Below are 57,671 nucleotides of genomic sequence, written 5' to 3'. Positions count from 1 at the left end.
ATTTGACCCCGCTCTACAGTGCAGTTGTGTTGGCGGTGGCCTGCGCCCAAGCGCAAGCCATGTCGCTGAACCAAGCGATTCAGAACACCATCGACAATCACCCGGAAATTCACGCCAACGTGAACAACCGACTGTCTGCCGACGAAGACGTGAAGATCGCCAAGGGCGGCTACCTTCCGACGGTGGACCTGGTGGCAGCCTACGGCCGCGAACACACCGACAGCCCCACCACCCGTTTCGTGGGCAACCACAATGAAGAAACCCTGAACTACACCCAATCCGAGCTGCGTCTGCGGCAGATGCTGTTCGACGGGTTCAATACCAAGAACGAAGTCGGACGCACCCAGGCGGTGGTCAATTCCCGCGCGTACTACCTGCGCGGCACCTCGGAAAGCCTCGCGTTGCGGGCCATCGAGGTGTACCTGGAAGTGCTCAAGCGTCGTGAGCTGCTGGACCTGGCGAAGAACAACCTGCAAGCGCATTTGCGCATCAACGACCAGATCGGCCTGCGCGCCAATCGCGGCATCGGCAGCAACGCTGACAGCGACCAGTCCAAGGCCCGCCGCGCCCTGGCCGAGAACAACTACTACACCGCACAGGTCGATCTCTCCGACGCCGAAGCCAACTTCTTCAGTGCCGTAGGCAAGACGCCCGACGAGCTGGAAGCCCCCGCTTCGATCAAGGGTGAAGTGCCGAAAAGCCTGACCGACGCCAAGCAAAGCATGCTGGTGAACAACCCCTATCTGAAGTCGGCCCAGGCCGACGTCAACGCCGCCGAGAAGCAGTACGAAGTCGCCAAGTCGCCGTTCTACCCGCGTTTCGACGGTGAGCTGGCAGTCGGGGCGAACAACAACATCGCCGGTGAAGAGGGCCACGACAACGAATGGCGCGCCGCCGTGGTGATGAATTACAACCTGTTCAATGGCAACCGCGACAAGGCCCGCCTCAACTCGGACGCCTATAAGACCGGCCAGGCGATGGACATCCGCAACAACGCGTTGCGCATGCTCAACGAAAACCTGTCGCTGGCCTGGAACGCCATGAATAACGCCCGCGTACAGACCCCGATCGCCCGTGAATACGCGGAAACCACCACTAAGGTGCGCGCCGCGTATCAGGACCAGTTCGGCCTCGGTCAGCGCACCCTGCTCGACCTGCTCGACAGTGAAAACGAGCTGTACAACGCCGCCCGTCGCTACACCGAGCTGCGCTACACCGAGGAATATTCGATGTACCGCGTACTGGCCACCGAAGGCGAACTGTTGAGCAAGGCGCGAGTCGTGATGCCCGCCGCAGCGGTCGCCCTGACGGAAGTCAAGAGCGAAGCCCGGCTGCCCGACCTGAAGTAGTGAAGTAGCGATGTAGTCAAGCGCGCAAGCGCTGGGAGAAGTCTGTGACCCGCATGGAATTGCCTGATTTAGAACCGGCTCAGCCGTTCGACCCCCGTTCGAACTTCGACGACCCGCTGCTGGATGGCCTGCTCATCCTCTGTCGGCTCCACGATTGCAACGCCAGCCGCAGCAGCCTCAGCGCTGGCCTGCCCCTGGCGCAGCAATCCCTGAGCGTCGATCTTCTCCCCCGCGCCGCTGCCCGCGCCGGTTTGCAAGCGCGCATTCTGCGCCGCGACCTCAACGCCATCGACGGCCTCAACCTTCCGGTTCTGCTGCTGCTCAAGGGCAACCGCTGCGCGATTCTCCGACGCTGGGAAGACGACGGACGCGCGCTGATTCTTCCAAGCGAAGCCGACGGCGGCGAGCAACGGGTCACCCGCGAAGAGCTGCAAACGCTCTACACCGGCCAAGCCCTGTTCGCCCGCCCTCGTCATGAGCTGGAAAACCTGCGCGCGCCGCTGGTGCCGAGGGTCAACGCCTGGTTTCGCGACACGATAAAGCTGTCTCGCGGGCTGTACGGCGATGCGATTCTGGCGAGCCTGTTGATCAACTTGCTCGGTCTGATGGTGCCGCTGTTCGTTATGCAGACCTACGACCGCGTCGTGCCCAATCAGGCGACCTCGACCTTGTGGGTCTTGGCCATCGGGCTGTTGATCGGCACCGGCTTCGAACTGACCTTGCGGCTGGTGCGTGCGCACCTGCTGGATCAGGCCGGGAAGAAGACCGACGTGATCCTCTCCGCGACCCTGTTCGAGCGCATCACCGGCATGGCGATGAAAGCCCGTCCGGCCAGCGTCGGCGGCTTTGCCCAGAGCATTCACGACTTTCAGGGCCTGCGGGAATTCCTCACCGCCGTCACCCTGACCAGCATTATCGACTTGCCTTTCGCCGTGTTGATGCTGGCGGTGATCGGCCTGCTCGGCGGCTGGCTGGTGGTGATTCCGTTGGTTGCATTTCCGGTCACCATTCTGTTCGCGTGGATCATCCAGATCCGCCTGCGCGACACTGTCGAACGCAGCCTGGCGCTCGGCGCAGAACGGCAAGCGTTGTTGGTGGAAACCCTCGGCGGCCTGGAAACCCTCAAGGCCTGCGGCGCCGAAAGCGAACGCCAGCACAAATGGGAATCGACCCACGGCGCCCTCACCCGCCTCGACAGCCACGCCCGCGACCTCTCGGCGCTGGCCAGCAACGGCACGCTTTTCATCCAACAGTTTTCGGGCATGGCGACCATCGTGGCGGGGGTCTACATCATCATCGCTGGCAACCTCAGCGTCGGTGCGCTGGTGGCCAGCTACATGCTCGGCAGCCGCGTGCTCGCACCGCTCGGGCAGATCGCCGGGCTGATCACGCGCTACCAACAGGCGCAGCTCACGATGAAAAGCACCGACGCGCTGATGGCACTGCCTCAGGAACGCGAGCAAGGCAAAAACCCGCTGCAACACACCCTGCTCAAGGGCGACATTCAGGTGGTCAACGCCAGCTTTGCCTACGGCGGTCCGGGCACGGCCGCGGCGTTGCACGACGTCAGCATCAGCATCAAGCCCGGCGAGCGCATCGGCATCATCGGTCGCAGCGGGTCAGGCAAAAGCACGCTGGCCCGGTTGATGATGGGTTTCTACGCCCCGGACGCGGGCCAGTTGCTGCTGGACGGCCTGGACTTGCGACAGGTGGACGTGGCGGATTTGCGCCAGCAAGTGGGTTACGTCGCCCACGACCTGCCGCTGCTGGCCGGAAGCCTGCGGGACAATCTGACCCTCGGCGCCCGCTACGTCACCGATGCGCGGATGCTCGAAGTGGCGGAGCTGACGGGCGTGACCGAACTGGCGCGCAATCATCCGATGGGCTTCGACCGGCCGGTCGGTGAGCGTGGGCAATTGCTGTCCGGCGGGCAGCGGCAGGCGGTGCTGATGGCGCGGGCCCTGTTGCTTGACCCACCGATCATGCTGCTCGACGAACCCACCAGCCACATGGACAACGCCAGCGAAGACGTCCTGCGGCAGAAGCTGTTCGACCGGATGCAGGGCAAGACGCTGCTGCTGGTCACCCACCGCATGTCGATGCTCAGTCTGGTGGATCGGCTGGTGGTGCTGGACAACGGCAAAGTCGTGGCCGACGGCCCCAAGGCGCTGGTCGTCGAAGCACTGCGCAAGGGCCACGTCGGCCCGTCTTCGGTTTAAGGAGCGTCAACCATGTCTTCCGCTCACCGTTATTTTCAGCCCGGCCGTCAGGTCGATCTTGAGTTCATGCCCGAGGTCGCCGGCGTCGCCGCGCAGGATTCTTCCCGCGGCGCCCGAATCACCGTGTGGCTCGCCGCCGCGCTGATCGTCACCGCGCTGGTCTGGGCCAAATTCGCGGTGCTCGAAGAAGTCACCATGGGCGAAGGCAAGGCGATTCCGTCGAGCAAGGTTCAGGTAATCCAGAACCTTGAAGGCGGCATCGTCACCGAGATTTTCGTCCGTGAAGGGCAGATCGTGGACAAGGGCGACACCCTGCTGCGCCTCGATGACACGCGGTTTCTGTCGAACAAGGGCGAGAGCGAGGTCGATAAATACACGCTGATGGCGCAAGTGGATCGGCTGTCGGCGGAGTCCGAGGGGCGTCCGTTCAAGCCGTCGGCCGTGGTGCTGAGCAAGGCGCCGCAGGTGGCGGCAGACGAGCAGGCGTTGTACGACTCGCGCCAGCGGCGCCTCGCTAGCGAGCAGCGCACGTTGCAGGAACAGTTGCGGCAGAAGATGCAGGAAGTCGCCGAGTTTCGCTCCAAACAGGATCAGTACCGCAATCAGCTGGGGTTCATTCAGCAGGAGCTGAGCATGTCGGCGCCACTGGTGAACAGCGGCGCGGTGTCGCCGGTGGAAATCATTCGGCTCAAAGGCAAGGCATCCGAGGCCCGCGGGCAAATGGACGCAACTTCGCTGGCGATTCCCCGGGCCGAAGCGGCGATCAACGAGATCAAAAGCAAGATCCAGGAATCCCTCGACAGCTTCCGCTCGGACGCGACCAAGGATTTGAACGACAAACGCTCGGACCTCGCCAAAGCCAGCGCCACCAGCATCGCCATCGACGACCGTGTGACCCGCACCACTGTCACCTCTCCGGTCAAAGGCATCGTGAAAACGCTGAAAGTCAACACCATCGGCGGTGTGGTCCAGCCTGGCAGCGACATGGTGGAAATCGTGCCACTGGACGACAACCTGCTGATCGAAGCCAAGGTCCGCCCGCAAGACGTCGCCTTCCTCCACCCCGGCCAGAAAGCCATGGTCAAGTTCAGCGCCTACGACTACACCATCTACGGCGGCCTGCCCGCCAAACTGGAACTCATCGGCGCCGACACCACCACCGATGACAAGGGCAACACTTTCTATTTGATCCAGGTCCGCACCGACCGTAACCACCTGGGCAGCAACGAAAAACCCCTGCTGATCATCCCCGGCATGGTGGCGACGGTAGACATCATCACGGGTGAGAAAAGCGTGATGGATTATTTGCTGAAGCCGGTGCTTAAGGCGCGGACTGAGGCGTTGCGGGAGCGGTGAGCGCGAGGGTGTCAGACAGGCCGCCTTCGCTGCCGTCGTAACCTCCGGCGTCTCCCACAGGAACTGCGAAATCCCGGACGCTCGCGGCTGACTCCTGACCGCCTTTGATTCTGGACGGAGGCCGTGGAGCTGACGCGTTCCAAGCTCTTGATTCTTGCCGGAGGCTGTGGGACGGGTGCGCTCCAAGCTCTTGATTCTGGCCGGAGGCTGTGGGACGGGTGCGCTCCAAGCTCTTGATTCTGGCCGGAGGCCGTAGGAGTTGGCTTGCCTACGATCTGACGCGCAGCGGCAGCAAACTCTGCGCACGCGGCGTGTGAGGTGCACCGGGTTGTGTGGTTTTGCTGTCGCTGCGCAACAGATCGCAGGCAAGCCAGCTCCTACGGCCTTCGGCCAGAATCAAAGGCGGCCATGTGTCGACCGCCAGCGTTCCGGACCTCACCAATCCTGTGGGAGACGCCGGAGGTTACGACGGCAGCGAAAGCGGCCTGGCTGACACACCGCCCACCCCATTATTTCTTCTTATCCCCCTTCTCAAACGCCGCCTCCAGCGCGTTGTTGATCGTGCGCAGCACTTTCACCCGTGCCCAGCGTTTGTCGTTGGCTTCGACCAGCGTCCACGGGGCGATTTCGGTGCTGGTGCGGTCGACCATGTCGCCCACGGCTTCGCGGTATTGCGGCCATTTGCTGCGGTTGCGCCAGTCGTCTTCGGTGATCTTGTGGCGTTTGAACGGGATCTTTTCCCGGGCTTTGAAGCGCTCCAGCTGAGTCTGATCGTCGATGGCCAACCAGAACTTCACGACGACGATGCCCGCGTCGGTGAGCTGCTCTTCGAAGTCGTTGATCTCGCTGTAAGCCCTCAGCCAGTCGTCCTGTGAGCAAAAACCCTCGACCCGCTCCACCAACACCCGGCCATACCACGAACGGTCGAACACGGTAAATTTTCCCCGCGCCGGAATCTGACGCCAAAAGCGCCACAGATACGGTTGCGCCAGTTCATCCTGGCTCGGCGCGGCAATCGGCACGATGTGGTACTGCCGAGGGTCGAGCGCCCCGGCCACGCGTTTGATCGCCCCGCCCTTGCCCGCCGCGTCGTTGCCTTCGAACACCGCGACCAGCGCGTGACGGCGCATGCGCTTGTAGCGCATCAGGCCGGACAGCCGCGCCTGCTCCGCGATCAACTGCTCGTCGTAGTCGTCCTTCTCCAGCGCCAGGGTCATGTCCAGATTGTCCAGCAGGCTCAGTTCATCGGTGTTGCTGGGCAGCGGCCCGATGTTGACCATGTTCGCGTTGCCTTCCGGAGTCTTCAGGGCGTTCTGCAACCCTTCCAGCAGCAGGCGGCCGACGGTCAGGCTGCGGTAGTTGGCGTCCACCCCTTCAATCACGTGCCACGGCGCGTAGTCGCGACTGGTGCGGCGCAACACCCGCTCGCCGAAGCGCACGAATTTGTCGTACGTTTGGGATTGCTGCCAGTCCAGCGGGCTGATGCGCCAGCTGTGCAGCGGGTCGTCCTTGAGGGTTTTGAGGCGCAGCTTCATCTGCTTCTTGGACAGGTGAAACCAGAACTTGAAGATCACCGCGCCTTCATCGACGAGCATTTTTTCAAGACGTTCGGCGCCGTTGATCGCCTGATCGAGCACGGGGTCCTTAAACTGTTTATGCACCCGGCCCTGAATCATCTGGCTGTACCAGTTGCCGAAGAAGATGCCGATGCGGCCCTTCGGAGGCAACTGCCGCCAGTAACGCCAGACCGGTGGGTGGGCCAGCTCTTCGTCGGTCTGTTGGTCGAAGGTGCGCACTTCGATGTAGCGCGGGTCCATCCAGTCGTTGAGCAGCTTGACGGTCTCGCCCTTGCCCGCGCCTTCGATACCGTTGATCAACACGATGATCGGGCGCTTGGCCTGTTCGTGGAGTTCGTATTGGGCTTCCAGCAGGGCTTCGCGAAGGGCCGGGACCTGTGCGTCGTAGGTCTCGTCGTCGATGGTGTGGCCGATTTCAGCGGATTCGAACATGTAGGGCTCCTTTCCAGATCGCTCAAGACTAGCGGATCAGTACAAACGATGTGGGTTGTGACAATGAAACCCTGCCATGGGTCAATCGTCATGCAGCAAGATCGAGGGCGCAGTGGGTTAAGATGCCGACCTTGCACCTGCCCACGCGCCCTTTAGTAGCCCAACCATGACCACCCTCCAGCACGCCCAGCTCGACTGGGACGAAAACGGCAACCCGATTTCCCGGGCCTTTGCCGACGTCTACTTTTCCAACGAATCAGGCTTGGCCGAGACGCGTCATGTGTTTCTGACCCAGAACGCGTTGCAGGAACGCTTCACCGCGCTGCCTGCGGACGGGCGTCTGGTGATTGGCGAGACCGGTTTTGGCACCGGGCTGAATTTCCTCTGCGCCTGGCAGTTGTTTGAAGCCTGCGCGGCCCCCGGTGCGCGGCTGCACTTCGTCAGCGTCGAAAAATTCCCTCTAAGCCGCGCCGACCTCGTGCGCGCCCTGAACCTGTGGCCCGAGTTGAAACCCTTCGCCGACCCACTGCTCGCGCAGTACGTCGCCATTCACGAAGGGTTTCAGCGGCTGATGTTCGACGGCGGGCGCGTGACCCTCACCCTGTTGATCGGCGATGCGCTGGAGATGCTGCCGCAACTGGACGGGCCCATCGACGCGTGGTTTCTCGACGGTTTCGCGCCCGCGAAAAATCCGGAGATGTGGACCCCAGAACTGTTCGCCGAGCTTGCACGCCTGGCAGCGCCGAACTCGACCATCGGCACGTTCACCAGCACGGGCTGGGTCCGTCGCGCCTTGAACGCGGCGGGTTTCAAGATGAAACGGGTGCCGGGCATCGGGCACAAATGGGAGGTTTTGCGAGGGGTGTTCGTGGGCTGGCCTGAAGCTGCTGCCGCTCCTGCGGCGGCGAAACCCTGGTTTGCTCGCCCCTCTTTCAAGCACGCGGAACGCAAGGCACTGGTGATCGGCGCAGGGCTGGCGGGCTGTGCCACGGCGTCGAGCCTCGCAGCTCGGGGTTGGCAGGTCAGCCTGCTGGAACGTCATGACGACCTGGCGCAAGAAGCATCGGGCAATCCGCAGGGCGTGCTGTACCTGAAGCTCTCGGCACACGGCACAGCGTTGTCGCAGCTGATCCTCAGCGGCTTCGGCCATACCCGGCGCCTGCTGGAACGGCTTGAGCGAGGCGTCGATTGGGGCGATTGTGGCGTGCTGCAACTGGCGTTCGACGAGAAGGAAGGCGAGCGACAGGGGCAACTGGCCGGGGCATTCTCACCCGATTTGCTGCACGTGCTGAGTCAGTCTGACGCCGAAGCCGCAGCGGGCGTGGCGCTCCCCAGCGGCGGGCTGTTTTACCCGGAAGGCGGCTGGGTGCACCCGCCCGCGCTGTGTCGGCATCAGGCCAGCGTGTCGAACATTCAATTGATGACGCACAACGACGTGGTCGAGCTGCGCCGTGACGGTGATGTGTGGCAAGCGTGGGATGGCCAGCACCTGCTGGATTCGGCCCCTGTCGTGGTGCTGGCCGGAGCCGCGGAAGTGAAACGCTTCCCGGCCAGCGCCGACCTGCCGCTCAAACGCATTCGCGGGCAGATCACCCGACTGCCGGAAACCGCCGCCAGCCAGTCGCTGAAAACAGTGGTCTGCGCCGAAGGCTACGTCGCGCCGTGTCGCCTGGGCGAACACACCCTCGGCGCCAGCTTCGAATTCAACAGCGACGACCTCACCCCCACCACCGCTGAACACTTGGGCAATCTTGAGCTGCTGCGGGAAATCTCCGCCGACCTGACCAAGCGTTTGCAGGCCGACCAGTTGCCCGTCGAACAGCTGCAAGGCCGCGCCGCCTTCCGCTGCACCAGCCCCGACTACCTGCCCATCGTCGGGCCGCTGGCGGATCGCGAGGCGTTTTTCGAGGCCTACGCGGTCTTGCGCAAGGACGCCCGGCAAATCCCCGAAACAGAATGCCCGTGGCTGGACGGCCTGTACGTCAACAGCGGCCACGGCTCGCGAGGTCTGATCACCGCGCCGTTGTCCGGGGAATTGATCGCGGCGTGGCTGGACAACGAACCCCTGCCGTTACCGCGCAGCGTGGCCGAGGCGTGTCATCCGAACCGGTTTGTGGTGAGGCAGTTGATTCGTGGGAAATGAATTGAGTGTTCCACGCGATCCCTTCGTACCTGACCCACCGCATTCGCCACTGTCGTAACCTCCAGAAGCTCCCACAGAGACCGCGTCGATCAAACATCGCTGGCACACGCAATCCCTGTAGGAGACGCCGGAGGTTACGACGGCAGCGAAGGCGGTGGGTCAGTGACAGGGATGGTGCCTGACCCGGCGCTTTCGCGGGCAAACACGCTCCTACGGCCTTCGGCCAGAAGCAGATCGCGAACACTACGCAAATCCCGGTATGCTCCTCCCATCCTTCCATCAGGTGCCTGTCAATGCTGCAAGTCCAAGGCGTGTTCAAGAGCTATGCCACGGCCCAGGGCCCGCTGGCGGTATTGCGCGGGGTGGATTTGCAGTTGGGCCAGAGTGAAAGTCTGGCGTTGATGGGCGAGTCTGGCAGTGGCAAGAGCACGCTTTTGCACTTGGTGGCCGGGCTGGATCAGGCGGATCAGGGCAGCATCGAGATCGCGGGCAAGCGTCTGGATCAGATGAACGAAGCGCAACTCGCCAACTGGCGGCGCACTGAAATCGGTCTGGTGTTCCAGCAGTTCAACCTGATCGGAAGCCTCAAGGTCGAGGACAATCTCGCGTTTCAGGCGCGGCTGGCAGGGCGTCATGACGCAGCATGGCAGGCCGAGTTGGTTGAGCGATTGGGCCTCGGCGCGCTGCTCAAACGTTATCCCGAACAACTGTCCGGCGGCCAACAGCAGCGGGTCGCCATCGGTCGTGCCCTCGCCTCGCGTCCCGGCCTGTTGCTGGCAGACGAACCCACTGGCAGCCTTGATGAAAGCACCAGCGACGAAGTCCTGCAATTGCTGCTGGACCTGCTGGTCGACAGCCCCACCAGCCTGTTGATGGTCACCCACAGTCCGAGGGTTGCAGCACGTTTGAACCGGCAAGTGGTGCTGCACCTGGGCCTGCTGGCCGCTGAAGGCGATCGCTGATGCCGGTGTTTTTCTGGACGCTCAAGGCGCTGCTCAGCCATTGGCGGCGCCACCCGGTGCAGTTTTTCAGCGTACTGACCGGCCTGTGGCTGGCGACCAGTCTGCTCACCGGCGTGCAGGCCCTGAACAGTCAGGCGCGAGAGAGTTACGCCAAGGCCAGTCAACTGATCGGCGGCGAGCCGCAAAAAGTGCTGGTCGCGCCCAACGGCGCGAATTACTCCCAAGAGCTGTTCGTCAGCCTGCGCCGTGCGGGTTGGCCGGTGTCGCCTGCGTTGCGCGGTCGCATCACCCTGAAAGACATCCCCGATCAACGACTGGTCCTGCTGGGCATTGAGCCGGTGACGCTGCCGGTCAACACCGCGCTGGCCGGACAGACGCTGGACACCGCGCAGATCGTCGAATTTTTCACGCCGCCCGGCAGCACCTGGATTTCCCCGCAGACGATGCAAGCGCTGGGGCTGCATGAAGGTGACCGCCCGCTGAGCGAATCCGGCCAAGCGCTGCCACCGATTCACGCTCAGCCGGACATGGCCCCCGGTCTGCTGCTGATGGACATCGGCTTCGTCCAACAACTGCTGAACCAGCCCGATCAGATCTCACGGATGATCCTGCCCAGCGATTTCGCCGAAGATCCGCCGCCCCTGCCGGACGATATGAAAGGCGAGCTGGTGATCCGCAAGAGCGGCGAAGACAACGACCTTGGGCGTCTCACCGAAAGCTTTCACTTGAACCTCGACGCGCTGGGTTTTCTGTCGTTCGTGGTGGGCCTGTTCATTGTCCACGCGGCGATTGGCCTGGCGCTGGAGCAACGTCGCGGGCTGCTGCGCAACCTGCGGGCCTGCGGGGTCAGTGCCCGGGGGCTGATCGCCAGTCTGGTGATCGAACTGGGGGCGCTGGCATTGCTGGGCGGGATTGCCGGAGTCATCAGTGGGTATTGGCTGGCGAGCGTGCTGCTGCCCGACGTCGCCGCAAGCTTGCGCGGGCTGTACGGCGCCGAGCTGGCCGGGCACCTGAATTTGAGCCTCTGGTGGTGGCTCAGTGGTTTGGGTGTCTCGCTGCTGGGCGCCTTTCTCGCCGGGGCCAGCAGCCTGTTGCGGGCGGCGCGCCTGCCGTTGCTGGCCTTGGCCAACGCGCAGGCCTGGCATGACACCCACGCGGGCTGGTTGAAGCGCCAAGGCTGGATCGCGGGCATTTCGGCTGTGATTGCGCTGCTCGCCGCGTTGTTCGGCAACAGCCTGGCGGTGGGCTTCGTGTTGATGGCAAGCCTGCTGCTCGGTGCCGCGCTGGGTCTGCCGGTGCTGCTCAACGCCCTGCTTAATGTGTTGCTCGGCAAAAGCCGCTCGGTGCTGGGCCAGTGGTTTCTCGCCGATTGTCGTCAGCAATTGCCGGCCTTGAGCCTGGCGCTGATGGCGCTGCTTTTGGCGATGGCGGCGAACATCGGCGCGGGCAGCATGACGTCGGGTTTTCGCCAGACCTTCACCCACTGGCTGGAGCAGCGTCTCAGCGCCGAGCTGTACATCAACCCGCAAACCCCGGCCCAGGCCGCGCCGTTGCAAAAATGGCTGAGCGAACAACCCCTGACCCGCGCCGTGCTGCCCAACTGGCAAGTGTCGCTGCAACTGCGCGGCTGGCCCGCCGAGCTGTACGGCGTGATCGACAACCCGCATTACCGTCAGCACTGGCCGCTGCTGGAGTCTTCCGGGGAGGACCCGTGGGGTCAATTGGCCAAGGACAACACGCTGATGCTCAGCGAACAGTTGGCGCGGCGGCTCAAGGTCAGCGTCGGCGATGAAGTGAAATTGCCCGCCCCGGACGGAGACTGGCCGCTGAAGGTGGTCGGCATCTACGCCGACTACGGCAACCCCAAAGGGCACATGCTGGTCAACGCCAACCACCTCCTCGAACACTGGCCGGACCTCACGCCCAACCGTTTCAACCTGCGCATCGACACCCGCGCCATTCCGCAATTGCTGCGGGTCTTGCACAACAAATTCACCATCGATGACAACCGCATCGTCGATCAGATCCAGCTCAAGGCGTGGTCGCGGCAGGTGTTCGAACGCACCTTTTCCGCGACCGCTGCGCTTAACAGCCTGACCCTGATGGTGGCGGGGGTGGCGCTGTTCATCAGCCTGCTGACCCAGAGCCAGAGCCGCCTCGGGCAACTCGCGCCGCTGTGGGCCTTGGGCGTGACGCGCAAGCAATTGATGCTGCTGAACCTGGCGCAAACCTGGCTCCTGGCGGTGCTGACACTGGTGCTGGCGATCCCGCTGGGGCTGTTGCTGGCGTGGTGCCTGGACGCGGTGATCAACGTGCAGGCGTTCGGCTGGCGTTTGCCGTTGCAGGTGTTCCCGATGCAACTGCTGCGCCTGATGCTGCTGGCGATGGTCGCGACTTTGCTGGCCTCGGCGTGGCCGTTGTATCGCCTGTACCGCACCCGACCTGCCGATTTGCTGAGGACCTTCGCCAATGAAAATTAAGGCGGTGGCCCTGCTGACGGTCGTGCTGTTGATGGCGGGCTGTGACGAAAAAACCGAGGAAGACAAAGGCTTCGCAGGGCTGGCGGACGATGCGGCGAGCTATGCCCAAGTCACACCGGACAAGCATTTTGTGTTTCCGCTGGACCACGGCGCGCACAACGACTTCCGTATTGAATGGTGGTACGTCACCGCCAACCTCAAGGACGCCGACGGCCAGTCATTCGGCGTGCAATGGACGCTGTTTCGCAACGCTCTGCCCCGCTCGAAAACCGGGCCGCAGGACAACCACGGCTGGAACAACCGCAACCTGTGGATGGGCCACGCCGCCGTGACCTCGGAGGACGAGCACTACGCCGCCGAGCGTTACGCCCGAGGTGGTGTGGGTCAGGCGGGCGTCACATTGGCGCCGTTGTCGGCATGGATCGACGATTGGGGTTTGACCAGCCATGCCAGCGTCGAAGACCCACTGGCCGACATGCAACTGGAAGCCCGTGGGCCGCATTTCAGCTATCGCCTGCACCTGACGTCGAGCAAGCCGCTGGTGCTGCAAGGCCACCAGGGTTTCAGCCAGAAATCCGAACAGGGGCAGGCTTCGTATTACTACAGCCAGCCGTTCTTTCAGGCCGAAGGCAGCGTCGAGATTGACGGCCAGACGTATCAGGTCTCCGGCCCCGCCTGGCTGGACCGCGAATGGAGCAGCCAGCCGCTGACGCAAAACCAGACGGGCTGGGACTGGTTTTCCCTGCACCTGAAAGATGGCTCGGACGTGATGTTGTATCGCATGCGACAACGGCACAACGACCCGTACCTGACGGGCACCTGGATCAACGCCGATGGCAGCACAGAGCAATTGGCGGCGAAAGACATCGAGCTGGAACCTGAAAACACCACCGACGTGCAAGGCCGCGACATGCCCACCCGTTGGTCGGTGAAAATTCCCGGCAAGGGCGTGGACGTGACCGTTGAAGCGCTCAATTCACAAGCGTGGATGGACCTGCAGATTCCCTATTGGGAAGGCCCGGTGCGTGTGAGTGGGAGCCAGAAAGGCGTGGGGTATCTGGAGATGACGGGGTATTAGCGTCATGCGCAACCCCGCTTCTGCCCGGAGGCCGTAGGAGTTGGCTTGTGATTCTGTGGGAGTTGGCTTGCCTACGATCTGTTGCAAAGCGACAGCAAAACCCGCACGCACGATCAATCTGACACAACCGAGGTGTCTGATTTCACTGTCGCTTCGCGCCAGATCGTCTGATCGCAGCCCGGAGCAAGCTTGCTCCCACGCCTTCGGCAGAAGCGAGGCCGTGGCATGATTCGCGTCTGATTCTGGCCGCATGCCGAGTTGGCTTGTGATTCTGGCCGCAGGCCGTGGGAGTTGGCTTGCCTACGATCTGTTGCGAAGCGACAGCAAAACCGCTCGCACGATCAATCTGACACAACCGAGGTGTCTGATTCACTGTCGCTTCGCGCCAGATCGTCTGATCGCAGCCCGGAGCAAGCTTGCTCCCACGCCTTTGGCAGAATCACAAGCAGCTGGTGAGAATTCAGCTGTCTCACCGCAGGCCTTATAACCGATCGTTCTAAAACTCTCGCAATCCGCACCGGTCAGTCTTTGGGTAGCCGGACTTCCCCGGCCACATTCCCCAACGGAAAACCGGTAAGGACTTATGTGCGGATTAGCTGGTGAACTACGTTTCGACAATCAACCTGCGGATCTCGCCGCGGTAGAACGCATCACCCATCATCTGGCGCCCCGTGGCCCGGATGCCTGGGGTTTTCATAGCCAGGGGCCGATTGCCCTGGGCCATCGTCGCCTGAAAATCATGGACCTGTCTGACGGCTCAGCGCAGCCGATGATCGACAGCCATATGGGCCTGTCATTGGCCTTTAACGGTGCGATTTATAACTTTCCGGAGTTGCGTGCCGAGCTGGAAAGCCTCGGCTATCAATTCCATTCCGGTGGCGACACCGAAGTGCTGCTCAAGGGCTACCACGCCTGGGGCGCCGACATGCTGCCGAAGCTGAACGGCATGTTCGCCTTCGCCATCTGGGAGCGCGACAACAAGAGCCTGTTCATCGCCCGCGACCGTCTCGGCGTGAAGCCGCTTTACCTGTCGCGCACCGACAAACGCCTGCGTTTCGCCTCGGCATTGCCCGCCCTGCTCAAGGGCGGCGACATCAGCCCGATGCTCGACCCGGTCGCGCTGAACCATTACCTGAATTTCCACGCTGTGGTCCCTGCCCCACGCACCTTGCTCGCTGGCGTCGAGAAAATTCCGCCGGCGACCTGGATGCGTGTGAGCGCCGACGGCAAGGTCGAACAGAAAGTCTGGTGGACGCTGCCGTACGGCCCTCATGCCGATGAAGCGAACCTGACCCTCGAAGACTGGCGCGACCGCGTGCTCGACAGCACACGCGAAGCCGTGGCCATCCGCCAACGCGCAGCCGTGGACGTCGGCGTGCTGCTATCCGGCGGCGTCGATTCCAGCATGCTGGTCGGTCTGCTGCGCGAAGTCGGCGTAAAAGACCTCTCGACGTTCTCCATCGGCTTCCAGGATGCAGGCGGCGAGCGTGGCGACGAATTCCAGTATTCGGACCTGATCGCCAAGCACTACGGCACGAATCACCATCAACTGCGCATCAAGGAAAGCGAGATCATCGAGCAGTTGCCTGCCGCGTTTCGCGCCATGAGCGAGCCGATGGTCAGCCACGACTGCATCGCCTTTTACCTGCTGTCCCGCGAAGTCGCCAAGCACTGCAAAGTGGTGCAGAGCGGCCAGGGCGCGGACGAACTGTTCGCCGGGTATCACTGGTACCCGCAAGTCGATGGCGCCAGCGATCCGTATGCGGCCTATCGCGAAGCGTTCTTCGACCGCAGCTACGACGAGTACGCGGCCACGGTTGCCCCGCAATGGCTGACCCAGAACGACGCTGCCGGTGATTTCGTGCGCGAACACTTCGCCATGCCGGGCGCCGATGCGGGTGTCGATAAAGCCCTGCGGCTGGACAGCACCGTGATGCTGGTGGACGACCCGGTCAAACGCGTGGACAACATGACCATGGCTTGGGGTCTGGAAGCACGCACGCCGTTCCTCGACTACCGCCTCGTTGAACTGTCGGCCCGCGTTCCTGCGCGCTTCAAGCTGCCGGACGGTGGCAAGCAAGTTCTGAAAGAAGCGGCGCGTCTGGTGATCCCTTCCGAGGTCATCGACCGTAAGAAAGGCTATTTCCCGGTGCCGGGCCTCAAGCATCTGGAGGGCGACACGCTGAACTGGGTGCGCGACCTGTTGCTCGACCCGAGTCAGGACCGTGGCCTGTTCAACCCGACCATGCTCGATACGCTGCTGACCAACCCCGACGGTCAATTGACCCCGCTGCGCGGCTCGAAGCTGTGGCAGCTCGCGGCCCTGAACCTGTGGCTCAGCGAACAAGGACTTTGACCCATGAAAGCCAACGCTTCGATCTACAACCAGCGCCTATTGCGCGGTCAGACGCCGTCCTACGAGCGTTTGCAGGCGCGCTTCGCCGAAGACGGTAGTTCCCTCAATGACGAGCCCCTGGCCTTGCATTGCGGCTGGGGCCGTCTGCTGATCGGTCACACCTACCCTGATCCTGCGGCGCTGGCGAACGAACTGCTCAACGAAAAACCCGGCGAGCGCGACATCGCGTTGTATATCGCGGCGCCGCAGCAGGTGCTGGCGCAATCGCCACAGCAACTGTTCCTCGACCCGTCGGACACCCTGCGCCTGTGGTTCAGCGATTACCGCCCTTCGCAGCGGGTATTTCGTGGCTTCCGGATTCGTCGTGCGCAGAACCAGGCCGACTGGGACGCGATCAACAACCTGTACATCGCGCGCGGCATGTTGCCGATCGACCCGACCCTGCTGACCCCGCGTCATCAAGGTGGTCCGGTGTACTGGATCGCCGAGGACGAGACCACCAACGCGGTGATCGGCAGCGTCATGGGCCTGAATCATCAAAAGGCCTTCAACGACCCGGAAAACGGCAGCAGCCTGTGGTGCCTGGCCGTCGATCCGCAATGCACCCGGCCTGGCGTCGGCGAAGTGCTGGTGCGTCATCTGATTGAGCATTTCCAGAGTCGCGGTCTGGCCTACCTGGACCTGTCGGTGCTGCACGACAATCAGCAGGCGAAAAACCTTTACGGCAAGCTCGGTTTCCGCAACCTGCCGACCTTCGCCATCAAGCGCAAAAATGGCATCAACGAGAAGCTGTTCCTCGGCCCTGGCCCGCAGGCGGACTTTAATCCGTATGCGCGGATCATCGTCGAAGAAGCCCATCGTCGCGGCATCGAGGTGCAGGTGGACGATGCCGAAGCCGGACTGTTCACGCTGATTCACGGCGGCCGTCGCATCCGCTGCCGTGAGTCGCTGAGCGACCTGACCACCGCCGTCAGCATGACCCTGTGCCAAGACAAGCGCCTGACCAATAAGGTACTGAAAGCGGCGGGCCTCGAACTGCCGGTGCAACAACTGGCGGGCAATGCTGACGACAACCTGGCGTTTCTCGACGAGCACGAACGGATCGTGGTCAAGCCGGTGGATGGCGAACAGGGTCAGGGCGTTGCGGTCGATTTGCGCACTATCGAAGACGTGCAGGCGGCGGTCGAGCGTGCGCGTCAGTTCGACTCCCGGGTGTTGCTCGAAAGCTTCCACGATGGGTTTGACCTGCGCATTGTCGTCATCGGGTTTGACGTGGTGGCCGCCGCAATTCGTCGTCCTGCAGAAATCATGGGCGACGGGCGTCACACTATCGGCCAACTGATCGAAGCCCAGAGCCGTCGTCGTGCTGCAGCGACCGGGGGCGAAAGCAAGATTCCGATGGACGACGAGACCCGGCGTACCGTCGAAGACGCCGGTTTCACCTTCGACAGCGTGCTGCCTGCCGATCAGCGCCTCGCGGTTCGCCGCACGGCCAATCTGCACACGGGCGGCTGCCTGGAAGACGTCACCGCCATCCTCCACCCGGTGTTGAAAGACGCCGCCATCCGCGCCGCCCGCGCCCTCGACATCCCGGTGGTGGGCTTGGATCTGATGGTCCCGGCTGCCGATCAACCGGACTACGTGTTCATCGAAGCCAACGAACGCTGCGGCTTGGCCAACCACGAGCCACAGCCGACCGCCGAACGCTTCGTCGATCTGTTGTTTCCCCATAGCCTGCCTGTTCACGGCTAAAAGCAGCTGTGAGCTGCACGCTGCGAGCTGCAAGAAGTCGGTGCGACCACTTGCAGCTTTTAGCTTGAAGCTTGCCGCTGCTCCGACTGGAGCTTCCAAATGACCCATGCAAAAAAAATCCACGAACCGGATCTGAATTACCTGCAGAAAGTCCTGCTGGAAATGCTCGCGATTCCAAGCCCCACAGGCTTCACCGACACCATCGTGCGCTACGTCGCGGAGCGTCTTGAAGAGTTGGGCATTCCCTTCGAACTCACCCGTCGCGGGACCATCCGTGCGACGTTAAAAGGCAAACAGAGCAGTCCCGACCGCGCCGTTTCCGCGCACCTGGACACCATCGGCGCCAGCGTGCGCGAGGTGAAAGACAATGGCCGTCTGGGCCTGGCGGCCGTCGGTTGCTGGTCGAGCCGGTTTGCCGAGGGCAGCCGCGTCAGCGTGTTCACCGACACCGGTGTGATTCGCGGCAGCGTCCTGCCGTTGATGGCCTCAGGGCACGCGTTCAACACCGCCGTCGACACCATGCCGATCAGTTGGGATCACATCGAACTGCGTCTGGACGCCTACTGCGCGACCCGCGCCGATTGCGAGTCGCTGGGCATTAACGTGGGTGATTTCGTCGCTTTCGATCCGTTGCCTGAGTTCACCGAAAGTGGCCATATCAGCGCCCGTCACCTTGACGACAAGGCGGGCGTCGCGGCACTGCTCGCGGCACTCAAAGCCATCGTCGACAGCGGCGCCGAGCCACCCATCGATTGCCACCCGCTGTTCACCATCACCGAAGAAACCGGCAGCGGCGCGGCGGGCAGTCTGCCGTGGGACGTCAGTGAATTCGTGGGGATCGACATCGCGCCGGTCGCGCCGGGCCAGCACTCCAGCGAACACGCGGTCAGCGTGGCAATGCAGGATTCTGGCGGGCCGTATGACTATCACCTTTCCCGGCATTTGCTGCGGCTGGGTCAGGAAAAAGAGCTGTCGGTGCGCCGCGACCTGTTCCGCTATTACTACAGCGACGCGCACTCGGCGATCACGGCAGGTTACGACACCCGCACCGCGCTCCTGGCCTTTGGTTGCGACGCGACGCATGGGTATGAGCGTACGCACATTGACAGCCTCAATACGCTGAGCAAACTGCTGACGGCTTACATCCTCAGCCCGCCGGTATTTGCGAGCGATGCGAAGCCGGCCAATGCGTCCCTGGAAAACTTCAGCCACCAGCTGGAGCACGACGCGCAGATGGAATCGGACACCCGGGTTCCGGCGGTGGATACGTTGGTGGGGCAGCGATAGCTGCCATACTTATTATTAGGAAGAGGCAGCTTAGCCCGTGGTATCAACCCGCCTCATGACGTTGAATGACAGATGAGAGATATCACGTGCAAAGACACTTAACGTTTAAGGGCACTGAAAAACACCTCGCATCGTTAGCACGCAAACCATACGACCGGGTAAAAACATCTCCCATTACCTGACCACTCGGTCGTATGCATTCGATTGCATAATTTTATAAAATCAATACGTCGACGAGCGAATAATCTTCAATCAAGAATGCGCTTAACGCCGCTCAGCGTTTCCTCAAATCCAACGTATTCGCCTTCCGCCCCACTAAATGGCTTATTTATAAAAAACGATTGAGACATAAACTGTATGAGCTTGGTAGCCTTCTCCATTACAATTCTATCCTCTTCTGACAGTTCGCATTCTCCCAAAGTTGCTGCGATTTCACTAACACCCTCGTACCTTCCAACTAGGTCTTTTATTTGACGAGCCATGTTGTTGCGATCCGCCAGTTCAAAGGACGTCCTGGTGTCAGTTGACTCGAGTGGATCGATAGCGAGAAGTTTTTGATCATCAATATCATTGCGCGAAAGAGAAATAACGGAACGGGACACGTTCGATTGTCTGTTAAACGTAGCCTGAGCAATGTCTACGCAAATGAACACAGCAAAACAATTGCTGTCGCTCTCATTCGAGAGAAATTGAGACATTTCGAAACACAAATGCGCACCGGAATCAAAAAATACCCAAATGCAACTGCCCTCAACGGAGTCTTTTTTAGCACGTTCAACCGCTTTTCGAACCCGCTCCAAATCCTGAATTTCGTCGTTCCCATTTATAATAACTAATGAAAGAACATCATCAATCTCACCAAACACACATCTCTTCTTAATGCATGTTGAATCACATCCAACCCATATGGATTGCCCTTGAAGGTAAGTCTTATGTCGATAGGCCAGTTCCAGAATCAGTGAACTCAGCTGTGATTTTTCGCCCCAAACTTCCTTATAATCATTGCGATGAATCGGGCACAGCAAATCGATCGTTTTAATTCCTGTCACACAAACTTCAGCATCCATGACGCCTCCAGACCCCAAACGAGTTTGCAATTAACAAAACCTACATTCGATTTAAACATTAGCAAAAGCCAAATAAGGTGCTAGATCATTTAGCTGTTTGATGATTTTTTATAATTCCGATTAACGCTTATCGTCAAGCATTGGAAAAACTCGATACGAGATTTACTGTTCACATGGTTGTTTGTAAAAGGTGATGGCTTCGTTCCTGTGGCCACGCTAGCATCCCCGCCATCTGCCCTTCGCAACGACCGAGAACCCCATGTTAATCCCCTACGACCAACTCGAAGCCGACACCCTGACGCGTCTGATCGAGGATTTCGTGACCCGCGACGGCACCGACAATGGCGATGACACGCCGCTGGAAACCCGCGTGTTGCGGGTTCGCCACGCGTTGAGCAAAGGTCAGGCGGTGATCTTCTTCGACCTCGAAAGCCAGCAATGCCAACTGATGCTCAAGCACGAAGTGCCCAAGGAGTATTTCGAAGACTGAGCACGATGCCGTCGTGAAGGGATGTCATCAGGAACCGGAGGGCGGCGTCGCCATCTGCTGCAAGCGCTCGGTAATGCGCCGATAGACCTCGGCACGGTGGATTTTCACGTGCTGCGGGGCATCAATCCCCAAACGCACCTGATTGCCAGTGATCCCCAGAATCTGCACCGTGATGTCATCACCGATGGAGAAGGTTTCTCCTATTTCCCGCGTCAATACCAGCATCTTTCCTACTCCCTGGGTGTTAACCGAGGGGGCAGGTTGCCGCGCTGGATCCAATGCTTCAATGCGCCTGGAACAAATCAGTCTTGCCCTTCAGAGGGTGGCGGCGGTTGCTGACAGACGCGTCCTACAAACACGTCATTTCGGTCATGAAACCGTTCCGCGCGGGCCCAACAGGATGATCGTCGCGCCGATCACGCAGAACGCGAGGCCGAGCCAATCCGAGGTCAATGGCCGCACGCGTTCGACCACTGCGAGCCAGGCAATCGAGGTGACGATGTAGATGCCGCCGTATGCCGCGTACGCGCGTCCGGCGTAGGCCGCTTCGACGCGAGTCAGCAGCAGTGCGAAAAGGGTCAGGCTGATCAGCGCAGGAATCACCCATAGCGCGCTTTTCCCCTGACGCAACCACAGCCAGAAGCCGTAGCATCCGGCGATCTCGAACAAGGCGGCGAGGAAGAACCACAGGTAGTTGAGCACGATGGAATCCCTTCAAGGGTGGCCGGAACGATGCGCGCCACCCTATCAGATAATTCAGACGTGGACGTCAGCCAACGGACTTGGCCTTGGCGCGCATCTTGTCGGCCATGTTGGCCATTTCGTCGTAAATCGCGTGGGGGTTTTGCTGTTTGATCTGCCAGGCCATGCGGCCTTGTTCGTGGGGCAGGATCATGAATTCGCCCTTAGCGACCTGATCGTATATGTAGGCAGCAATGTCGCTGGCGGTGATCGGCGAGCTTTCCAGCAACTTGCCGACCTGGGCTTTCATCGCCGGGGTCGGGCCGCGGAAAGAGTCCAGTAGATTGGTCTGGAAGAACGACGGGCACACCACATGAACGCTCACTTCCTGCTGACGCAACTCCACCAGCAGGCTTTCCGACAACGCCACCACGCCCGCCTTGGCCACGTTGTAATTGCTCATCGCCGGGCCTTGCATCAGCGCCGCCATCGACGCGATGTTGATGATCTTGCCCTTGCTCTGCTCGAGCAGCGGCAGAAACGCCTTGCAGCCTTTGACAACGCCCATGAGGTTGATCGCGATCTGCCAATCCCAATCCTCCAGCGACAGTTCACCAAAGAACCCGCCCGACGCCACGCCTGCGTTGTTGACGATGATGTCGATGCCACCAAAACGCTGCTCACAGGCCTGTGCGAAAGCGGTCAGTTGGCTGTAGTCGCGCACATCGCAACGCTGAATGAAACCGTCGCCCCCCGCTTCACGCACCCGACTCAGGGTTTCTTGCAGGCCTGCGTCGCTGACGTCTGACAGCGCCAGTTTCCAGCCCTCACGTGCCCAGCGCAGCGCGATTTCACGCCCCAGGCCGGAACCTGCGCCAGTGATCATGATGCGATTTTGCATAGCCATTGCCTTGTCGATTGCGGGGAAGTGGCCTCAGTGTAAACAGACACATTGTCCGACAACCCCTCCATTGACTGGCTGAATATGCGAGGCAAACCGGCGCCTCAGGCCGCGCCGCGCCGGCCTCGCCAGCGGGTGATGACCCAGAGGTAAGCAGCAAGATTGACCACAACAACGATGACGCCCAGTCCGATCTGAATCTGCGGGGTCAGGCCTGCGGGGTAGATCAGCTGGATGAGGTAGTGGCCGATGAAATCCCCTTCGTACCCGGCAGCACCGGCTTTGAGGCGCAGGCTGTTTTCCAGCGGGGTCAGCGGGCAGTACAGGTGCAAAAACTCCACCGCCATGCCCCAGGCGACGGCTGGCAGGTGCAACACGGCCCATGCAAGGCGGTGCAACACCAAAAGTGCACCGAACATGACGAACAGAATGAACGTTAGATGGAAGACAACCACGGCATCTGCCATCACCGAATAAAACATAGCTTGCTTCCTAATTAAGGGGTTTTGGCAACTTCGGGACCGGCGCTGAAAATGTTAGTTCCGCTATTATTGTCAGTACGCGAAGGTTAGCCGAGATCGAATACGCGGGTCTAAACATTCTCCATCTCTTTTCAACTCATTGATTTTAATGGCATTTATAAAAATGTTATTTTTTATTTCCTCCCATCCGAACCTTTTGTTCCGGGCCAGAGTCGGATTATTCAAGCACTACAACTTTTAACGAAGTTGGCGAACGCTTGAACGGCATTGCCATTTACCAAGAACACAAGAAGGAACTCGTCATGGGCATCGGCACAATTCTGATCATCATCCTCATTCTCCTGTTGGTCGGCGGTCTTCCGGTCTTCCCACACTCCAGAAGTTGGGGTTATGGGCCATCGGGGATCATCGGTACGATCCTGGTGATTCTGCTGATTCTGGTGTTGCTTGGCAGGATATAACCGCCCCGCCGCCAGCGAAAAACCCCACTCTTTGTAGTGGGGTTTTTTATTGGGCTTCTGGTCTGGGTTGCTGGTTTTGTGTGTATATCCGATTGCGGTGGGGTTGCTTAGATGGGTTCCGCCCTTACGGCGGGTCACTTTTTCCAAGAGCCGAAAAAGTAACCAAAAAGGCCCTGCTCCTGGTTTGGCCCTGACTGCGTCAGGGTTCCCTCTCTCCGGCGACGCTCCGTGGGCCCGCCGCGAAGGGCCATCCATGGCCCAGCGCGGCTCTCGCGGCATCCATGCCGCTCGACCCACTCCGCGTCGCCTGCGTTCGGCCTGCACCCAAGTCGCGTTCGGCGGTGTCTGGAATTACTTGGTACAAGATCCACAGCGATCTTGCTGGAGCTAACGCTCTTCGCGGTGTAATGACCTGCGCAAAGCTTCAATCCGTACACGGGTCTCAACTGTGGGAGCGAATTCATTCGCGAAGGGGCCGGTCAGCTCATACACCTCTATCGCCAGAACCATTCTTCGCGAATGAATTCGCTCCCACAGTGGGATTGGGGCAAGAACAAGGATCGCGTTGCTACCCAGAGCCGCGAAGAGCGTTAGCTCCAGCCAGAAAAGCTCCTCGAGCGCAAAGGATCAGACACCGCAGAACGCGACTTGGGTGCAGGCCGAACGCAGGCGGCGCGGAGTGGGTCGAGCGGCATGGATGCCGCGAGAGCGCCGCAAGGACATGGATGTCCGTTCGGCGCGGGCCCACGGAGCGTCGCCGGAGTGAGGGAACTTCGACGAAGTCGAAGCCAAACCAGGAGCAGGGGCTTTTGGTTACTTTTTGGCTCTTGAAAAAGTGACCCGCCGTAAGGGCGGAACCCATATCAGCAACACCACCGCGATTGGATATGCCCCCAATCTCAGCCAATAAAAAAACCCCACTACAAAGAGCGGGGTTTTTCATTTGAAACGCTAACTCGGATCAGTGAGAAACCGCCCCACTCGCCCCCAGACCTGTCTGCGAACGCACGAACTGCGGGAAGAACAACGCACGTTCACCCTCGGCCGCTTTCGACTTGTCAGTGATCGAGAAGAACCAGATCCCCACGAACGCAATGATGATCGAGAAGAACGCCGGGTACTCGTACGGGAAGATCGCCTTCTCATGATGCAGAATCTGCACCCAGATGGTCGGGCCAAGGATCATCAGCACCACGGCACTGATCAAGCCCATCCAGCCGCCGATCATCGCGCCGCGAGTCGTCAGGTTTTTCCAGTACATCGAGAGCAACAACACAGGGAAGTTACAGCTCGCCGCGATGGAGAACGCCAGACCGACCATGAACGCAATGTTCTGACTTTCGAACGCGATACCCAGCACGATGGCCACGACAGCCAGCGCAACCGTGGTGTATTTCGACACGCGGATTTCGTCTTTCTCGTTGGCTTTGCCTGCCTTGATCACGCTGGCATACAGGTCGTGAGACACCGCCGACGCACCGGCCAGGGTCAGACCGGCTACCACCGCCAGAATGGTCGCGAACGCCACCGCCGAGATGAAGCCCAGGAACAGGCTGCCACCGACCGCGTTGGCCAGGTGCACCGCCGCCATGTTGTTACCGCCCAACAGAGCGCCTGCGGCGTCTTTGAACATCGGGTTGGTGCTGACCAGCAGGATCGCGCCGAAGCCGATGATGAAGGTCAGGATGTAGAAGTAGCCGATGAAGCCAGTCGCGTACAGAACCGATTTACGGGCTTCTTTCGCGTCGCTCACCGTGAAGAAGCGCATCAGGATGTGTGGCAGGCCGGCCGTACCGAACATCAGGGCCAGACCCAGGGAGAACGCCGAGATCGGATCCTTCACCAGACCGCCGGGGCTCATGATGGCCTCGCCTTTCGGGTGAACCTTCACGGCTTCGGAGAACAGCACGTTGAAGTCGAAGTTGACGTGTTTCATCACCATCAGCGCCATGAACGAGGCACCGGACAGCAGCAAGACTGCTTTGATGATCTGCACCCAAGTGGTCGCCAGCATGCCGCCGAACAACACATACAGGCACATCAGGATACCGACCAGCACCACCGCGACGTTGTAGTCGAGGCCGAACAGCAGCTGGATCAGCTTGCCCGCACCGACCATTTGCGCGATCAGGTAGAACGCCACTACTACCAGCGAACCACAGGCGGACAGGGTACGGATTTCCTTCTGCTTCAGGCGGTAGGACGCCACGTCAGCGAAGGTGTACTTGCCCAGGTTACGCAGGCGTTCGGCGATCAGGAACAGGATGATCGGCCAGCCGACGAGGAAGCCGATCGAGTAGATCAGGCCGTCATAGCCGGACGCGTACACCAGGGCCGAGATACCCAGGAAGGACGCTGCCGACATGTAGTCACCGGCGATGGCCAGACCGTTCTGGAAACCGGTGATCTTGCCGCCCGCCGCGTAGTAGTCCGCCGCCGATTTGTTTTTCTTGGCCGCCCAGTAGGTCACGCAGAGCGTGGCGCCGACGAAGATCACGAACATGACGATCGCGGCAACGTTGAGCGGTTGTTTTTGCACGGCACCGGTCAGGGCATCCGCCGCCCAGAGAGTCGGTGCGAAGGCCGCCAGGCCCAAAGCTGCAAACAGGCGCCGGATCATTGTTGTGCCTCCTTCAGAATCGCGTTGTTCAGCTCATCGAACTCGCCGTTTGCACGACGAACGTAGATGGCGGTCAGCACGAAAGCGGAAAGGATCAGGCCCACGCCGATTGGCATTCCCCAGGTGATGGATGAAGTGGCGCTGAGTTTGGCGCCGAGAATCTGAGGCCCATACGCAATCAAAAGGATGAAAGCGGAATAGAGCCCAAGCATGATCGCCGAGAGAATCCAGGCGAATCGTTCCCTTTTCGAGACCAGCTCCTTGAAGCGCGGGCTGTTCTGAATCGAGAGGTAAATGCTGTCGTTCATTGTTTTTGTCCTCGCAGCACAGATGGATGTCACGTATTCCACTTTAGCTCGCTCTAGGCCGCGCTCCAGACGACCTTAGTATTAGAACGACATTAGTAGATGTGCGCGGGGCTGCACTCTGGCGTGCGGCGAAAAATCAGAGGCATATTTGGCGGGAGAGCCACACGTGGATGCGGCTTTTGATTCTGGCCGAAGGCCGTAGGAGCGCAGCTTGTTCGCGATCTGGCGCGAAGCGGCAGCAAACCCGATGTACGCGGTGTGTCAGGCAAATGGGGGGCGTCAGGTTTGACTGCTGCTTCGCAGCAGATCGCGAGCAAGCTGCGCTCCCACGCCCTCCGGGCAGAAGCGAATGGTGCAAGCCACAAAAAACCGCCCGGCAATCACTTGCCGGGCGGTTCGGGTCACGCAAGAATCTTTTGCGGCAAATTACTTACCGGTCCACTCTTTGACGCGATCCGGGTGTTTGGCGACCCAGTCTTTCGCAGCCTGTTCTGGCTTGGCGCCGTCCTGGATGGCGAGCATGACTTCGCCGATCTCGTCCTTGCTGCTCCACTGGAATTTTTTCAGGAAGTCGGCAACGTCTGGCGCTTTGGTCGCCAGTTCTTTGCTGCCGACGCTGTCGACGGTTTCAGCTGCACCGTAAACGCCTTTTGGATCTTCCAGGAATTTCAGTTTCCACTTGGCGAACATCCAGTGCGGCACCCAACCGGTGACGGCGATGGATTCTTTCTTGTTCTCAGCGCGGGTCAGCTCGGCAATCATGCCGGCGCCGGAACTCGCCTGAAGTTTGTAGCCGTCCAGACCGTAGTCTTTGATGGCCTGATCGGTCTTGATCATTACGCCCGAACCAGCGTCGATGCCGACGATTTTCTTCTTGAAGGACTCATCGGTCTTCAGGTCGGCAACCGAGTTGGCTTTCACGTACTCAGGCACGATCAGGCCGATCTTGGCGTCTTTGAAGTTAGGACCGTAGTCGGTGACCTTGTCCTTGTTCTTTTCCCAGTATTCGCCGTGTGTCACGGGCAGCCAGGCGGACAGCATCATGTCCAGTTTGCCGGTGGCAACGCCCTGCCACATGATCCCGGCGGCGACTGCCTGCAGTTTCACGGGGTAGCCCAGTTTCTGTTTGATCACTTCGGCTGCGACATTGGTCGTCGCAACGCTGTCGGACCAGCCATCCACATAACCGATGCTCAGCTCGGGTTTGTCGGCGGCAATGGCCAGCGTGGAACTGATGGCAAGGGCCAGCGCGGCACCCGCACCCAGGATATTTCGCATCTTCATCGTTACTTCCCCGGTAGTCCTGCACCCGACGGCGGTCGGGTATCGTTAACGTTTTTTTAAGCTCGCAGCCCGCGCACGCATTTGGCGCACCGCTTAACTTTCACGCTTCAACCACTTGCCTTCGCAGCAGCACTCGCTGCATCGACGAGCCGATCATCAACCCCCACCGACCTTGTGCCTTTCCTGTCAACGACACTCAGACAGCGGGAAACGACATCACAGGGCCATCAACGACAAACAGGTCGTAAAAGAGGGCCTGGTCCGTCCGAAACTTGCATGCTTTAAAAGCAGCGGCGAGTTTCGAGCCTTGAACGGCAAGAAAAAGCAAAGCGGCGACGCCCCAACGTGTAGCGTGAGGCCTGCCGTTTCGAGCGGCCGCTGAGCTATGCTGCGGCCCTCTGCTCCCTCTCGGCCCCATCATGCCCGTCCGCTTCCGCTCGCCTGTTTTGACGTATCTCGCCTCTTGTCTAATCGCGCTGATTGCCCTGTGCGGTTACTGGTACGGCCTCGGCAAACCCGTGGTGTTGCCGGACGCCGCGACGCCGACGCACAAGCTGCAATGCGCGTCCTACACCCCTTTCGATAAAGACCAGTCGCCCTTCGATCAGCCGTTCGCCCCCCGACCTGCGCGAATGGATGCCGACCTGGCGTTGCTCGCCACGCGCTTCGAGTGCATCCGTACCTATTCAATGACCGGCCTTGAAGCGATCCCGGCATTGGCGCGCAAGCACGGGCTGAAAGTGATGCTTGGCGCGTGGGTCAATGCCAGCCCCGAGGACACGGCGCACGAGATCAAGGCATTGATCACTGCCGCCAATGCCTACCCGGACGTTGTCACCGCTGTGATCGTCGGTAACGAAACGCTGTTACGCAAAGAAGTGACGGGGCCTCAATTGGCGAAGCTGATTCGTCAGGTGAAAGCCGAGGTCAAACAGCCCGTGACCTACGCCGACGTCTGGGAATACTGGCTGCAATACCCGGAGATCGCGCCTGCCGTGGATTTTCTGACCATCCACCTGTTGCCGTATTGGGAAGACGATCCCAAGGGGATTGACGACGCGTTGACCCACGTCGCGCAGATTCGTCAGCGCTTCGGCGAAAAATTCGCGCCCAAGGACATCCTTATCGGTGAAACCGGCTGGCCCAGCGAGGGGCGTCAACGTGAGACAGCGTTGCCGAGCCGGGTCAATGAGGCGAAGTTCATTCGCAGCTTCGTCGCCATGGCCGAACAGCACGGCTGGCATTACAACCTGATCGAAGCCTTCGACCAGCCCTGGAAGCGGGAAGCCGAGGGCGCGGTCGGGGGCTATTGGGGCTTGTTCGACGCCGACCGACAGGAGAAAGGCGTGCTCACGGGGCCGGTGTCGAACCTGCCGTATTGGCCGTTCTGGCTGGCGGTCAGCGGTGTGATCGGCCTGCTGGCGCTGTTTATGGCAGGCCGCGTGACTCAGCCTCGCAGCGCGTTGATCGTCCCGCTGCTCGCCGTATTCGGCGGCGCGTGCATTGGCACATGGGGGGAACTGGCGCGGGTAACCAGTCGCTTTACCGGCGAATACCTGTGGGCCGGGGCCTTGGTAGTGCTGAACCTGCTGGTCCTGATGCACGCGGCATTGACGCTCTCGGCCCGGCAAGGGTGGCGCGGCCGAGGCTTCGCCTGGTTCGAGTCCCGCGCCGGGTGGTGGCTGAGCGCGGCCGGTTTTGCGGGCGCGGTGATGATGCTGGCGATGGTCTTTGACCCGCGTTACCGCAGCTTCGCCACCCCGACGTTGTGGCTGCCCGCCCTCTTTTATCTGCTGCGACCGGTCAGGGTGCTGCGTCGGGAAGCCACGTTGCTGGCTTGCATCATCGGCATCGGGATCGTGACGCAGTTGATTCGCGAAGGGCTGAGCAACCCGCAGGCTCTGGGGTGGGCAGCGGTCAGCGTCGTGATGACCCTCGCGTTGTGGCGCAGTGTGCGAATCAGCGCGGCGAGCCCCGAGCCAGAGCGTGCGCGCGAGTGACGGGGTGAGGAACACATTGTGTTACCGCTGACGTCATTCCAAAACAGAATACGGGTAACACGGAAACAGAATAGTCCTTTCGGATTAACACCCAGGCAGAGCGTATTTTTCAAGCTATTGATTTTAAAGGAAATTAAAAAGTTGGCACGCTGCCTGCTATATCTCCTGCATAACAAGAACAAAATGTGAAAACCCAATAAAAATAAGATGAATCGGCTCTGACATAACAAGAACAACGGCACAGAGACGCAGCCAACAGATTTTTTTGGAGTAGATGTGCTTTACAGAGGCCCTGGCCTCACAGCCCGACCGAGAACAATAAAACTACCATCAGGTAGCGTCCAGAACGGGTTGGATCCTCGCCTCAGGCCATGGATCGAAGCAGATAAGCGCTCAAAAAAATACGTTTGCTCTTGTATCCCGGATGGGGATCACTGAAGACGCTGGAAAGGGAACGGTTGCCAAAAACAACAACAGACCGCCCCTAAAACAATAAAAAAAGAGCACGTGCAACGATTTAAAGGGGAGCCTCGGCTCCCCTTTATGCTGTCTGGGGTTTGGGGATGAGGGCCTCGTGTCCGTCTCGATGCCAGTCTCCGCGTTCGGCTAAGGCTGCTCGTTTGCCCGCACCAGCCGCAGCCCCGCAATCACCACCGCGAACACCGCCAGACTCGCCGAATACAACACCAACGCCAGCATCCCCAGCAGCAATCCAATTCCCGCCAGCACCCGCCCCACCTTGCCCGGCACGCGAAACGCGATCACCGCCGTCACCAGCGCACCCCAACCGAACACGCCGAAGTGAATCAGCCATCCCAGGTCCGAACGCACCACGCATTGCCACTGCAACGCATCATCTGAACACTGCCCGACCCACTGCACATCCTCCATCAACCCATAGCGCAGGCCATAGCTCAACGCCAGCCACAACGCCAAGGCAAACACCGACACGATCAGCGGGAAACGACGCGACACGGAACACCCCAAAGCAGGAAAACGATGCCCAGCATATCCGCAGTCGACTCGGGACATGAAACGCCCCACATTAAAAGTACAACCTCACACGCCACTCGAGCCAGAACGTGTATTGTCGCCTAGGATTTGTACGGGTTGGCGAGGGATTAAATGCAAATTGCCACTACGGCACTTTTTGCACGCCTCCCGTGTCATAGCCTGCGTATCTCAACAGCACTTCTTTCCCAAGGGATTCAGTCATGCTTCGTTTTTTACGCCTCGCCGCCCTTTCAGGCGGCTTGTTCTTGAGTGCGTCCGTGATGGCGGTCGACATCGATCCGTCCAGCTATGGCTTCCCTCTGACCAACCCGTTCGAAGCGACCATCGCCACGACGCCTCCTGATTTGCGGGCGAAGGTGCCAGACGACGCTGACATCGATCAGGACGACTACAGCCTGACGCTGCGACCGGATCGTGAATTCACCCTCCCCGACAACTTCTGGGCCGTGAAAAAACTGCGTTACCGCCTTGCCAAGCAGGACCATCCCGCGCCACTGATCTTCTTGATCGCAGGCACCGGCGCCCCCTACAACAGCACCCTCAACGAATACCTCAAGCGCCTGTATTACGGAGCCGGGTACAACGTCGTACAGCTGTCGTCGCCCACCAGCTACGACTTCATGAGCGCCGCCTCACGATTCGCGACGCCTGGGGTGACGTCTGAAGACGCTGAAGACCTGTACCGGGTCATGCAGGCGGTTCGCGCGCAGCAGAACAAGCTGCAAGTCACCGAGTATTACCTCAGCGGCTACAGCCTCGGCGCGCTGGATGCGGCCTTCGTCAGCAAACTGGACGAGACCCGCCGCAGCTTCAACTTCAAGAAAGTGCTGTTGATCAACCCGCCGGTGAACCTCTACACCTCGATCACCAACCTGGACAAAATGGTCCAGACCGACGTGAAGGGCATCACCAACAGCACCACCTTCTATGAACTGGTGCTGCAAAAGCTGACCCGTTATTTCCGCGAAAAAGGCTACATCGACCTCAACGACGCACTGCTCTACGACTTCCAACAGTCCAAGCAACACCTGTCCAACGAGCAGATGGCCATGCTGATTGGCACGTCGTTCCGCTTCTCGGCGGCCGACATCGCGTTCACGTCCGACCTGATCAACCGTCGCGGCCTGATCACCCCGCCGAAGACGCCGATCAGCGAAGGCACCAGCCTCACGCCGTTCCTCAAGCGAGCGCTGCAATGTGACTTCGACTGCTACGTGACCGAGCAAGTGATCCCGATGTGGCGCGCCCGCACCGACGGCGGCAGCCTGCTGCAACTGGTGGATCAAGTCAGCCTGTACGCCCTCAAGGATTACCTGAGCACCAGCAAGAAAATTTCCGTGATGCACAACGCCGATGACGTGATCCTCGGCCCGGGCGACCTCGGTTTCCTGCGCAAGACCTTTGGCGATCGCCTGACCGTTTACCCGTATGGCGGTCACTGCGGCAACATGAACTATCGCGTCAACAGCGACGCCATGCTGGAGTTTTTCCGTGGCTAAACGTCTATTGCTCACTGCCGCTCTGCTTTGTGCAGGCGCTGTTCATGCCGCTGATGCGCCGATCATTTCCCAGGCCCAGCCGGTCAAGCGGATCGAGAACCCGGACGGTTTCACCGAGCCGTTGAAGTCGCTGAAATTCAACCCCGGTCTGGACGCCCAGGAATTCGAGCGCTCGTCGCTGAACGCCCTCAACGTCTACGACCCGCTGGAGTCGTGGAACCGTCGGGTCTACCACTTCAACTATCGCTTCGATGAGTGGGTGTTCCTGCCGGTGGTCGACGGCTATAAATACGTCACCCCAAGCTTCGTGCGCACCGGCGTCAGCAACTTTTTCAGCAACCTGGGCGACATCCCCAACCTGCTGAACAGCCTGTTGCAGTTCAAGGGCAAACGCTCGCTGGACACCACGGGCCGTCTGATCATCAACACCACCATTGGCGTCGCGGGCTTGTGGGACGCCGCGACCTGGATGGGGCTGCCAAAACAGAGCGAAGACTTCGGTCAGACCCTGGGTTTCTATGGCGTTCCGGCAGGGCCGTACCTCGTGCTGCCGATTCTCGGGCCTTCGAACCTGCGTGACACCGGCGGCCTGGTGTTCGACTTCACTGCCGAATCGCAGATCAACTTCCTGAACGTGGCGCAGGTCAGTCAGGACCACCCGGAGCTGTACCTGCTGCGTGCGATCGACCGCCGCTACAGCACCAGCTTCCGCTACGGCCAGATGGACTCGCCGTTCGAGTACGAGAAAGTGCGGTACGTGTACACCGAAGCGCGGAAATTGCAGATTCAGGAGTAATGATTGCCTTGTGCGGGGTCTAAAACGCGTCACTCTCTGACACGCTGGATGGCCCCTGTGGGAGCGAATTCATTCGCGAGAGGCCCGTACAACCGACAGAAATCTATCGGCTGTACCGACGTCTCGCGAATGAATTCGCTCCCACAGAAGATCGCGCGCACTCAAAACCCATCTAACAACCCGATCAATTCCTCGCAAAAACGTCACCCATCCATCGCCTCAACCGGCATACCATAGGCGCCATTCCCACCCTCTTCCGGAGTGCGCCCCATGACTCAATTACGCAAAGTGCTGTCCATGCAGACCGGTCAACCGACCTCGGACGGCGCGGGCGTCAAGCTGACGCGGGTCTTCGGTGGCCCTGGCGTCGAGCTGTTCGACCCCTTTCTGATGCTCGACGAATTCGGCTCGGACAAGGCTGACGATTACATCGCCGGTTTCCCACCCCATCCGCATCGCGGTTTTGAAACCGTGACTTACATGCTCGAAGGCCGCATGCGCCACGAGGACCACATGGGCAACGTCGGCCTGTTGCAAGGCGGCGGCGTGCAATGGATGACCGCTGCGCGTGGCGTGATCCACAGCGAGATGCCGGAACAGGAAGAAGGCATGATGCGCGGCTTCCAGCTGTGGCTGAACCTGCCGGGCAAATCGAAGATGGGCGACGCCGGTTACGAAGACATCCAGCCGGAACGCATCCCGCGCATCACCACGCAGAACGGGGTGGACGTGGTGGTGATCGCCGGTCAGTTCGACGACGGTCAGGTGCAGCAGGCCGGCGCGGTGCAGCGGCCCGACACCGAACCGCAGTATTTCGACTTCCACATTCCAGCCGGCAAATCAGTCAGCCCGAAAGTCCCTGAAGGCCACCGGGTGCTGTTGTACGTGTACGAAGGCGAAGTCGAGATCGCCGGTTGCGCGCAAACGCTCGGTCAGAGCCGGCTGGCACGCTTGTCGGAAAATGGCGAAGTGCAGCTCAATTCAGCGACCGGCGCAAAGGTGTTACTGATCGCGGGCAAACCACTGAACGAGCCGATCGTGCAATACGGCCCGTTCGTGATGAACAGCCGCGAAGAGATCGAACAGGCTCTGCGGGATTTTCGGGATGACAAATTGACAGCGTGATCACTGCAACGCGCTTTTGGTTCTGGTCGAGGCCCATACACCACCCCAGCCTGTTCTTGATTCTGCCGAAGGCCGTGGGAGTGCCGGGGTGGCGTTCCACCTTGCCTGCGATCTGACGCGCAGCGGCAGTAATAGCGACGCACGCGATGTGTCAGGTTTTAAGCGTCGTCAGGTTTTGCTGCCGCTGCGCGCCAGATCGCAGGCAAGCCAGCTCCTACGCCTTCGGCAGAAGCAGCCAGTCCCCAACTTCAATCCAGCCCCAAAAACCGCGTCAGCTCCTCTTTTTGGGCCATCGCATCGCGGCGTCCCAGCTCGATCAATTCGCTGCAATACCCCGACTCGAACAGCAGATAACTCAACACCCCTGCCCCGCTGGTCTTGGTTGCGCCGGGCCCGCGCAGGAAGGTGCGCAACGCAGGCGGCAGTTCCCGTCGATGGCGGGCGGCAATTTCGTCCAAAGGCTGGCTCGGGGAAATGACCAACACCTCCACCGGCGCCAGCGACTGCACCGGCGTTGGCTGCTCGGACACCTGAGGCGACGGCTCGGGTGGCGAGGGCAACATGCGACTCAGCAAATTCAGCCGCTCCAGCAACTCGATGTCGCTCTCCAGGCTGTCAATGAACGTGCTGTTGAGCATGTGCCCGCTGATCTGCGCCAGACTCGGCTGCGCGCCGCTCACGACCCGGTGCACGGGCTTGTTCGCTCCCGGCCCGCGAGGGTTGCCGCTGACGCCCACCACCAGCACCCGATTGGCGCCCAGGTGCAGCGCCGGGCTGATCGGCGCCGATTGCCGCACCGCGCCATCGCCGAAATATTCGTGTTCGAGTTTGACCGGGGCGAACAGCAGCGGAATCGCAGAACTCGCGAGCAGATGATCGACCGTCAGCCGCGTTGGCACGCCGACGCGCCGATGCCGCAGCCAGGAATCGATGGTGCCTTTGCCCTGATAAAACGTGACCGCCTGCCCCGACTCGTAGCCAAACGCCGTGACCGCAACGGCCCGCAAATGCCGACCTTCGATGGCCTCATCAATGCCTTCGAGGTTCAGGCGCTCGGTCAGCAAATCTTTCAACGGCGAGCTGTTGAGCAACGCCACGGGGATCTGCTTGCGACCGATCCCCAACAGGCTTCGCCCGAAGAACCGGGTCGCCTGACGAATCACCCCGGACCAGTCGCTGCGCAACACCTGATGGCTGCGAAAGCTCTGCCAGAAGACCGTCAGTTCGTGGATGGCGGTGCGAAATTGCGCGGCGCCGCTGGCAAGCTTCACCGCGTTGATGGCGCCCGCAGACGTGCCGACGATGACCGGAAACGGGTTCTTCGCGCCCGCAGGCAGCAGGTCGGCGATCCCTGCGAGCACGCCCACCTGATAGGCCGCCCGGGCGCCGCCGCCGGAAAGGATCAGCCCGGTGATCGACTCGCGACCGACCGGAACCGTTGAAGCGCTGTTGACTGTTTTTTGTTCTGCTGCGCTTGTCGTCATAAAACCTCAGCCCTAGGTATCAGCCCCGCTTTTTATACAGCTTCGGCTCACCGGGCGGCCTGCTCTTGAACCGCCGGTGTGCCCACAGATACTGCTCGGGGCAGGCCGTCACGGCCCGCTCGACCCATTGATTGATGCGCAGGCAATCGGCCTCGTCGCTCTCGCCGGGAAAATCGGTCAACGCCGGGTGGATCACCAGCTTGTACCCGCTACCGTCCGCCAGACGCTCTTGGGTGAACGGCACGACAAGGGCGCGGCCTAGGGTGGCGAATTTGCTGGTGGCCGGTACGGTGGCGGCCTGAATGCCGAACAGCGGCACGAACAGGCTCTGCTTGACGCCGTAGTCCTGATCCGGCGCGTACCAGATGGCGCGGCCCTTGCGCAGCTGCTTGATCATGCCGCGCACGTCTTCGCGCTCGACGGCGATGGAATCCAGGTTGTGCCGCTCGCGGCCTCGGCGCTGAACGTAGTCGAATACCGGGTTCTTGTGCTCGCGGTACATGCCGTCGATGGTGTGCTGCTGACCCAGCAACGCCGCGCCGACTTCCAGCGTGGTGAAGTGCAGCGCCATGAGGATGACGCCCTGCCCTTGCTCATGAGGCTGCTTGAGGTGTTCGAGACCTTCGATGTGCGCCAGCTTGGCCAGGCGCGTCGGGCTCCACCACCAGCTCATGGCCATTTCGAAAAAGGCGATCCCGGTGGAGGCGAAATTTTCCTTGAGCAGGCGTTTGCGCTCGGCTTTCGAAAACTGGGGAAAACACAGTTCAAGGTTGCGCGCCGCGATGATGCGACGGTCGGTGGCGAAGTAATACATGACCCCGCCGAGCGCCCGGCCTATCGCGACCAGCGCCCGAAACGGCAACTGCACCACCAGCCAGAGCATTCCCAGTCCCAGCCACAGGAGCCAGAAGCGGGGATGAAGAAATTGGGCTCGAAAACGCGGGCGTTCCATTACAGCTTCCGTCAGGACAAAGGCGGGCATTCTACATCGGTTCGAGCACTTCCGTGACGCTTCGTCGGTTGCGGCTCCCTTGCGACTCGCGGGCGTTCTCGTTATAAGTCTCGGCACTTTTAGCGACAAGCCGCTGTATGCCGACATGAGCCAAATCGAATTGCAAGACAAGGACCCCGTGTTCCAGCTGAAGGGCAGCATGCTGGCCATCACCGTGCTGGAACTGGCCCGTAACAACCTTGAAGCGCTGGATCGTCAGCTGGCCGCCAAGGTCGCTCAGGCGCCCAATTTCTTCAGCAATACGCCGCTGGTACTGGCGCTGGACAAGCTGCCCCCCAACGAAGGCGCCGTCGATCTGCAAGCGATGATGCGCATCTGTCGCCATCACGGCTTGCGCACCCTGGCCATTCGCGCCAACCGCATCGAAGACATCGCCGCTGCCATTGCCATCGACCTGCCGGTCCTGCCGCCATCCGGCGCGCGTGAAAGACCCCTCGATCCGACGGAAGGTGAAATAAAGAAAAAGCCCGAAGTGGTGGAAAAACCACCGGAGCCTTTGATCAAGCCGACCAAGATAATCACGGCTCCGGTGCGCGGCGGCCAGCAGATTTACGCGCAAGGTTCGGACCTGGTGGTGATTTCCTCGGTCAGTCCCGGTGCGGAACTTCTCGCCGATGGCAACATCCATGTGTATGGCCCGATGCGGGGCCGGGCACTGGCAGGCATCAAGGGCGACACCAAGGCCCGGATTTTCTGCCAGCAAATGGTGGCCGAACTGGTCTCCATCGCCGGGCAATACAAGGTTGCGGAAGACCTGCGACGTGACCCTCTCTGGGGGGCCGGGGTACAAGTCAGTCTGTCCGGTGACGTGTTGAACATCATCCGTCTTTAACGGATACTGCGCCATTTTCAAAGCCACTCTGATTCGTCGCGAAAACGATGCAAAGGGAAAGGAAATCCGGGAAATTCATTTGTTTTCTCGAAACATGAGCATCGCAAGACGCTCGTTTCTTTCTCTGTTCGAAAAACGCTGCGTGATGAGGGGCTATTCAGGGACTAGCCGTCCTACTTTTAGGGGTGATACACCTTGGCCAAGATTCTCGTGGTTACATCCGGCAAGGGTGGTGTGGGCAAGACCACCACCAGCGCCGCTATCGGTACCGGCCTCGCATTGCGCGGCCACAAAACGGTCATCGTCGACTTCGACGTCGGTCTGCGTAACCTCGACCTGATCATGGGTTGCGAGCGCCGCGTCGTGTATGACTTCGTCAACGTGGTCAATGGCGAAGCCAACCTGCAACAGGCGCTGATCAAGGACAAGAAGATCGAAGGTCTTTATGTCCTGGCCGCCAGCCAGACCCGTGACAAGGAAGCGCTGACGAAAGAAGGCGTGGAAAAGGTCCTGATGGAACTCAAGGAATCCTTCGAGTACATCGTCTGCGACTCCCCTGCCGGTATCGAAACGGGCGCTCACCTGGCGATGTACTTCGCCGACGAAGCGATCGTCGTGACCAACCCTGAAGTCTCCTCCGTCCGTGACTCGGACCGCATGCTGGGCCTGCTGGCCAGCAAATCGCGCCGTGCCGAGCGCAACGAAGACCCGATCAAGGAGCACCTGCTCCTGACCCGCTACAACCCTGAGCGCGTGAGCAAGGGCGAAATGCTGGGCGTGGAAGACGTCAAGGAAATCCTGGCCGTCACCCTGCTCGGCGTGATTCCTGAATCCCAGGCTGTGCTCAAGGCTTCCAACCAGGGCGTGCCTGTCATCCTCGACGACCAGAGCGATGCCGGTCAGGCGTACAGCGATGCCGTCGACCGCCTGCTGGGCAAAGACCGCGAGCACCGCTTCCTGGACGTACAGAAAAAAGGATTTTTCGAACGCCTGTTCGGGGGTAACTAATGAACATTTTTGACTTCTTTCGTGCCAACAAAAAGCCCAGTACCGCATCGGTCGCGAAAGAGCGTCTACAGATCATCGTGGCGCATGAACGCGGCCAACGCAGTACCCCGGACTACCTGCCCGCTCTGCAGAAAGAGCTGGTGGAAGTGATCCGTAAATACGTCCAGATCGAGGACGATAAAGTGCAGGTTGCGCTCGACAACGAGGGCAGCTACTCGATTCTGGAGCTCAACATTACCCTGCCTGATCGTTGATCGAACTGGCGGTCGCCACGGCGGCTCGGTTGCCCTGATCCCTTCGCGGGATTGCGGTGAGCGAGCCGCCGTTGGCGTTTGTAAACACACCGATTTTTGCTCTGAGAGTGCCACGAGGCTGTTCGATGCCGCTGTCCAATGTTCACATTCTCCATCAGGACGATGCCGTTCTGGTGGTGAACAAGCCCACCCTGCTGCTGTCGGTCCCTGGTCGTGCGGACGACAACAAGGACTGCCTGATTACGCGCCTGCAGGAAAACGGCTATCCCGAAGCGCGCATTGTCCATCGTCTGGATTGGGAAACGTCCGGGATCATTCTGCTGGCTCGTGATGCGGACACCCATCGCGAGTTGTCGCGGCAATTTCATGACCGGGAAACCGAAAAGGCCTACACAGCACTGGCGTGGGGGCAACCGACGCTGGACAGCGGCAGCATTGATTTGCCCTTGCGCTACGACCCGCCGACCAAGCCTCGGCATGTGGTGGATCACGAACTCGGCAAACACGCGCTGACGTTCTGGAAGGTGTTGGAGCGCTATGACACCCATTGCCGCGTGGAACTGACGCCGATTACCGGCCGCTCCCATCAGTTGCGCGTGCATATGTTGTCGATCGGGCATCCGTTGTTGGGGGATGGGTTGTATGCACATCCCGAAGCATTGGCGGCGTACCCGCGGTTGTGCCTGCACGCGAGCATGTTGACGTTCAGCCATCCGGTGACGAAAGAGCGGCTGCGGTTCGAGTGTCCAGCGCCGTTTTAAGAACCATTGCATTCCGAGTGGGAGCGTGCGCAACCCGTCGACCAATACGGTAAACTCCCGCCATTGCTGTCTGGAGTAACTTATGCGCGAAGAGTTGAACCAAGGCCTGATCGATTTTCTCAAGGCCTCTCCCACCCCGTTTCACGCCACCGCCAGTCTGGTGCAACGTCTCGAAGGCGCCGGTTATCAGCGCCTCGACGAACGCGAGCCTTGGCACACCGAAACCGGTGGCCGCTACTACGTCACCCGTAACGACTCTTCCCTCGTCGCCTTCAAGCTGGGTCGCCTGTCGCCCTTGATCGGCGGGATTCGCCTCGTGGGCGCTCACACCGACAGCCCCTGCCTGCGGGTCAAACCCCAGCCCGAGTTGCAGCGTCAGGGTTTCTGGCAGTTGGGCGTCGAGGTCTACGGCGGCGCGCTGTTGGCCCCGTGGTTCGACCGTGACCTCTCGCTCGCGGGCCGTGTCACGTTCCGTCGCGACGGCAAAGTCGAAAGCCAACTGATCGACTTCAAGCTGCCCATCGCGATCATCCCTAACCTGGCGATTCACCTCAATCGCACCGCCAACGAAGGCTGGCAGATCAACCCGCAGAACGAATTGCCGCCGATCCTCGCCCAAGTGGCCGGTGACGAGCGCGCCGATTTCCGCGCCCTGCTGACCGATCAGCTCGCCCGCGAACACGGCCTTAACGCCGACGTTGTGCTCGATTACGAGCTGAGTTTTTACGACACCCAAAGCGCGGCGGTCATTGGCCTGAACGGCGATTTCATCGCCGGTGCGCGGCTGGACAACCTGCTGTCGTGCTTCGCGGGCCTGCAAGCGCTCCTCAATGCCGATGGCGAAGAGACCTGCGTGCTGATCTGCACCGACCACGAAGAGGTCGGCTCGACCTCCGCGTGCGGCGCCGACGGCCCGATGCTGGAACAAGTGCTGCAACGTCTGCTGCCGGAAGGCGACGACTACGTGCGCACGGTGCAGAAGTCGCTGCTGATTTCCGCCGACAACGCCCACGGCGTGCACCCGAACTACGCTGACAAGCACGACGGCAACCACGGCCCGAAACTGAACGCAGGCCCTGTGATCAAGGTCAACAGCAACCAGCGCTACGCGACCAACAGCGAAACCGCCGGTTTCTTCCGCCATCTGTGCATGGCAGAGGAAGTTCCGGTGCAGAGCTTCGTGGTGCGCAGCGACATGGCCTGTGGCTCGACCATCGGCCCGATCACCGCCGGGCATCTGGGCGTGCGCACCGTGGACATCGGCCTGCCAACGTTCGCCATGCACTCGATCCGTGAACTGGCAGGGAGTCAGGACCTGGCACATCTGGTCAAAGTGCTGACCGCGTTTTATGCGAGTGCCGAGTTGCCGTAACGCTACTGGGCGGGCGCTGCCCGACCTGATGGTGAATGCCTCTTGTGGGAGCCGGCTTGCTGGCGAAGGCGCAGTATCAGCCAGTTCATCTGTGACTGATCCACGGCCTTCGCCAGCAAGCCGGCTCCTACAATGGGATCAACGACCCGTCCCTAATCGAGGTTGATGACCCGGTGATTGCCCCTTCCCGTTTTACCCTGCCGCATCTGTTGCTGATTTTTCTGCTGGCACTCTTTCCTTTCGCGCTCACCCAGGCCGCTGGATTGCCCAGCCTGCTCGGTGGCCAGAAAGCCCAACCTCAAGCCCAGGAACCCTTGGGCCAGTCCCTCGACGAGGTCATCACCTCGCTGGAAAACGATCAGCAACGCAGCAAATTGCTGGACGATCTGAAGAAGCTTCGCGACGCCACGAAGAAAGCCCAACCCACTGCCGAGCAAGGCGTGCTGGGGCTGATCGGGAGCACACTTCACGATTTCGAGAAGCAGTTCACCGGCGATGACAGCCCGCTCAGTCGCTGGGGCGACGAGGTGTCGCTGGCCGAGCAAGAGCTGATGGACCTGCTGCTGCCCGCCAATCAATGGTGGCCGATCATGTTCAGCTTCGCCTTGGTGATCGCGCTGTGGAGCTTGCTGGCCGCCGCGCTGATCTGGCTGAGCCATCGGGTGCGGGTGCGCTTCGGGCTGTCGGAAGAACTGCCGCAACACCCGCGTCCGACCGATATGCTGCGCTTCGCCCTACGCAAACTGGGGCCGTGGCTGATTGCGCTGGTCATCACGGTTTACTTGAGCTATTCCCTGCCGCCGTCGCTGGGCCGGGATCTGGCGATGGTGCTGGCGTATGCACTTGTCGTCGGCACGCTGTTTTCGGCAATTTGCGTGATTGCCTTTTCGCTGCTCGACGGCCCTCACCGGCATCAGGCGCTGTACATCCTGCGGCATCAGGCGTTTCGGCCGCTGTGGTGGATCGGCAGCTTTGCCGCCTTCGGTGAAGCGCTGAGCGACCCGCGATTGGTGGCCAGTCTCGGGGCCCATCTGGCGCACACCACCGCGACCCTGGCCAACGTCATGGCGGCGATTTCCACGGGGCTGTTCATCGTCCGCTTCCGTCGGCCTATCGCGCATTTGATCCGCAATCAGCCGCTGTCCCGCCGTCTGAAACGCCGCGCCCTGAGCGACACCATCGAAATCCTTGGCAGCTTCTGGTACTTGCCTGCACTGGTGCTGGTGGGCGTGTCGCTGTTCGCCACGTTCTTCTCGGCGGGCGACACCAGCACCGCGCTGCGCCAGTCGCTGATTTGCACGGTGTTGCTGGTCTTGTGCATGGTCATCAACGGCCTGGTGCGGCGTCACTCGCAAAAACCGGCCCACGGTCATCGACGCCATGCGCTGTATTCGGATCGCCTGAAAAGCTTCGGTTATACCGTGGCGCATCTGGTGGTCTGGCTGGTGTTCATCGAACTGGGCCTGCGGGTCTGGGGCCTGTCGCTGATCCGCTTTTCCGAAGGCGACGGCCACGACATCAGCGTGCGCATCATCGGCCTGGCGACCACGCTGATCTTCGCCTGGCTGATCTGGATTCTCGCCGACACCGCGATTCATCACGCCCTCACCCGCTCGCGCAAAGGCCTGGCCAACGCCCGTGCGCAGACGATGATGCCGCTGATCCGCAATGTGCTGTTCGTGACCATTTTCATCATCGCGGTGATCGTTGCGCTGGCGAACATGGGGATGAACGTGACGCCACTGCTGGCCGGTGCGGGTGTGATCGGTCTGGCCATCGGTTTCGGTGCGCAGTCGCTGGTGGCGGATTTGATCACCGGCCTGTTCATCATCATCGAGGACTCCCTCGCCATCGACGATTACGTGGACGTCGGCGGGCATTTGGGCACCGTCGAAGGCCTGACCATTCGCACCGTGCGCCTGCGTGACATCGACGGGATCGTGCACACGATCCCGTTCAGCGAGATCAAGAGCATCCAGAACTACTCGCGGGAATTTGGCTACGCGATCTTCCGCATCGCGATTCCGTCGAACATGAACATCGACGATGCGCTGAAGATGATTCGCGACGTGGGCCAGAAAATGCGCACCGACCCGCTGCAACGCCGCAACATCTGGTCGCCGCTGGAGATTCAGGGGGTGGAAAGTTTCGAGTCCGGCAACGCCATCCTGCGCGCGCGCTTCAAGACCGCACCGATCAAACAATGGGAAGTCTCGCGGGCGTTCAACCTGTCGCTGAAACGCTACCTCGATGAAGCCGGCATGGACCTCGCGACGCCGCGCCTGAATGTGCAGGTGAATACCAGTGGTGGGAGCGTGAGCGGGGTTCGCGGGAAGAAGGATGAAACGGCGGGGTGAGGGTTAGATTGTGGCCGATAGGGTGACCATGCGGCCGATCTGCCTTTGATTCTGGCCCACAGGACTATTACGCCGCCAATCTGCTTTTGATTCTGCCCGAAGGGCGTAGGAGTTGGCTTGCCTACGATCTGGTGCGAAGCGGCAGTAGAACCGGTGAATGCGGTGTGCCTGACACAGCCAAGGTGTGAGAGTTTGCTGCCGCTTCGGTCGGACGCGACCCCGGGCAGATCGTAGGCAAGCCAACTCCCACGCCTTCGGCAGAAGCAAAAGCAAAAGCAAAAGCCAAAGCAAAAGCAAAAGCAAAAGCAAAAGCAAAAAAACACGAAACCCCTGTAGCAGTCCGGCTCGCCAGCGACATCCGTGTGGTCGCTGCCGCCGACAAGTCGGACTGCTACAGGGGTTTCGCGTTTATCGTTGAGCTTCAGATCAAGGCGTAACCGCTGCCGTGGTGTTGTCCTTGAACATCGCCGCGAAGCGCTGTTTGTTGGCGGCGTAGTAATCGGCGGTGACCTTCTCGGCCGAGCTGGAACGCGCTTCCAGCATCATCTTTTGCAGATCGTCCTTGGGGATCGAATAGTGGGCGAAGAACTGCGCCACTTTCGGGTATTGATCGCTGAATCCCTTGCGGGCGAAGGCGTGGATCTGCTCGGCGCCGCCGAAAAGGTGCTCAGGGTCATCCAGATAACGCAGCGGGTATTTGGAGAACATCCAGTGCGGGCTCCAGGCGTTGACCAGTGACCACTTGCCGCGTTTGAGGTTGCGGTCCAGCTCACTCAGCATGCCGCTTTCCGAAGAGGCGACCATCTTGTAGCCAACGATTTTCTTGTCGTTGAGCACCTTCTCGGTGAGCTTGTACTGACCGTTGCCCACTTCGGAGGTCAGGATCTTGCCGTCGAATTTCTCGCTGATCCCAGGTTTGTTCAGGTCCGCCAGGCTGGAGACTTCGCTGGCCGGGACGATGTCCGGCACCGCCATGCCGATCCGCCCTTCATACAGCACGCCCAGGTCTTCGATCTTGTCCTTGTACTTGTCGTAGAACGCCTTGTGCGTGCCCGGCAGCCAGACCATCGGAATCATGTCGATGTTGCCGTTGGCCATGGCCTGAAACTGGATGCCGATGTCGGCCATGACCAGTTTCACCGGCTGCTTGAGCTGGTCTTCCAGCACCAGCGTGGCCAGCTTGACGGTGATCTCAGTGTCCGACCAGTTGACCCAGCCGATGCGCACCGGCGGTTGATCGGCGGCGTGGCTGAACAGACTCACAGTCGTCAAGGCGACCCCTGCTAACCAACCAATACTTTTTTTCTTATACGGCGAATAAGCAACCATCGTGCATCTCCCCTGTTGTGTATGGGTGTTACTGGGTGTGGCAGTGAAGTGAGTGAATCGCGCCAGTCTTTGGCCAGCTGTTGCGCCGATCTTATCCACACATTGAGTGGGGTAGCAAGCGAAATGTACACCAGCGTCTGCATCGATTGACACATGTGTACATTTCACATACTTTCGCGTCAAACCTAGCCTGATGTTCCCTTCCAGGAGCGCACCACCATGTCCAGCGATCCTCTGCTGCAGCCCTATAAGATCAAGAACCTCACCCTGCGCAACCGCATCATCACGACCTCCCACGAACCGGCGTATCCGGTGGATGGCATGCCCAAGGACCTGTATCGCGCTTATCACGTGGAACGGGCCAAGGCCGGTGTGGCGCTGACCATGACCGCAGGGTCGGCGGCGGTGTCCCGCGACAGCCCGCCGGTGTTCAACAACGTGCTGGCGTACAAGGACGAGGTGGTGGGCTGGCTCAAGGACCTGACCGACGAATGCCATGAACACGGCGCGGCGGTCATGATCCAGTTGACCCACCTCGGGCGGCGTACCCGTTGGGACAAGGCCGACTGGCTGCCAGTGGTGTCGCCGTCCCATCGTCGCGAAGCGTCCCACCGCTCTTTCCCCAAGAAGCTGGAAGACTGGGACATTCAGCGGATCATCAAGGATTACGTCGACGCCGCCGAACGCATGAAAGCGGCAGGCATGGACGGCCTTGAGCTTCAGGCTTACGGCCACTTGATGGACCAGTTCTGGTCGCCGTTGACCAACGATCTGGACAACGAATACGGCGGTTCACTGGATAACCGCCTGCGTTTCACCTTCGACATCCTGCGCGGCATTCGCAAACAATGCGGCGAGGATTTCCTGCTCGGCGTGCGTTACACCGGCGATGAAGATTTGCCAGGGGGCTTCGGTGCGTCGGACGGCATCGAGATTTCGAAACGCTTGAAAGACAGCGGGCTGGTGGACTTCCTCAACGTCGTCAAAGGCCACATCGACACCGACGCCGGACTGACCGACGTGATCCCGATTCAGGGCATGCGCAACTCGCCGCACCTGGATTTCGCGGGTGAGATTCGTGCGGCCACGGGCTTTCCGACCTTTCACGCCGCGAAGATTCCCGACGTCGCCACCGCCCGCCACGCCATCGCCTCGGGCAAGATCGACATGGTGGGCATGACCCGCGCGCACATGACCGACCCGCACATCGTGCGCAAGATCATCGAGAAGCGCGAAGAAGAGATTCGTCCTTGCGTCGGCGCTAACTACTGCCTGGACCGCATCTATCAGGGCGGCGCGGCGTACTGCATTCACAACGCGGCCACCGGTCGCGAAACCACCATGCCCCACGAGGTTCCCAAGGCTGCGGTGAAACGCAAAGTCGTGGTCATCGGCGCAGGCCCCGGCGGGCTGGAAGCGGCGCGGGTCGCGGGTGAACGCGGGCATGACGTCACGGTGCTGGAAGCGGCGGATCAACCGGGCGGGCAGATTCGCCTGACCTCACTCAGCGAACGTCGTCGCGAGATGATCAGCATCATTGACTGGCGCATGGCCCAGTGCGAGCGACTGGGGGTGAAATTCCAGTTCAACACCTGGGCCGAAGGGCAAACGGTGCTGGACCTGGAGCCGGACGTGGTGATCGTCGCCACCGGCGGCCTGCCCGACACCGAGGTGTTGAAAGAGGGCAACGAACTGGTGGTCTCGGCCTGGGACATCATTTCCGGTGACGCAAAGCCGGGCAAGAACGTGCTGATTTTCGACGACGCGGGCGACCATGCCGCATTGCAGGCTGCCGAAGTGATCGCCCAGAGCGGTGCGCGTCTGGAAGTCGTGACGCCGGACCGCTCTTTCTCCCCGGAAGTCATGGCCATGAACCTGGTGCCCTACATGCGCAGCCTGCAAGACCTGGACGTGGTGTTCACCGTGACTTATCGCGTGGAAGCCGTGCAACGTCGCGACGGCAAACTCGCCGCGATCTTCGGCAGCGACTACGGGAAGGTCAACAAAGAGCGCATCGTCGATCAAGTGGTGATCAACCACGGCACGTTGCCGATGGACGAGCTGTATTTCGAACTGCGTCCGCTGTCCAGCAACCAGGGCGCGGTGGAACAGCACGATTTGATCGCGGGCAAGGCGCAGAACCTGGTCACCAATCCTGAAGGACGTTTCCAGCTGTTCCGGATTGGCGATGCGGTGGCGGCGCGCAACACCCATGCGGCGATTTACGATGCGTTGCGGTTGGTGAAGGATTTGTAGATCCGGCACAGATTGCAGCGCTGAACACAGGGTCTCGGTACGCCGCAGGTCCTGTGGGAGACGCCAGACCTGTGGGAGCGAATTTATTCGCGAAAAAAAAATCAGCCGATAGAGATGCATCGTCTGACCTGGCCCCTCGCGAATGAATTCGCTCCCACAAGGGGGGCGTGTTTCATCCAGATAGAAAGGAGGGTCAGGCGATTTAAGCACCGCGCATTACATGCCTTTCCGTGCGATATCAGCCCCCGCCTGCACTGCGCGGCCTATCTGCTCTTCAAACCCCGCCTCGATCAAGCGCTGCAACCCCGCGGCCGTCACGCCTTTGTACGCCACCAACGCATCAATCATCCCTTGCGGATCGTGATTGGCCAGCAACTGGCTCGCCGATACCACCACCCCTTTCGCCGCCTGCCGCGCCACGTCTTCGGGAATGCCTGCGATCACCGCCTGCCGCGTCAACGCCGTCATCAACAGCGCGGGAAACGCCGGCCCGGTGCCCGACAGCGCACTCAAATAATCGATGCCGTCTTCCGTCGGCACCCGACTGGCCGTGCCCACGCATTCGAGCAAGCCCTGAATGAACGCCACCTCAACCGCGTCCAACCCTTGGGCGCAATACCAGGGCGTGAACGACTGCCGGATTTCAATCGCTGCATTGGGCATTGCGCGAACAATGACGGAAGCCCCGGTCGCGGCACTGATCGTCCGAGACGTGACACCCGCCATCAGCGAAATCACCCGTTTCCCCGTCGCCCGAATGTTCAGCGCCTTGAACTGTTCGGGGCGCACGGACAGGATCACCACATCGCTGGCCTCCACCAACGCCTGATTGTCGGCCAGCACTTGAGCGCCAGTGTCCGCCAATGGGTGGCTGCCCGAACGGTTCGACACGATCAATTGGTTTGCCGGAATGAACCCCGTATCGAGCAATGCGTGAGCCAGCCCGCCACCCAACCAGCCAGTGCCGCCGATGATGCCGACGCGTTCAGTTGCCATGGGCGGTCTCTTCGAACGTCTCGGCGAGGGGCACGAATTCCCCCGGCTCTTTTTCGGCGTAACCGAAGGCGCCGTAGAAACGGTCCAACTCCCGTCGTTTCGGGGCCTTGCCGGTAAAAATCGCCACGTAATGCGGGATGCGTCGGAAACGCTCGGTGATGTCTTCGCTGGTCTTCATCGAGATGTAACCGATCTGCGTAAGGTAAATCGTCCGCGCCCGTGTGTCAGCGGCGTCGGGGTCGTAGCCGAAGCGGCGGAACATCGCAGCCAGTGCGTTGATACGTGAGTCGTCCGCAGCGGCGATTTCCGAGGCCACTTCCTCGGACTGCAAAGCCCAACTGCGCACCGCGAATTCGAATTGGGAATCGAACAGCTCGGGGTTCAGCCAGCATTCAAAAACGTTGAGGATCGCTTCGGTGATGTTTTCGGCATACCCTTCGGACTGCTTGACCATGCCGCCGGTGTTGTTGTCCTTCCAGCGGGCCAGCAAGGCGGCCAGCAATTGTTCGCGGTCCTGAAAGAACCAATAAAAGCTGGTGCGAGAGAGGTTCAGGCGCTTGGCCAGGGGCATGACGCGCACGGCGTCCACACCGGATTCCTTCAAGGCGTCGTAGGCAGCTTCCAGCCATCCTTCCGGCGAACCGCGCCAGCCGGAGTCCTGGGATTTGCCTCGTTCCTTGCCTGATACCGACATCTGATGTCGCCTTTGTTCGATTGTGAGTGAATGAACTGTACGCCCCCGCTTCTTTGATGTACATCCGTGTACATTCGAATGACGCTGTGTCAATCACCCCGCACCTGGCGCGCTTATGCAGTCCGACTCTCCCCCTCAAGCAGCGCCGCTAAAAGAAGAGCCCTCGAAGAAGGTCAAAGGCTACCGACGCCTGATCCCGTCAATGACGGCGCTGCTGGTGTTCGAGGCTGTCGCCCGGCTCAGCAGCTTCACCCTCGCAGCGCAGGAATTGGGGGTGACGCAGGCGGCGGTCAGCAAGCAGATTCGCTTTCTCGAAGAAACCCTCGGCACTCGGCTGTTCCATCGCCTGCACCGGGCGATCAAGCTGACCAGCGAGGGCTACACGCTGTTTTCGGTGACGTCCGAATCCCTGCAACGGGTCGCGGGGGTCTTCGACAAGATTCACGAAGGCATCAGCGAGCAGGAAATCGTCCTCGCCAGCACTTCGGCATTTTCCCAGCTGCGGATTCTGCCGCGCCTGGGCACCTTGCGACGGGAGCAGCCGAACCTGCATTTGCGGCTGGTCACCCACATGCTCACCCCGGATTTGCGCAGCGACGACATCGACCTGGCGGTGCGTTACGGCGATGGCAAATGGGACGACGGCACGTCGATTTTCCTGCTCGACGAAGAGGTGTTTCCAGTGTGTTCGCCGGGGTGGCTCGCGACCCACACCGCGCCAGTTTCGGCGGAAGACTTCATGCACGTGGAGCTGATCGACTCCGACGCCACGCTGGAAGGCTGGATGACCTGGAACGGCTGGTTCAAAGCCTTGGGCGACGAGCGTCCCCGCCTCAAATACGCCCTGCGTTGCAGCTCGTACACCGACACCATCCAAGCCGCGTTGCAGGGGCATGGCGTGGCGCTGGGCTGGAACCGGCTGCTTGAACCGTTGCTGGCCCGAGGGGAATTGGTGCGGCTGACGTCCTACGTGGTCAGGCCCAAGGATGCCTATTACGTGGTTGTGCCCAACGGGCGCAAGGCCACGCCGTTGGTGCAGGGGTTGGTGGAATGGTTGCGCACTGGGTCAGTTGGACATTTTCAGCCAGACACACCACCTTCGCGGCCGTCGTAACCTCCGGCTGCTCCCACAGGAATCGGGTCTGAACCAAGATCCGTGGCACACGCAAAACCTGCGGGAGACGCCTGAGGTTACGACGGCAGCGAAAGCGGTGGATCAGGCAGATGATTGACATCTGGCTCGCCTGAGCCTTGGCATAACTTCCAGCTATGCGAACCTGAAAATATAGCGCGTTGACGCTTTTTTCTGCCCTCTCGATACTGGGCTCATCGAACACATCCCCTTATAAGATCCAGCCTCTGAGGTGCAGTCATGAGCATTGCCGCCGTCGATTTCCATCGCCAGTTAGTTGCCACGCGAACGCCCGGTCATGGCATGAACGGCGCGTTATTCGGTCGTGAAGACATCTTTGAGAACGATGTCCATATCTTCTTTAATCAGCACTGGATATTGGTCGGCGTGACGGCAGACATTCCCGAGCCCGGCGATGTTTCGACCATCGACATTGGCAAATCCTCGATCCTGCTTGTGCGCGATGACGACGAGCAGATTCAGGCGTTCCGCAACGTCTGCCGCCATCGCGGCGCACGGTTGAAACCGGCGGGCAAGTCCACGGTGGGCATGTTGGTCTGCCCTTATCATCAATGGACGTATGACCTGGATGGCAGCCTCAAACATGCCGCGCACATGGGCAAAGACTTCAACGCCAACTGCAGAAGTTTGATTCCCGTTCATACCAAAGTGGTCGGCGCACATATATTCGTGTGCCTGGGTGAACAACCGCCGGAAGATATCGCGCACCTTGAACAGACCCTGACTCCGCGGTTCGCACCTTACAACATGACCCACACTAAAATTGCCCATGAATCGGAAATCATCGAGAACGGCAATTGGAAACTGGTGATCGAGAATAACCGTGAGTGTTACCACTGCGCAGGCACGCACCCGGAACTTACGGCTTCATTCCTGCCAGAAGACTTCGGCTTTTGCGCAGATGGCTTGAGCGAAGAATCCCTTAAAGCCCTGGACGAATACGAACAGCGCAACGCCGCCGCGAAGAAAAGCTGGGAGGACGAAGGCTTCGTCTGCGATGCCGTCGAGCATCTGGACGTGGACGCCGTGACGCAATTTCGTACGCAGCGTTTGGTGATCGCTGGCAATGGCGAATCGCAAACCCTCGACACCCGCGTCGCCTGCACCAAGCTGTTTGGCGACCTGACTCGCCGCGACCTGGGCGATGTGCACCTGTGGACCCACAACTCCTGGACCCACGTGATGAGCGATCACGCAGTGATTGCCTACATCATTCCGCTGGAACCGGGCAAAACCCTGGTGCGCACCAAATGGCTGGTGAACGCCGACGCCGTGGAGGGCGTTGATTACAACGTCGACAGGCTGGTGGAGGTGTGGAACGCCACCAACCTGCAAGACGCCGATCTGGTGGCGATCACCCACAGCGGCACGCAAGACCCTGCGTACTCCCCCGGCCCGTTTTCGGCGTTCACCGAATCCTACGTCGATCAGTTTTCGCGCTGGTACGCCGCGCGGCTTGCGGCCCACGGTGTGTGAGGAATGATCATGACCCGATTCGAGACTTTGCCTACCCACCTCGGTAACGCGTCTTCGCAGCAACGCTTCACCGACGCGGACACCTGGGGCGCGTACGGCGCGCAGTGGAACAGCGGCGAGCAGAAAACCCTGCTGTGCTGCGACGTGCGCGACGAAACCCACGACGTGAAGACTTTCAGCTTTCGCTGCCCGGATTTCAACGCACTGAGTTTCGAACCGGGCCAGTTCATCACAATTTCGCCGGTGATCGCCGGGCAGACCATCGCCCGTTGCTACACGCTGTCTTCTTCACCCACGCGGCCGTTTTCCTTCTCGATCACGGTCAAGCGCGTGCCGAATGGCGTAGTGTCGAACTGGCTCCACGACAACCTGCGAGCAGGCGATACGCTGGGTGCTTCAGGGCCAGCTGGCAGTTTTACTCCGGTCGGTCATCCCGCCGCCAAGTTGCTGTACCTGTCGGCGGGGTCGGGCGTGACGCCGTTGATGTCCATGACCCGCGCCGGTTTCGACCTGTCGGCGCAGCTGGACGTGGTGTTCGTGCACAGTGCGCGGACGCCCGTCGATATCGTCTTCCACGACGAACTGACCCGCATGCAGGCGTTGATGCCCGGACTGCGGGTGCTGAATGTGTGCGAGGGCTTGGGGGTCGACGTGGACTGGAAGGGACCGGTCGGTCGCCTGAGTCTGGAACTGCTGAGTGAGGCTGTGCCTGATTTCAAGGAGCGCGAGGTTTTCACCTGCGGGCCGAAGGGCTACATGGACGCGGTGAAGGCGCTGCTGAAAAACGGCGGCTTCGATTTCGCGCACTACCACGAAGAAAGCTTCGACATTGCGGCGCTGGTGGAAGAGCCGTTGATCGAGGCCGCCCCGAGTGTCGAGCAGGGGGAGAAGCTGTTCACCGTCACCCTGTCCCGCTCCGGCAAGACCTTCAGCATGCCCGCAACCCAGACTGTGTTGTCAGCAGCGAAAAAGGCCGGGGCTATCGTGCCGTCGTCGTGCAGCCAGGGCGTGTGCGGCACCTGCAAAACTTCGTTGCTGCAAGGGACCGTGGAGATGAACCACAACGGCGGGATTCGTCAGCGCGAGATCGACAAGGGATTGCGGCTGTTGTGTTGCAGCAAGCCGACGTCGGATCTGGTGATTGATTTGTAGGTCATTGGACGATCCCGTCAGGCCTGCAAATGGGGTCTCCTGTGGGAGCGAATTCATTCGCGAAAAATGTGTCAGGCGATAGAGATGTGTGGCCTGCACGGGCGAATCGCGAATGAATTCGCTCCCACAGGGGAGGTTGCGTACACCTGCCAGACCAAGCGCGCTCAGCGCTCCCCCACCACCGCGCTCACGTGAATCGCATCGTGTCGCCAATACTCCAGGTCGCAATCGATCAGCCGCCCGCGCTGGTCGTGGTTGACCCTGGCAATACGCAAACCGGGGCTGCCGATCGACACTTTCAACGCTGCCGCCGCTTCCACCGGTAATGCCGTCGGCACCATCTCGAATCGCACCTGGCCGTAACGAATGTCGTAATGGCGGGCGTAGAGTTCGGTCAGGGACTGGTTCAGGTCGAAGTCCAGAATCTGCGGAAAATACTCGGGATTGAGGTAGTGCTCGACGTACAGCACCAAGCGCTCATCGATGCGTCGGGCGCGGCAGATCTGGATCACACTCGACAAGGCTGGCAGTTGCAGCAACCCGCAAATCGCTGCGGACGCAGGCTGCAATCGGGCAGAAATCACTTGGGTCGCCGGCACCCTGCCCTGCGCTTCGACCATCGCGTGGAAGTGGCTGCGGCGCATCAAGTCGTATGCGAGACGCGGGGGAGAGATGAACCAGCCCCGGCGCTCTTCACGGTAAATCAGCCCTTGAGCTTCCAACTGCACCAGCGCCTCGCGCAAGGTAATGCGCGTGGTGTCGAAGACTTCGCTGAGTTTGCGTTCAGCGGGCAACTTGCTGCCAGGCGGCAACAGACCGTGTTCGATCTGCTCTTGCAGGGCATTGCAGATGGTCGTCACCGCACGGGGCACATCTTGGCGCATTGCGTTACCTATCTGGACTAGACCAGCGCTAATCGGGGGCAAAGCGTACCGCTCAAGAGCCCGCTTCAATCACCCAGAGCCTAGGCAGCCTAGATGACTGTTCCGTGACATTCCAGCGCGATCCGCTTGAAAAATCAGGCATTTAAAAGAAATTAACCTTTTCAGATCAGCCACTTGGCCATGGTCTACGCTTATTCCACAGCCGTACCCTCTGCCTGGCGTCATTCAAGCAAAAGACGGTCCAGACACGAAAGTGTCATGAGGCTCGCCTAACTTGGCTCAGGTATTGCTGACCTAGACCAAACCATTAGCACCACCCACCCGCAACCAACACTTCGCCGACCCTTTCCTGATAGAGGTCGAGAAGTGCCCAAAGGAGCTTCGAATGAAACACCTTTTGCTGGCATCACTCCTGGGTTCGGCCATTGCGCTGAGCACATCGGCCATGGCCGCGGACACCGACCTTAAAACGCTGGAAGCTGCGGCCAAAACCGAAGGCGCGATCAACAGTGTGGGGATGCCCGATGACTGGGCGAACTGGAAAGGCACCTGGACCGACCTGACCGCCAAGTACGGCCTCGTGCACATGGACACGGACATGAGCTCGGCGCAAGAAGTCGCCAAGTTCGATGCGGAGAAAGACAACGCCAGCGCAGACATCGGTGACGTGGGTGCCGCGTTCGGCCCTATCGCCGTTACCAAAGGCGTGACCCAACCGTACAAGCCGACCACCTGGAATCAAATCCCGGATTGGGCGAAAGACAAGGACGGTCATTGGGCACTGGCCTACACCGGCACCATCGCGTTCATCGTCAACAAAAAGCTGCTGCACGGCTCCGACGTGCCGAAGTCCTGGGCGGACCTGAAAACCGGCAAATACAAAGTCACCATCGGTGACGTGAGCACCGCCGCTCAAGCCGCCAACGGCGTACTGGCCGCCGCCATCGCCATGAAAGGCGACGAAACCAATATTGCCCCTGGCCTGCAACTGTTCACCGAACTGGCCAAGCAGAAACGCCTGGGCATCAACAACCCGACCATCCAGACCATGGAAAAAGGCGAAGTGGAAGTGGGCGTGGTGTGGGATTTCAACGGCCTGAGCTACAAGGCCAAGATGGCCAACCCGGATGACTACGTGGTGCTGATCCCGTCCGATGGTTCGGTCAAATCCGGCTACACCACCATCATCAACAAATACGCCAAGCACCCGAACGCGGCCAAGCTGACCCGCGAATACATTTTCAGTGACGAAGGCCAGATCAACCTCGCCAAGGGCAACGCCCGTCCGATTCGCGCTGAAACTGGTCTGAAGCTGCCGGAAGAAATCGCGAAAAACCTGATCCCGTCCGAGCAATACGTCAAAGCGAATCCGCAGCCGATCAAAAACGCAGACGCGTGGGAAAAAACCTCGAAAGCCCTGCCGCAGCAGTGGAACGAACAGGTCATCGTAGAGATGCAGTAAGCCCCCAGTGGCGCTTCAAGGATGAAGCGCCGTTTTTTGTGGGGGGCAACAACCTGCTTCTGTCCGAAGGACGTAGGAGCTGGCTTGCCTGCGATCTGCCGCGGAGCGGTAGTAATACCGGCTAACTCGGTGTGTCAGGTATATCGAATGCGCAGGTTTCGCTACCGCTTCGCGGCAGATCGTCAGCAAGCTGGACTCCTACGCCTTCGGCCGAATCAAAAGCAAAACACCCGAACATCCCGGAGCGCGCATGAAACACAACGTCATCCTCATCCTGCTGGACGGCCTGAGTTACAGCGTGGCGCAGCATGCGATGGGGCATCTGCTGGCGTACCGCAATGCAGGTCGCGCCGCGCTCTATAAGCTGGAATGCGAGCTGCCTGCCCTGTCCCGCCCCCTTTACGAATGCATCCTGACCGGCGTCGCACCCATCGACAGCGGCATCGTGCATAACCACGTTTCGCGTCTGTCCAACCAGCGCAGCGTCTTTCACTACGCCGCAGCCGCCGGACTGAACACCGCCGCCGCGGCCTATCACTGGGTCAGCGAGCTGTACAACCGCAGCCCCTTCATTGCCTCCCGCGATCGCCACACCGACGACGTCGACCTGCCGATCCAGCACGGTCATTTCTATTACGTCGATCACTACCCCGATTCCCATCTGTTCGACGATGCCGAGCATCTGCGAACCGCGCATCAGCCGAATTTCCTGTTCATCCACCCGATGAACATCGACGACGCCGGGCACAAGCACGGCCTCGACAGCCCGCAGTACCGCAACAGCGCGCGCTCGGCGGACATCATCCTCGCCGAGCACCTGCAGCGTTGGCTCGACGCCGGTTACCAAGTGCTGGTGACCGCCGACCACGGCATGAATAACGACCGCTCCCACAACGGCATCCTGCCGGAAGAACGCGAAGTCCCGCTGTTCGTCATCGGCGACGCGTTCAGCCTCGACCCCGGCGCGCAACCGAAACAGACCGAGATCTGCGGCACCGTCTGCGAGCTGCTCGGCGTGCCCCACGACAAACCCGTCTGCAGAGAGGTGCTCAAGTGAATTCACAGAGTCGCGGCAAATGGCTGGGGCTTTTGTGCCTGGTGCCGTTTGCGATTTTCTTCATTGCGTTCCAGATCGCGCCGCTGGCGTGGGTCGCGATCAACAGCCTGCATTCGGACGCGGGTTGGGGCCTCGATAACTTCGTCAAAGCCTTCAACTCGCGCTTCTACCGACAGGCCATGCAATACAGCCTGGAGATCAGTTTCTGGTCGAGCCTGATCGGCATCGTCATCGCGATCCTCGGCAGTTATTCGCTGCGCAAAGTCCCCTCGCGGTTGCGGGATTTCGTCAGCGCCTTCGCCAACATGACCAGCAACTTCTCCGGCGTGCCACTGGCGTTCGCCTTCATCATTCTGCTGGGCTTCAACGGCGCACTGACGTTGATCCTCAAGCAGGCCGGGATCATCGATGACTTCAACCTGTATTCGAAGACCGGCCTGATCATCCTCTACACCTACTTCCAGATTCCCCTCGGTGTGTTGCTGCTGTACCCAGCGTTTGATGCGCTGCGTGACGACTGGCGCGAATCGGCGTCGTTGCTCGGCGCCAGCGGCTGGGATTTCTGGCGGCACATCGGCATTCCGGTGCTGACCCCTGCCCTGCTGGGCACCTTCGTGATCCTGCTCGCCAACGCCCTCGGCGCCTACGCGACGGTCTACGCGCTGACCACCGGCAACTTCAACGTGCTGCCGATTCGCATCGCTGCGATGGTGGCCGGGGACATCACCCTCGACCCGAACATGGCCAGCGCCCTGGCGATGATTCTGGTGGGCATGATGACCCTCGTGACCGTCGTCCATCAGTGGCTGTTGAAGAGGAGCTACCATGTCTCGCGCTGAACACGGCCCGGTCGGGCTCTACCACCGCGTGGTGGTGTACATCCTGTTTCTGATCCTGCTGGCGCCGTTGCTCGGCACGTTTGTGTATTCGATCGCCACCAGCTGGTCGGCGACCATTCTGCCCGCAGGTTTCACCTACAAATGGTACGTGGCGCTGTGGAGCGACCCGCGCTTTCTCATGGCGTTCGCCCAGTCGCTGCTGGTCTGCGTCGGCGCGCTGATCCTCTCGGTGGTGCTGGTTCTGCCGCTGTTGTTCGTGGTGCATTACCACTTCCCGAAACTCGACGCGCTGATGAACATCCTCATCCTGCTGCCCTTCGCGGTGCCGCCGGTTGTGTCGTCGGTGGGGCTGTTGCAGCTCTACGGCTCGGGGCCGCTGGCGATGGTCGGCACGCCGTGGATTCTGATCGGTTGCTACTTCACCGTGGCCTTGCCGTTCATGTACCGGGCGATTACCAACAACCTGCAAGCGATCAATCTGGTGGACCTGATGGACGCCGCGCAACTGCTCGGCGCCAACACCTTTCAGGCAGCGTTTCTGGTGGTGCTGCCGAACCTGCGCAAGGGCCTGATGATCGCCCTGCTGCTGTCGTTCTCGTTCCTGTTCGGCGAGTTCGTGTTCGCCAACCTGTTGGTCGGCACCCGTTACGAGACCCTGCAGGTTTACCTCAACAACATGCGCAACAGCAGCGGCCACTTCAACAGCGCCCTGGTGATTTCCTATTTCTTCTTCGTGCTGCTGCTGACCTGGGCGGCCAACCGACTGAACAAGGACAAAGACTGACATGAGCTTCGTCACTGTCGAAAACCTGCAAAAGAACTACGCCAGCACCGCTGTGTTCAGCGACATCAACTGCGTGATCAACAAGGGGGAATTCGTGACCCTGCTCGGCCCGTCCGGCTGCGGCAAGTCCACCCTGTTGCGTTGCATCGCAGGGCTGACCTCGGTCACCAGCGGCAAGATTTTTCTCGATGGCAAGAACCTCGTCCCGGTGTCGCCGCAGAAGCGCGGCATTGGCATGGTGTTTCAGAGTTACGCGCTGTTCCCCAACATGAACGTGGAACAGAACGTCGCCTTCGGTTTGCGCATGCAGAAGGTCAGCGCTGACGAAACCAAACAGCGCGTGGCTGAGGTCTTGAAGCTCGTCGAGCTGAACGAACTGGCCAAGCGTTACCCGCACCAGATGTCGGGCGGGCAGTGCCAGCGTGTGGCGTTGGCACGCTCACTGGTGACTCGCCCTCGCCTGCTGCTGCTCGATGAGCCGCTGTCGGCACTGGATGCGCGCATTCGCAAACATTTGCGTGAACAGATTCGTGCGATTCAGCAGGAACTGGGCCTGACCACGATTTTCGTGACCCACGACCAGGAGGAAGCGCTGACCATGTCCGACCGGATTTTCCTGATGAATCAGGGCCGGATCGTGCAAAGCGGCGACGCCGAAACCCTGTACACCGCGCCGGTGGATGCGTTCGCCGCAGGCTTCATCGGCAACTACAACCTGCTCGAACCCGACGACGCCAGCCGCCTGATGCAACGCCCGATCAACAGCCGCGTGGCGATTCGTCCGGAGGCC

At 60.5% G+C, this 57,671-nt stretch carries 47 protein-coding genes (2 of these 47 cut by a window edge); 31 read left to right on the top strand and 16 right to left on the bottom strand.

All coding sequences use genetic code 11. The features are described from left to right. The 3 genes in view from ACIQAL_RS02450 to ACIQAL_RS02440 are tightly spaced (at most 53 nt apart) and all read left to right on the top strand, a layout consistent with a single transcriptional unit that may run on beyond the window. Positions 1–1,349: the 3' portion of a TolC family outer membrane protein gene (locus tag ACIQAL_RS02450; RefSeq protein WP_401141988.1), read on the top strand. The gene continues 7 nt to the left of window position 1, outside the view; 1,349 of the gene's 1,356 nt are visible here — the last part of the coding sequence; the start codon falls outside the window, past its left edge; it ends in the stop codon at positions 1,347–1,349. Between the two features lie 53 nt (positions 1,350–1,402). Further along, complete coding sequence (locus tag ACIQAL_RS02445; protein ID WP_401142393.1) at positions 1,403–3,568, top strand: type I secretion system permease/ATPase; 2,166 nt, start codon at positions 1,403–1,405, stop codon at positions 3,566–3,568. Positions 3,569–3,580: 12 nt separating this feature from the next. Further along, positions 3,581–4,924, top strand: a complete 1,344-nt coding sequence (locus tag ACIQAL_RS02440; RefSeq protein ID WP_401141985.1) for an HlyD family type I secretion periplasmic adaptor subunit — start codon at positions 3,581–3,583, stop codon at positions 4,922–4,924. A 509-nt stretch (positions 4,925–5,433) separates the two neighbouring features. Here the strand turns inward: ACIQAL_RS02440 and pap are convergent. Continuing rightward, positions 5,434–6,933: a polyphosphate:AMP phosphotransferase gene (gene pap / locus ACIQAL_RS02435; RefSeq protein ID WP_401141982.1), complete on the bottom strand. Its 1,500-nt coding sequence runs from the start codon at positions 6,931–6,933 to the stop codon at positions 5,434–5,436. Positions 6,934–7,099: 166 nt separating this feature from the next. On the opposite strand from pap, the gene mnmC reads away from it, so the two are divergent. The 7 genes from mnmC to ACIQAL_RS02400 all read left to right on the top strand — a co-directional run bounded on the left by mnmC (position 7,100) and on the right by ACIQAL_RS02400 (position 18,991). Continuing rightward, entirely contained in the window at positions 7,100–9,076 is a 1,977-nt protein-coding gene (mnmC, locus tag ACIQAL_RS02430) for a bifunctional tRNA (5-methylaminomethyl-2-thiouridine)(34)-methyltransferase MnmD/FAD-dependent 5-carboxymethylaminomethyl-2-thiouridine(34) oxidoreductase MnmC (protein ID WP_401141980.1), read from the top strand. Between the two features lie 293 nt (positions 9,077–9,369). Next, a complete protein-coding gene (locus ACIQAL_RS02425; RefSeq protein WP_401141978.1) occupies positions 9,370–10,038 on the top strand; it encodes an ABC transporter ATP-binding protein in 669 nt (222 codons plus the stop codon). Continuing rightward, positions 10,038–12,518 (top strand): ABC transporter permease, encoded by a 2,481-nt coding sequence (locus ACIQAL_RS02420; RefSeq protein ID WP_401141976.1) that lies wholly within the window; start codon positions 10,038–10,040, stop codon positions 12,516–12,518. Before ACIQAL_RS02425 ends, ACIQAL_RS02420 begins: the two co-directional genes overlap by 1 nt. Further along, the gene (locus ACIQAL_RS02415) at positions 12,508–13,596 is read left to right on the top strand and encodes a lipocalin-like domain-containing protein (RefSeq protein ID WP_401141975.1); all 1,089 of its coding nucleotides are present in this window, start codon (positions 12,508–12,510) and stop codon (positions 13,594–13,596) included. Before ACIQAL_RS02420 ends, ACIQAL_RS02415 begins: the two co-directional genes overlap by 11 nt. Before the next feature lie 583 nt (positions 13,597–14,179). Next, positions 14,180–15,952, top strand: a complete 1,773-nt coding sequence (locus tag ACIQAL_RS02410; RefSeq protein WP_401141974.1) for an N-acetylglutaminylglutamine amidotransferase — start codon at positions 14,180–14,182, stop codon at positions 15,950–15,952. A 3-nt stretch (positions 15,953–15,955) separates the two neighbouring features. Continuing rightward, complete coding sequence (gene ngg / locus ACIQAL_RS02405; RefSeq protein WP_401141972.1) at positions 15,956–17,704, top strand: N-acetylglutaminylglutamine synthetase; 1,749 nt, start codon at positions 15,956–15,958, stop codon at positions 17,702–17,704. Positions 17,705–17,803: 99 nt separating this feature from the next. Beyond that, positions 17,804–18,991, top strand: a complete 1,188-nt coding sequence (locus ACIQAL_RS02400) for an osmoprotectant NAGGN system M42 family peptidase (protein WP_401141970.1) — start codon at positions 17,804–17,806, stop codon at positions 18,989–18,991. Between the two features lie 248 nt (positions 18,992–19,239). Here the strand turns inward: ACIQAL_RS02400 and ACIQAL_RS02395 are convergent, their stop codons facing one another. Further along, positions 19,240–20,058, bottom strand: coding sequence for a hypothetical protein (locus ACIQAL_RS02395; RefSeq protein WP_401141967.1), 819 nt, complete (start codon positions 20,056–20,058; stop codon positions 19,240–19,242). Between the two features lie 259 nt (positions 20,059–20,317). On the opposite strand from ACIQAL_RS02395, the gene ACIQAL_RS02390 reads away from it, so the two are divergent. Further along, on the top strand, positions 20,318–20,548 hold the full coding sequence (locus ACIQAL_RS02390; RefSeq protein WP_166593352.1) for a YheU family protein: 231 nt from the start codon (positions 20,318–20,320) through the stop codon (positions 20,546–20,548). Between the two features lie 27 nt (positions 20,549–20,575). On the opposite strand, the gene csrA is transcribed toward ACIQAL_RS02390, so the two are convergent. The 4 genes from csrA to ACIQAL_RS02370 all read right to left on the bottom strand — a co-directional run bounded on the left by csrA (position 20,576) and on the right by ACIQAL_RS02370 (position 22,612). Continuing rightward, positions 20,576–20,773 (bottom strand): carbon storage regulator CsrA, encoded by a 198-nt coding sequence (gene csrA / locus ACIQAL_RS02385; RefSeq protein ID WP_401141964.1) that lies wholly within the window; start codon positions 20,771–20,773, stop codon positions 20,576–20,578. 144 nt (positions 20,774–20,917) lie between these two features. Next, the gene (locus ACIQAL_RS02380) at positions 20,918–21,250 is read right to left on the bottom strand and encodes a YnfA family protein (protein ID WP_401141963.1); all 333 of its coding nucleotides are present in this window, start codon (positions 21,248–21,250) and stop codon (positions 20,918–20,920) included. Between the two features lie 67 nt (positions 21,251–21,317). Next, positions 21,318–22,130 (bottom strand): SDR family oxidoreductase, encoded by an 813-nt coding sequence (locus ACIQAL_RS02375; RefSeq protein WP_401141960.1) that lies wholly within the window; start codon positions 22,128–22,130, stop codon positions 21,318–21,320. Between the two features lie 104 nt (positions 22,131–22,234). Then, the gene (locus tag ACIQAL_RS02370; protein WP_401141958.1) at positions 22,235–22,612 is read right to left on the bottom strand and encodes a DUF2784 domain-containing protein; all 378 of its coding nucleotides are present in this window, start codon (positions 22,610–22,612) and stop codon (positions 22,235–22,237) included. Between the two features lie 302 nt (positions 22,613–22,914). Here ACIQAL_RS02370 and ACIQAL_RS02365 point away from each other — a divergent pair, with 302 nt between their 5' ends. Then, positions 22,915–23,073, top strand: coding sequence for a DUF3309 family protein (locus ACIQAL_RS02365; protein ID WP_020290439.1), 159 nt, complete (start codon positions 22,915–22,917; stop codon positions 23,071–23,073). Between the two features lie 961 nt (positions 23,074–24,034). On the opposite strand, the gene ACIQAL_RS02360 is transcribed toward ACIQAL_RS02365, so the two are convergent. The 3 genes from ACIQAL_RS02360 to ACIQAL_RS02350 form a co-directional block, all read right to left on the bottom strand. Further along, entirely contained in the window at positions 24,035–25,693 is a 1,659-nt protein-coding gene (locus tag ACIQAL_RS02360; RefSeq protein WP_166593357.1) for a cation acetate symporter, read from the bottom strand. Beyond that, positions 25,690–26,001 (bottom strand): DUF485 domain-containing protein, encoded by a 312-nt coding sequence (locus ACIQAL_RS02355; protein WP_166593358.1) that lies wholly within the window; start codon positions 25,999–26,001, stop codon positions 25,690–25,692. The genes ACIQAL_RS02360 and ACIQAL_RS02355 overlap by 4 nt, the downstream gene beginning before the upstream one ends. A gap of 426 nt (positions 26,002–26,427) precedes the next feature. After that, positions 26,428–27,285 (bottom strand): glycine betaine ABC transporter substrate-binding protein, encoded by an 858-nt coding sequence (locus tag ACIQAL_RS02350; RefSeq protein WP_166593359.1) that lies wholly within the window; start codon positions 27,283–27,285, stop codon positions 26,428–26,430. Positions 27,286–27,704: 419 nt separating this feature from the next. Between ACIQAL_RS02350 and ACIQAL_RS02345 the strand changes: the two genes are divergently transcribed. Beyond that, on the top strand, positions 27,705–29,285 hold the full coding sequence (locus ACIQAL_RS02345; RefSeq protein ID WP_401141953.1) for a glycosyl hydrolase family 17 protein: 1,581 nt from the start codon (positions 27,705–27,707) through the stop codon (positions 29,283–29,285). A 606-nt stretch (positions 29,286–29,891) separates the two neighbouring features. On the opposite strand, the gene ACIQAL_RS02340 is transcribed toward ACIQAL_RS02345, so the two are convergent. Then, positions 29,892–30,260: a hypothetical protein gene (locus ACIQAL_RS02340; protein ID WP_401141950.1), complete on the bottom strand. Its 369-nt coding sequence runs from the start codon at positions 30,258–30,260 to the stop codon at positions 29,892–29,894. 239 nt (positions 30,261–30,499) lie between these two features. Between ACIQAL_RS02340 and ACIQAL_RS02335 the strand changes: the two genes are divergently transcribed. The 3 genes from ACIQAL_RS02335 to ACIQAL_RS02325 all read left to right on the top strand — a co-directional run bounded on the left by ACIQAL_RS02335 (position 30,500) and on the right by ACIQAL_RS02325 (position 33,719). Continuing rightward, the gene (locus tag ACIQAL_RS02335) at positions 30,500–31,798 is read left to right on the top strand and encodes a serine/threonine protein kinase (protein WP_166593362.1); all 1,299 of its coding nucleotides are present in this window, start codon (positions 30,500–30,502) and stop codon (positions 31,796–31,798) included. Then, complete coding sequence (locus ACIQAL_RS02330) at positions 31,791–32,594, top strand: VacJ family lipoprotein (RefSeq protein ID WP_401141947.1); 804 nt, start codon at positions 31,791–31,793, stop codon at positions 32,592–32,594. Before ACIQAL_RS02335 ends, ACIQAL_RS02330 begins: the two co-directional genes overlap by 8 nt. A gap of 270 nt (positions 32,595–32,864) precedes the next feature. Further along, positions 32,865–33,719 (top strand): pirin family protein, encoded by an 855-nt coding sequence (locus tag ACIQAL_RS02325; protein ID WP_401141944.1) that lies wholly within the window; start codon positions 32,865–32,867, stop codon positions 33,717–33,719. 248 nt (positions 33,720–33,967) lie between these two features. On the opposite strand, the gene ACIQAL_RS02320 is transcribed toward ACIQAL_RS02325, so the two are convergent. Both ACIQAL_RS02320 and ACIQAL_RS02315 read right to left on the bottom strand, forming a co-directional pair. After that, positions 33,968–35,203, bottom strand: a complete 1,236-nt coding sequence (locus tag ACIQAL_RS02320) for a patatin-like phospholipase family protein (RefSeq protein ID WP_401141941.1) — start codon at positions 35,201–35,203, stop codon at positions 33,968–33,970. A gap of 19 nt (positions 35,204–35,222) precedes the next feature. Beyond that, on the bottom strand, positions 35,223–36,155 hold the full coding sequence (locus tag ACIQAL_RS02315; RefSeq protein ID WP_401141939.1) for a lipid A biosynthesis lauroyl acyltransferase: 933 nt from the start codon (positions 36,153–36,155) through the stop codon (positions 35,223–35,225). A gap of 145 nt (positions 36,156–36,300) precedes the next feature. Here ACIQAL_RS02315 and minC point away from each other — a divergent pair, with 145 nt between their 5' ends. The 6 genes from minC to ACIQAL_RS02285 all read left to right on the top strand — a co-directional run bounded on the left by minC (position 36,301) and on the right by ACIQAL_RS02285 (position 42,799). Further along, on the top strand, positions 36,301–37,047 hold the full coding sequence (minC, locus tag ACIQAL_RS02310; protein ID WP_166593367.1) for a septum site-determining protein MinC: 747 nt from the start codon (positions 36,301–36,303) through the stop codon (positions 37,045–37,047). A 195-nt stretch (positions 37,048–37,242) separates the two neighbouring features. Beyond that, on the top strand, positions 37,243–38,055 hold the full coding sequence (gene minD / locus ACIQAL_RS02305; protein ID WP_062390343.1) for a septum site-determining protein MinD: 813 nt from the start codon (positions 37,243–37,245) through the stop codon (positions 38,053–38,055). Beyond that, the gene (gene minE / locus ACIQAL_RS02300) at positions 38,055–38,309 is read left to right on the top strand and encodes a cell division topological specificity factor MinE (RefSeq protein ID WP_166593368.1); all 255 of its coding nucleotides are present in this window, start codon (positions 38,055–38,057) and stop codon (positions 38,307–38,309) included. Before minD ends, minE begins: the two co-directional genes overlap by 1 nt. 125 nt (positions 38,310–38,434) lie before the next feature. Continuing rightward, positions 38,435–39,070, top strand: coding sequence for an RluA family pseudouridine synthase (locus tag ACIQAL_RS02295; RefSeq protein WP_401141935.1), 636 nt, complete (start codon positions 38,435–38,437; stop codon positions 39,068–39,070). Positions 39,071–39,152: 82 nt separating this feature from the next. Beyond that, on the top strand, positions 39,153–40,442 hold the full coding sequence (locus ACIQAL_RS02290) for a M18 family aminopeptidase (RefSeq protein ID WP_166593370.1): 1,290 nt from the start codon (positions 39,153–39,155) through the stop codon (positions 40,440–40,442). Between the two features lie 176 nt (positions 40,443–40,618). Further along, the gene (locus tag ACIQAL_RS02285) at positions 40,619–42,799 is read left to right on the top strand and encodes a mechanosensitive ion channel family protein (protein ID WP_401142390.1); all 2,181 of its coding nucleotides are present in this window, start codon (positions 40,619–40,621) and stop codon (positions 42,797–42,799) included. Positions 42,800–43,225: 426 nt separating this feature from the next. On the opposite strand, the gene ACIQAL_RS02280 is transcribed toward ACIQAL_RS02285, so the two are convergent. Continuing rightward, entirely contained in the window at positions 43,226–44,128 is a 903-nt protein-coding gene (locus ACIQAL_RS02280) for a glycine betaine ABC transporter substrate-binding protein (RefSeq protein ID WP_341959481.1), read from the bottom strand. Between the two features lie 219 nt (positions 44,129–44,347). Between ACIQAL_RS02280 and ACIQAL_RS02275 the strand changes: the two genes are divergently transcribed. Further along, positions 44,348–46,384 carry an FAD-dependent oxidoreductase gene (locus ACIQAL_RS02275; protein ID WP_401141931.1) on the top strand — a complete coding sequence of 679 codons (2,037 nt, stop codon included), beginning with the start codon at positions 44,348–44,350 and terminating at the stop codon, positions 46,382–46,384. 216 nt (positions 46,385–46,600) lie between these two features. On the opposite strand, the gene ACIQAL_RS02270 is transcribed toward ACIQAL_RS02275, so the two are convergent. Both ACIQAL_RS02270 and ACIQAL_RS02265 read right to left on the bottom strand, forming a co-directional pair. After that, positions 46,601–47,380 (bottom strand): pyrroline-5-carboxylate reductase family protein, encoded by a 780-nt coding sequence (locus tag ACIQAL_RS02270; RefSeq protein WP_401141929.1) that lies wholly within the window; start codon positions 47,378–47,380, stop codon positions 46,601–46,603. After that, the gene (locus ACIQAL_RS02265; protein ID WP_166593375.1) at positions 47,370–48,074 is read right to left on the bottom strand and encodes a TetR/AcrR family transcriptional regulator; all 705 of its coding nucleotides are present in this window, start codon (positions 48,072–48,074) and stop codon (positions 47,370–47,372) included. The genes ACIQAL_RS02270 and ACIQAL_RS02265 overlap by 11 nt, the downstream gene beginning before the upstream one ends. Positions 48,075–48,189: 115 nt before the next feature. Here ACIQAL_RS02265 and ACIQAL_RS02260 point away from each other — a divergent pair, with 115 nt between their 5' ends. The 3 genes from ACIQAL_RS02260 to ACIQAL_RS02250 all read left to right on the top strand — a co-directional run bounded on the left by ACIQAL_RS02260 (position 48,190) and on the right by ACIQAL_RS02250 (position 51,855). Beyond that, on the top strand, positions 48,190–49,188 hold the full coding sequence (locus tag ACIQAL_RS02260; protein ID WP_401141926.1) for a LysR substrate-binding domain-containing protein: 999 nt from the start codon (positions 48,190–48,192) through the stop codon (positions 49,186–49,188). Positions 49,189–49,446: 258 nt separating this feature from the next. Then, positions 49,447–50,703, top strand: coding sequence for an SRPBCC family protein (locus ACIQAL_RS02255; protein ID WP_401141923.1), 1,257 nt, complete (start codon positions 49,447–49,449; stop codon positions 50,701–50,703). A gap of 9 nt (positions 50,704–50,712) precedes the next feature. Continuing rightward, positions 50,713–51,855 (top strand): FAD-binding oxidoreductase, encoded by a 1,143-nt coding sequence (locus tag ACIQAL_RS02250; protein ID WP_401141921.1) that lies wholly within the window; start codon positions 50,713–50,715, stop codon positions 51,853–51,855. Positions 51,856–52,019: 164 nt separating this feature from the next. Here ACIQAL_RS02250 and ACIQAL_RS02245 read toward each other — a convergent pair whose 3' ends face one another. Beyond that, positions 52,020–52,739, bottom strand: a complete 720-nt coding sequence (locus ACIQAL_RS02245) for a UTRA domain-containing protein (protein ID WP_401141918.1) — start codon at positions 52,737–52,739, stop codon at positions 52,020–52,022. A gap of 385 nt (positions 52,740–53,124) precedes the next feature. Between ACIQAL_RS02245 and ACIQAL_RS02240 the strand changes: the two genes are divergently transcribed. The 5 genes from ACIQAL_RS02240 to ACIQAL_RS02220 all read left to right on the top strand — a co-directional run. Beyond that, complete coding sequence (locus tag ACIQAL_RS02240) at positions 53,125–54,201, top strand: ABC transporter substrate-binding protein (protein WP_401141915.1); 1,077 nt, start codon at positions 53,125–53,127, stop codon at positions 54,199–54,201. A gap of 250 nt (positions 54,202–54,451) precedes the next feature. After that, positions 54,452–55,258, top strand: coding sequence for an alkaline phosphatase family protein (locus tag ACIQAL_RS02235; RefSeq protein WP_401141912.1), 807 nt, complete (start codon positions 54,452–54,454; stop codon positions 55,256–55,258). Further along, positions 55,255–56,097, top strand: a complete 843-nt coding sequence (locus ACIQAL_RS02230) for an ABC transporter permease (protein ID WP_401141909.1) — start codon at positions 55,255–55,257, stop codon at positions 56,095–56,097. Before ACIQAL_RS02235 ends, ACIQAL_RS02230 begins: the two co-directional genes overlap by 4 nt. Next, positions 56,084–56,881 carry an ABC transporter permease gene (locus ACIQAL_RS02225; protein WP_401141906.1) on the top strand — a complete coding sequence of 266 codons (798 nt, stop codon included), beginning with the start codon at positions 56,084–56,086 and terminating at the stop codon, positions 56,879–56,881. Before ACIQAL_RS02230 ends, ACIQAL_RS02225 begins: the two co-directional genes overlap by 14 nt. A 1-nt stretch (position 56,882) precedes the next feature. Then, positions 56,883–57,671, top strand: the 5' portion of a protein-coding gene (locus ACIQAL_RS02220) for an ABC transporter ATP-binding protein (RefSeq protein ID WP_401141904.1). It continues 198 nt past the right edge of the window; 789 of the gene's 987 nt are visible here — the first part of the coding sequence; the start codon lies at positions 56,883–56,885; its stop codon lies off the right edge, out of view.

The sequence above is a fragment of the Pseudomonas sp. NPDC088368 genome (genome assembly GCF_044753445.1).
GTDB lineage: Bacteria > Pseudomonadota > Gammaproteobacteria > Pseudomonadales > Pseudomonadaceae > Aquipseudomonas > Aquipseudomonas bambusae.
The sequence above is the reverse complement of the archived record's forward strand: the minus strand, read 5'-3'. Positions and strand labels throughout refer to the sequence as shown.

Excerpts from the sequence above, each read along its gene's own strand:
- ACIQAL_RS02445 (WP_401142393.1), top strand. The coding sequence starts at position 1,403 with ATGGAATTGCCTGATTTAGAACCGGCTCAGCCGTTCGACCCCCGTTCG.
- ACIQAL_RS02440 (WP_401141985.1), top strand. The coding sequence starts at position 3,581 with ATGTCTTCCGCTCACCGTTATTTTCAGCCCGGCCGTCAGGTCGATCTT.
- pap (WP_401141982.1), bottom strand. The coding sequence starts at position 6,933 with ATGTTCGAATCCGCTGAAATCGGCCACACCATCGACGACGAGACCTAC.
- mnmC (WP_401141980.1), top strand. The coding sequence starts at position 7,100 with ATGACCACCCTCCAGCACGCCCAGCTCGACTGGGACGAAAACGGCAAC.
- ACIQAL_RS02425 (WP_401141978.1), top strand. The coding sequence starts at position 9,370 with ATGCTGCAAGTCCAAGGCGTGTTCAAGAGCTATGCCACGGCCCAGGGC.
- ACIQAL_RS02420 (WP_401141976.1), top strand. The coding sequence starts at position 10,038 with ATGCCGGTGTTTTTCTGGACGCTCAAGGCGCTGCTCAGCCATTGGCGG.
- ACIQAL_RS02415 (WP_401141975.1), top strand. The coding sequence starts at position 12,508 with ATGAAAATTAAGGCGGTGGCCCTGCTGACGGTCGTGCTGTTGATGGCG.
- ACIQAL_RS02410 (WP_401141974.1), top strand. The coding sequence starts at position 14,180 with ATGTGCGGATTAGCTGGTGAACTACGTTTCGACAATCAACCTGCGGAT.
- ngg (WP_401141972.1), top strand. The coding sequence starts at position 15,956 with ATGAAAGCCAACGCTTCGATCTACAACCAGCGCCTATTGCGCGGTCAG.
- ACIQAL_RS02400 (WP_401141970.1), top strand. The coding sequence starts at position 17,804 with ATGACCCATGCAAAAAAAATCCACGAACCGGATCTGAATTACCTGCAG.
- ACIQAL_RS02395 (WP_401141967.1), bottom strand. The coding sequence starts at position 20,058 with ATGGATGCTGAAGTTTGTGTGACAGGAATTAAAACGATCGATTTGCTG.
- ACIQAL_RS02390 (WP_166593352.1), top strand. The coding sequence starts at position 20,318 with ATGTTAATCCCCTACGACCAACTCGAAGCCGACACCCTGACGCGTCTG.
- csrA (WP_401141964.1), bottom strand. The coding sequence starts at position 20,773 with ATGCTGGTATTGACGCGGGAAATAGGAGAAACCTTCTCCATCGGTGAT.
- ACIQAL_RS02375 (WP_401141960.1), bottom strand. The coding sequence starts at position 22,130 with ATGCAAAATCGCATCATGATCACTGGCGCAGGTTCCGGCCTGGGGCGT.
- ACIQAL_RS02370 (WP_401141958.1), bottom strand. The coding sequence starts at position 22,612 with ATGTTTTATTCGGTGATGGCAGATGCCGTGGTTGTCTTCCATCTAACG.
- ACIQAL_RS02365 (WP_020290439.1), top strand. The coding sequence starts at position 22,915 with ATGGGCATCGGCACAATTCTGATCATCATCCTCATTCTCCTGTTGGTC.
- ACIQAL_RS02360 (WP_166593357.1), bottom strand. The coding sequence starts at position 25,693 with ATGATCCGGCGCCTGTTTGCAGCTTTGGGCCTGGCGGCCTTCGCACCG.
- ACIQAL_RS02355 (WP_166593358.1), bottom strand. The coding sequence starts at position 26,001 with ATGAACGACAGCATTTACCTCTCGATTCAGAACAGCCCGCGCTTCAAG.
- ACIQAL_RS02350 (WP_166593359.1), bottom strand. The coding sequence starts at position 27,285 with ATGAAGATGCGAAATATCCTGGGTGCGGGTGCCGCGCTGGCCCTTGCC.
- ACIQAL_RS02345 (WP_401141953.1), top strand. The coding sequence starts at position 27,705 with ATGCCCGTCCGCTTCCGCTCGCCTGTTTTGACGTATCTCGCCTCTTGT.
- ACIQAL_RS02335 (WP_166593362.1), top strand. The coding sequence starts at position 30,500 with ATGCTTCGTTTTTTACGCCTCGCCGCCCTTTCAGGCGGCTTGTTCTTG.
- ACIQAL_RS02325 (WP_401141944.1), top strand. The coding sequence starts at position 32,865 with ATGACTCAATTACGCAAAGTGCTGTCCATGCAGACCGGTCAACCGACC.
- ACIQAL_RS02320 (WP_401141941.1), bottom strand. The coding sequence starts at position 35,203 with ATGACGACAAGCGCAGCAGAACAAAAAACAGTCAACAGCGCTTCAACG.
- ACIQAL_RS02315 (WP_401141939.1), bottom strand. The coding sequence starts at position 36,155 with ATGGAACGCCCGCGTTTTCGAGCCCAATTTCTTCATCCCCGCTTCTGG.
- minC (WP_166593367.1), top strand. The coding sequence starts at position 36,301 with ATGAGCCAAATCGAATTGCAAGACAAGGACCCCGTGTTCCAGCTGAAG.
- minE (WP_166593368.1), top strand. The coding sequence starts at position 38,055 with ATGAACATTTTTGACTTCTTTCGTGCCAACAAAAAGCCCAGTACCGCA.
- ACIQAL_RS02295 (WP_401141935.1), top strand. The coding sequence starts at position 38,435 with ATGCCGCTGTCCAATGTTCACATTCTCCATCAGGACGATGCCGTTCTG.
- ACIQAL_RS02290 (WP_166593370.1), top strand. The coding sequence starts at position 39,153 with ATGCGCGAAGAGTTGAACCAAGGCCTGATCGATTTTCTCAAGGCCTCT.
- ACIQAL_RS02280 (WP_341959481.1), bottom strand. The coding sequence starts at position 44,128 with ATGGTTGCTTATTCGCCGTATAAGAAAAAAAGTATTGGTTGGTTAGCA.
- ACIQAL_RS02275 (WP_401141931.1), top strand. The coding sequence starts at position 44,348 with ATGTCCAGCGATCCTCTGCTGCAGCCCTATAAGATCAAGAACCTCACC.
- ACIQAL_RS02270 (WP_401141929.1), bottom strand. The coding sequence starts at position 47,380 with ATGGCAACTGAACGCGTCGGCATCATCGGCGGCACTGGCTGGTTGGGT.
- ACIQAL_RS02265 (WP_166593375.1), bottom strand. The coding sequence starts at position 48,074 with ATGTCGGTATCAGGCAAGGAACGAGGCAAATCCCAGGACTCCGGCTGG.
- ACIQAL_RS02260 (WP_401141926.1), top strand. The coding sequence starts at position 48,190 with ATGCAGTCCGACTCTCCCCCTCAAGCAGCGCCGCTAAAAGAAGAGCCC.
- ACIQAL_RS02255 (WP_401141923.1), top strand. The coding sequence starts at position 49,447 with ATGAGCATTGCCGCCGTCGATTTCCATCGCCAGTTAGTTGCCACGCGA.
- ACIQAL_RS02250 (WP_401141921.1), top strand. The coding sequence starts at position 50,713 with ATGACCCGATTCGAGACTTTGCCTACCCACCTCGGTAACGCGTCTTCG.
- ACIQAL_RS02245 (WP_401141918.1), bottom strand. The coding sequence starts at position 52,739 with ATGCGCCAAGATGTGCCCCGTGCGGTGACGACCATCTGCAATGCCCTG.
- ACIQAL_RS02240 (WP_401141915.1), top strand. The coding sequence starts at position 53,125 with ATGAAACACCTTTTGCTGGCATCACTCCTGGGTTCGGCCATTGCGCTG.
- ACIQAL_RS02235 (WP_401141912.1), top strand. The coding sequence starts at position 54,452 with ATGAAACACAACGTCATCCTCATCCTGCTGGACGGCCTGAGTTACAGC.
- ACIQAL_RS02225 (WP_401141906.1), top strand. The coding sequence starts at position 56,084 with ATGTCTCGCGCTGAACACGGCCCGGTCGGGCTCTACCACCGCGTGGTG.